The organism is Salinimicrobium terrae DSM 17865 (assembly GCF_000424665.1).
GTDB classification, from domain to species: Bacteria; Bacteroidota; Bacteroidia; order Flavobacteriales; family Flavobacteriaceae; genus Salinimicrobium; species Salinimicrobium terrae.
This window is the reverse complement of record NZ_AUKI01000003.1, coordinates 1-57,671: the sequence shown is the minus strand read 5'-3', so window position 1 is coordinate 57,671 and position 57,671 is coordinate 1. Positions and strand designations below refer to the sequence as shown.

The 57,671-nt window shown below is 40.6% G+C and carries 54 protein-coding genes and 1 tRNA gene (1 of these 55 running past the window's edge); 34 read left to right on the top strand and 21 right to left on the bottom strand.

The genetic code is table 11. The features are described 5' to 3' along the window. The 6 genes from H148_RS0101360 to H148_RS0101335 all read left to right on the top strand — a co-directional run. Nucleotides 1–194, top strand: partial view of a formimidoylglutamase gene (locus tag H148_RS0101360; protein ID WP_029033189.1) — the 3' portion only. It extends 961 nt beyond the left edge of the window; 194 of the gene's 1,155 nt are visible here — the last part of the coding sequence; its start codon lies off the left edge, out of view; it ends in the stop codon at nt 192–194. A gap of 111 nt (nt 195–305) precedes the next feature. Further along, nucleotides 306–1,661: a T9SS ring complex lipoprotein PorK/GldK gene (porK, locus tag H148_RS0101355; protein WP_029033188.1), complete on the top strand. Its 1,356-nt coding sequence runs from the start codon at nt 306–308 to the stop codon at nt 1,659–1,661. Nucleotides 1,662–1,716: 55 nt separating this feature from the next. Further along, a complete protein-coding gene (gene porL / locus H148_RS0101350; protein ID WP_029033187.1) occupies nt 1,717–2,361 on the top strand; it encodes a type IX secretion system motor protein PorL/GldL in 645 nt (214 codons plus the stop codon). Between the two features lie 48 nt (nt 2,362–2,409). Next, nucleotides 2,410–3,954: a type IX secretion system motor protein PorM/GldM gene (gene porM, locus H148_RS0101345; protein ID WP_029033186.1), complete on the top strand. Its 1,545-nt coding sequence runs from the start codon at nt 2,410–2,412 to the stop codon at nt 3,952–3,954. 11 nt (nt 3,955–3,965) lie between these two features. Then, nucleotides 3,966–4,859, top strand: coding sequence for a type IX secretion system ring subunit PorN/GldN (porN, locus tag H148_RS0101340; protein ID WP_029033185.1), 894 nt, complete (start codon nt 3,966–3,968; stop codon nt 4,857–4,859). Nucleotides 4,860–4,928: 69 nt separating this feature from the next. After that, on the top strand, nt 4,929–5,987 hold the full coding sequence (locus H148_RS0101335; protein ID WP_029033184.1) for an NAD(P)/FAD-dependent oxidoreductase: 1,059 nt from the start codon (nt 4,929–4,931) through the stop codon (nt 5,985–5,987). Here the strand turns inward: H148_RS0101335 and H148_RS0101330 are convergent. Further along, a complete protein-coding gene (locus H148_RS0101330) occupies nt 5,984–6,370 on the bottom strand; it encodes a DUF983 domain-containing protein (RefSeq protein ID WP_029033183.1) in 387 nt (128 codons plus the stop codon). The two genes, H148_RS0101335 and H148_RS0101330, sit on opposite strands and share 4 nt — an antisense overlap. Nucleotides 6,371–6,570: 200 nt before the next feature. Here H148_RS0101330 and H148_RS0101320 point away from each other — a divergent pair, with 200 nt between their 5' ends. The 11 genes from H148_RS0101320 (at nt 6,571) to H148_RS0101265 (ending at nt 19,812) form a co-directional block, all read left to right on the top strand. Then, nucleotides 6,571–8,478 carry an ABC-F family ATP-binding cassette domain-containing protein gene (locus H148_RS0101320; protein ID WP_029033182.1) on the top strand — a complete coding sequence of 636 codons (1,908 nt, stop codon included), beginning with the start codon at nt 6,571–6,573 and terminating at the stop codon, nt 8,476–8,478. Nucleotides 8,479–8,480: 2 nt separating this feature from the next. After that, nucleotides 8,481–8,663: a CPXCG motif-containing cysteine-rich protein gene (locus tag H148_RS0101315; RefSeq protein WP_029033181.1), complete on the top strand. Its 183-nt coding sequence runs from the start codon at nt 8,481–8,483 to the stop codon at nt 8,661–8,663. 76 nt (nt 8,664–8,739) lie between these two features. Next, complete coding sequence (locus H148_RS0101310) at nt 8,740–9,093, top strand: SpoIIAA family protein (protein ID WP_029033180.1); 354 nt, start codon at nt 8,740–8,742, stop codon at nt 9,091–9,093. Between the two features lie 55 nt (nt 9,094–9,148). Beyond that, nucleotides 9,149–9,221: transfer RNA gene (locus tag H148_RS0101305), tRNA-Met, on the top strand. A gap of 472 nt (nt 9,222–9,693) precedes the next feature. Then, on the top strand, nt 9,694–10,902 hold the full coding sequence (locus H148_RS0101300; protein WP_029033179.1) for a DUF4856 domain-containing protein: 1,209 nt from the start codon (nt 9,694–9,696) through the stop codon (nt 10,900–10,902). A 172-nt stretch (nt 10,903–11,074) separates the two neighbouring features. Then, the gene (locus H148_RS0101290) at nt 11,075–12,193 is read left to right on the top strand and encodes an imelysin family protein (RefSeq protein ID WP_029033178.1); all 1,119 of its coding nucleotides are present in this window, start codon (nt 11,075–11,077) and stop codon (nt 12,191–12,193) included. Between the two features lie 21 nt (nt 12,194–12,214). Continuing rightward, nucleotides 12,215–13,579 carry an HTTM domain-containing protein gene (locus H148_RS0101285; RefSeq protein WP_029033177.1) on the top strand — a complete coding sequence of 455 codons (1,365 nt, stop codon included), beginning with the start codon at nt 12,215–12,217 and terminating at the stop codon, nt 13,577–13,579. Further along, complete coding sequence (locus H148_RS0101280) at nt 13,557–16,022, top strand: TonB-dependent receptor domain-containing protein (RefSeq protein WP_029033176.1); 2,466 nt, start codon at nt 13,557–13,559, stop codon at nt 16,020–16,022. The genes H148_RS0101285 and H148_RS0101280 overlap by 23 nt, the downstream gene beginning before the upstream one ends. 108 nt (nt 16,023–16,130) lie before the next feature. Continuing rightward, nucleotides 16,131–17,174: a Fe(3+) ABC transporter substrate-binding protein gene (locus tag H148_RS0101275; protein ID WP_029033175.1), complete on the top strand. Its 1,044-nt coding sequence runs from the start codon at nt 16,131–16,133 to the stop codon at nt 17,172–17,174. After that, nucleotides 17,155–18,816, top strand: coding sequence for an ABC transporter permease (locus tag H148_RS0101270; RefSeq protein WP_037324465.1), 1,662 nt, complete (start codon nt 17,155–17,157; stop codon nt 18,814–18,816). Before H148_RS0101275 ends, H148_RS0101270 begins: the two co-directional genes overlap by 20 nt. 9 nt (nt 18,817–18,825) lie before the next feature. Beyond that, a complete protein-coding gene (locus tag H148_RS0101265; protein ID WP_029033173.1) occupies nt 18,826–19,812 on the top strand; it encodes an ABC transporter ATP-binding protein in 987 nt (328 codons plus the stop codon). A gap of 310 nt (nt 19,813–20,122) precedes the next feature. Here H148_RS0101265 and H148_RS0101255 read toward each other — a convergent pair whose 3' ends face one another. The 3 genes from H148_RS0101255 to H148_RS0101245 all read right to left on the bottom strand — a co-directional run bounded on the left by H148_RS0101255 (nt 20,123) and on the right by H148_RS0101245 (nt 22,971). Continuing rightward, on the bottom strand, nt 20,123–20,857 hold the full coding sequence (locus H148_RS0101255; RefSeq protein WP_029033171.1) for a DNA-formamidopyrimidine glycosylase family protein: 735 nt from the start codon (nt 20,855–20,857) through the stop codon (nt 20,123–20,125). 69 nt (nt 20,858–20,926) lie between these two features. Then, nucleotides 20,927–21,688 carry a DUF72 domain-containing protein gene (locus H148_RS0101250; protein WP_083961531.1) on the bottom strand — a complete coding sequence of 254 codons (762 nt, stop codon included), beginning with the start codon at nt 21,686–21,688 and terminating at the stop codon, nt 20,927–20,929. Nucleotides 21,689–21,888: 200 nt separating this feature from the next. Further along, nucleotides 21,889–22,971: a sensor histidine kinase gene (locus H148_RS0101245; protein WP_029033169.1), complete on the bottom strand. Its 1,083-nt coding sequence runs from the start codon at nt 22,969–22,971 to the stop codon at nt 21,889–21,891. A 452-nt stretch (nt 22,972–23,423) separates the two neighbouring features. Here H148_RS0101245 and H148_RS0101235 point away from each other — a divergent pair, with 452 nt between their 5' ends. The 4 genes from H148_RS0101235 to H148_RS17000 all read left to right on the top strand — a co-directional run bounded on the left by H148_RS0101235 (nt 23,424) and on the right by H148_RS17000 (nt 26,806). Then, nucleotides 23,424–23,789, top strand: coding sequence for a hypothetical protein (locus H148_RS0101235; RefSeq protein ID WP_029033168.1), 366 nt, complete (start codon nt 23,424–23,426; stop codon nt 23,787–23,789). A 104-nt stretch (nt 23,790–23,893) separates the two neighbouring features. Next, on the top strand, nt 23,894–24,397 hold the full coding sequence (locus tag H148_RS0101230; protein ID WP_156877180.1) for a hypothetical protein: 504 nt from the start codon (nt 23,894–23,896) through the stop codon (nt 24,395–24,397). Between the two features lie 96 nt (nt 24,398–24,493). After that, complete coding sequence (locus tag H148_RS0101225) at nt 24,494–25,450, top strand: calcium/sodium antiporter (protein ID WP_029033166.1); 957 nt, start codon at nt 24,494–24,496, stop codon at nt 25,448–25,450. A gap of 72 nt (nt 25,451–25,522) precedes the next feature. Then, the gene (locus H148_RS17000) at nt 25,523–26,806 is read left to right on the top strand and encodes a dicarboxylate/amino acid:cation symporter (RefSeq protein WP_051286112.1); all 1,284 of its coding nucleotides are present in this window, start codon (nt 25,523–25,525) and stop codon (nt 26,804–26,806) included. Here the strand turns inward: H148_RS17000 and H148_RS0101215 are convergent. Beyond that, on the bottom strand, nt 26,803–27,468 hold the full coding sequence (locus H148_RS0101215; RefSeq protein ID WP_029033165.1) for a hypothetical protein: 666 nt from the start codon (nt 27,466–27,468) through the stop codon (nt 26,803–26,805). The two genes, H148_RS17000 and H148_RS0101215, sit on opposite strands and share 4 nt — an antisense overlap. A 122-nt stretch (nt 27,469–27,590) precedes the next feature. Here H148_RS0101215 and H148_RS18930 point away from each other — a divergent pair, with 122 nt between their 5' ends. Continuing rightward, a complete protein-coding gene (locus tag H148_RS18930; RefSeq protein WP_281169084.1) occupies nt 27,591–27,716 on the top strand; it encodes a hypothetical protein in 126 nt (41 codons plus the stop codon). A gap of 9 nt (nt 27,717–27,725) precedes the next feature. Here the strand turns inward: H148_RS18930 and H148_RS0101205 are convergent, their stop codons facing one another. Then, nucleotides 27,726–28,247 (bottom strand): gamma carbonic anhydrase family protein, encoded by a 522-nt coding sequence (locus tag H148_RS0101205; RefSeq protein ID WP_029033164.1) that lies wholly within the window; start codon nt 28,245–28,247, stop codon nt 27,726–27,728. Between the two features lie 140 nt (nt 28,248–28,387). Between H148_RS0101205 and H148_RS0101200 the strand changes: the two genes are divergently transcribed. Next, nucleotides 28,388–29,014 carry a DUF4403 family protein gene (locus H148_RS0101200; RefSeq protein WP_029033163.1) on the top strand — a complete coding sequence of 209 codons (627 nt, stop codon included), beginning with the start codon at nt 28,388–28,390 and terminating at the stop codon, nt 29,012–29,014. Nucleotides 29,015–29,094: 80 nt separating this feature from the next. Here H148_RS0101200 and H148_RS0101195 read toward each other — a convergent pair whose 3' ends face one another. Further along, nucleotides 29,095–29,589 (bottom strand): hypothetical protein, encoded by a 495-nt coding sequence (locus H148_RS0101195; RefSeq protein WP_029033162.1) that lies wholly within the window; start codon nt 29,587–29,589, stop codon nt 29,095–29,097. Between the two features lie 201 nt (nt 29,590–29,790). Between H148_RS0101195 and era the strand changes: the two genes are divergently transcribed. Together era and der are read left to right on the top strand one after the other, a co-directional pair. After that, complete coding sequence (gene era / locus H148_RS0101190; protein WP_029033161.1) at nt 29,791–30,681, top strand: GTPase Era; 891 nt, start codon at nt 29,791–29,793, stop codon at nt 30,679–30,681. Between the two features lie 158 nt (nt 30,682–30,839). Continuing rightward, the gene (der, locus tag H148_RS0101185; RefSeq protein WP_029033160.1) at nt 30,840–32,144 is read left to right on the top strand and encodes a ribosome biogenesis GTPase Der; all 1,305 of its coding nucleotides are present in this window, start codon (nt 30,840–30,842) and stop codon (nt 32,142–32,144) included. A gap of 370 nt (nt 32,145–32,514) precedes the next feature. Here der and H148_RS0101180 read toward each other — a convergent pair whose 3' ends face one another. Genes H148_RS0101180 through H148_RS0101160 form a run of 5 tightly spaced genes read right to left on the bottom strand, consistent with a single transcriptional unit; the run spans nt 32,515 to nt 35,641 of the window. Beyond that, nucleotides 32,515–33,300, bottom strand: a complete 786-nt coding sequence (locus H148_RS0101180) for a TPM domain-containing protein (RefSeq protein ID WP_029033159.1) — start codon at nt 33,298–33,300, stop codon at nt 32,515–32,517. Then, nucleotides 33,300–33,731, bottom strand: coding sequence for a TPM domain-containing protein (locus H148_RS0101175; RefSeq protein ID WP_029033158.1), 432 nt, complete (start codon nt 33,729–33,731; stop codon nt 33,300–33,302). The genes H148_RS0101180 and H148_RS0101175 overlap by 1 nt, the downstream gene beginning before the upstream one ends. 2 nt (nt 33,732–33,733) lie before the next feature. Continuing rightward, nucleotides 33,734–34,330: a LemA family protein gene (locus tag H148_RS0101170; protein WP_029033157.1), complete on the bottom strand. Its 597-nt coding sequence runs from the start codon at nt 34,328–34,330 to the stop codon at nt 33,734–33,736. Nucleotide 34,331: 1 nt separating this feature from the next. Next, the gene (locus tag H148_RS0101165; protein ID WP_029033156.1) at nt 34,332–34,664 is read right to left on the bottom strand and encodes a MerR family transcriptional regulator; all 333 of its coding nucleotides are present in this window, start codon (nt 34,662–34,664) and stop codon (nt 34,332–34,334) included. Then, nucleotides 34,664–35,641, bottom strand: a complete 978-nt coding sequence (locus H148_RS0101160) for a M23 family metallopeptidase (protein ID WP_029033155.1) — start codon at nt 35,639–35,641, stop codon at nt 34,664–34,666. The genes H148_RS0101165 and H148_RS0101160 overlap by 1 nt, the downstream gene beginning before the upstream one ends. A gap of 128 nt (nt 35,642–35,769) precedes the next feature. On the opposite strand from H148_RS0101160, the gene alaS reads away from it, so the two are divergent. From alaS to H148_RS0101140, 3 genes are all read left to right on the top strand, one after another. Next, nucleotides 35,770–38,382: an alanine--tRNA ligase gene (alaS, locus tag H148_RS0101155; protein WP_029033154.1), complete on the top strand. Its 2,613-nt coding sequence runs from the start codon at nt 35,770–35,772 to the stop codon at nt 38,380–38,382. Nucleotides 38,383–38,538: 156 nt separating this feature from the next. Continuing rightward, complete coding sequence (locus H148_RS0101145) at nt 38,539–39,477, top strand: GSCFA domain-containing protein (protein ID WP_029033153.1); 939 nt, start codon at nt 38,539–38,541, stop codon at nt 39,475–39,477. Between the two features lie 57 nt (nt 39,478–39,534). Further along, on the top strand, nt 39,535–40,149 hold the full coding sequence (locus tag H148_RS0101140; RefSeq protein WP_029033152.1) for a DUF4230 domain-containing protein: 615 nt from the start codon (nt 39,535–39,537) through the stop codon (nt 40,147–40,149). On the opposite strand, the gene H148_RS0101135 is transcribed toward H148_RS0101140, so the two are convergent. The 4 genes from H148_RS0101135 to H148_RS18660 form a co-directional block, all read right to left on the bottom strand. Then, entirely contained in the window at nt 40,150–41,907 is a 1,758-nt protein-coding gene (locus H148_RS0101135; protein WP_029033151.1) for an aromatic amino acid hydroxylase, read from the bottom strand. Nucleotides 41,908–42,048: 141 nt separating this feature from the next. Further along, complete coding sequence (locus H148_RS0101130) at nt 42,049–42,585, bottom strand: DUF4136 domain-containing protein (RefSeq protein ID WP_029033150.1); 537 nt, start codon at nt 42,583–42,585, stop codon at nt 42,049–42,051. A gap of 18 nt (nt 42,586–42,603) precedes the next feature. Then, entirely contained in the window at nt 42,604–44,664 is a 2,061-nt protein-coding gene (locus tag H148_RS0101125; protein ID WP_029033149.1) for a urocanate hydratase, read from the bottom strand. 6 nt (nt 44,665–44,670) lie between these two features. Further along, a complete protein-coding gene (locus H148_RS18660; RefSeq protein WP_169578534.1) occupies nt 44,671–44,844 on the bottom strand; it encodes a C1orf53 family protein in 174 nt (57 codons plus the stop codon). 33 nt (nt 44,845–44,877) lie between these two features. Here H148_RS18660 and H148_RS0101115 point away from each other — a divergent pair, with 33 nt between their 5' ends. Beyond that, nucleotides 44,878–45,204, top strand: a complete 327-nt coding sequence (locus H148_RS0101115; protein ID WP_029033148.1) for a hypothetical protein — start codon at nt 44,878–44,880, stop codon at nt 45,202–45,204. Between the two features lie 26 nt (nt 45,205–45,230). Here the strand turns inward: H148_RS0101115 and H148_RS0101110 are convergent, their stop codons facing one another. Then, the gene (locus tag H148_RS0101110) at nt 45,231–46,598 is read right to left on the bottom strand and encodes an FAD-containing oxidoreductase (RefSeq protein WP_029033147.1); all 1,368 of its coding nucleotides are present in this window, start codon (nt 46,596–46,598) and stop codon (nt 45,231–45,233) included. 134 nt (nt 46,599–46,732) lie between these two features. On the opposite strand from H148_RS0101110, the gene H148_RS0101105 reads away from it, so the two are divergent. From H148_RS0101105 to hemL, 3 genes are read left to right on the top strand one after another with little or no spacing between them, the layout of a single operon-like run. Further along, a complete protein-coding gene (locus H148_RS0101105; RefSeq protein WP_029033146.1) occupies nt 46,733–47,689 on the top strand; it encodes a 1-aminocyclopropane-1-carboxylate deaminase/D-cysteine desulfhydrase in 957 nt (318 codons plus the stop codon). After that, nucleotides 47,673–48,446 carry a glucosaminidase domain-containing protein gene (locus tag H148_RS0101100; RefSeq protein WP_083961532.1) on the top strand — a complete coding sequence of 258 codons (774 nt, stop codon included), beginning with the start codon at nt 47,673–47,675 and terminating at the stop codon, nt 48,444–48,446. Before H148_RS0101105 ends, H148_RS0101100 begins: the two co-directional genes overlap by 17 nt. A gap of 9 nt (nt 48,447–48,455) precedes the next feature. Continuing rightward, nucleotides 48,456–49,742: a glutamate-1-semialdehyde 2,1-aminomutase gene (gene hemL / locus H148_RS0101095; protein ID WP_029033144.1), complete on the top strand. Its 1,287-nt coding sequence runs from the start codon at nt 48,456–48,458 to the stop codon at nt 49,740–49,742. Between the two features lie 185 nt (nt 49,743–49,927). Here the strand turns inward: hemL and H148_RS0101090 are convergent, their stop codons facing one another. After that, complete coding sequence (locus tag H148_RS0101090; protein WP_029033143.1) at nt 49,928–51,442, bottom strand: GH3 auxin-responsive promoter family protein; 1,515 nt, start codon at nt 51,440–51,442, stop codon at nt 49,928–49,930. A gap of 106 nt (nt 51,443–51,548) precedes the next feature. Here H148_RS0101090 and H148_RS0101085 point away from each other — a divergent pair, with 106 nt between their 5' ends. After that, on the top strand, nt 51,549–52,343 hold the full coding sequence (locus H148_RS0101085) for a DUF2797 domain-containing protein (RefSeq protein WP_029033142.1): 795 nt from the start codon (nt 51,549–51,551) through the stop codon (nt 52,341–52,343). Here the strand turns inward: H148_RS0101085 and H148_RS0101080 are convergent, their stop codons facing one another. After that, nucleotides 52,344–54,989 (bottom strand): AsmA family protein, encoded by a 2,646-nt coding sequence (locus tag H148_RS0101080; protein ID WP_029033141.1) that lies wholly within the window; start codon nt 54,987–54,989, stop codon nt 52,344–52,346. It lies immediately after the preceding gene. A 172-nt stretch (nt 54,990–55,161) separates the two neighbouring features. On the opposite strand from H148_RS0101080, the gene folK reads away from it, so the two are divergent. Then, nucleotides 55,162–56,283 carry a 2-amino-4-hydroxy-6-hydroxymethyldihydropteridine diphosphokinase gene (gene folK, locus H148_RS0101075; protein ID WP_029033140.1) on the top strand — a complete coding sequence of 374 codons (1,122 nt, stop codon included), beginning with the start codon at nt 55,162–55,164 and terminating at the stop codon, nt 56,281–56,283. Between the two features lie 95 nt (nt 56,284–56,378). Here the strand turns inward: folK and H148_RS0101070 are convergent, their stop codons facing one another. Together H148_RS0101070 and H148_RS16995 are read right to left on the bottom strand one after the other, a co-directional pair. Further along, complete coding sequence (locus H148_RS0101070) at nt 56,379–57,194, bottom strand: DDE-type integrase/transposase/recombinase (protein ID WP_029033139.1); 816 nt, start codon at nt 57,192–57,194, stop codon at nt 56,379–56,381. Then, nucleotides 57,191–57,616: a transposase gene (locus H148_RS16995; RefSeq protein WP_051286109.1), complete on the bottom strand. Its 426-nt coding sequence runs from the start codon at nt 57,614–57,616 to the stop codon at nt 57,191–57,193. The genes H148_RS0101070 and H148_RS16995 overlap by 4 nt, the downstream gene beginning before the upstream one ends. Between the last annotated feature and the right edge of the window lie 55 nt (nt 57,617–57,671).

The window sequence follows — 57,671 nt, the reverse complement described above, 5'->3', positions numbered from 1 at the left end:
ATGATGAAATTTTAGTTTTTTATAAGAGTCCGCTAAGCGGTCGCTGGTGGATAGAAATTCCTTTTATTTCACCAGCCAATAATAAACTTAAAAGACATACGTTATTACCTTGCACCCAAGGAGATTATCTGGATGCCTGTAATCAAATTATTCCCGAAAGGTGGTATAAAACCAAAAGGAAAAACGAAATTTAATGATATAAACATTGGTAGCTTCTGCATTTTGCCTAAATAAATTGTTTATTAGAAAATAAATAAATAGGTTTACGGCCTTGGAGCTATTATGTCCTAACTTTGAGAGATATTATGAGGAAACTTTTTTTGCTTATTGCTGTAATTTCTGTTTTGGCCTCGTGTGGCCGCGGTGATCAGGGGCAATTAGTAGGTGCGCAGGGAAAACAATGGCATCCCGAAAAGCCTTTGGGGATGACATTAATTCCCGGAGGGGCATTCATTATGGGTAAAAGTGATGATGATATTGCCGGTTTAAAAAATGCACCGCCCAAGACAGTTACTGTACGTTCCTTTTATATGGACGAAACCGAAATTACTAATGCTGAGTATCGTCAATTTGTGAACTGGGTGAAAGACTCGGTAACCAGGATGAAACTTGCCATCTTTGCCGAAGAAATCGGTGAAACTCCAGGAACAGGTGGTATTGGGGAATTTGCCTTTGCCGATACTGAGGAAGCCGATATGACTCCTTATGAAAAGTATATGTATGACAATTATTACAGTATGGGAGGTTATGAAGGCAGAAAAATTAACAAAGATGTGGACATTATATGGGATACCCGGGATTACCCGGACGAGTATTATGCAGAGGTAATGGATACCCTGTATATTCCTATTGAAGAAGCATACAATGGGCAACGCTCTTTTGATGTTAATCATCTTAAATTTCGTTATACCTGGATGGACGTGAGCGAGGCAGCAAGAGCTGAACCGGGACGACGTGCCGATTTTATTGAAACTGAAGAAATAAGAATTTACCCGGATACCACTGTCTGGATCAAAGATTTTAATTATTCCTATAATGAACCTATGCATAATGACTACTTCTGGCATGATGCATATGGAGATTATCCTGTGGTGGGTGTTTCCTGGAAGCAGGCTCGCGCCTTTGCCCAGTGGCGTACACTTTACCACAATGCTTACCGTAAAGAAAGAGGCAGACATAATGTGAATTCCTACCGCCTGCCTACCGAGGCTGAATGGGAATATGCGGCTCGTGGAGGTCTCGAGTCTGCTACTTATCCATGGGGAGGGCCTTATACCAAGAATGATCGCGGTTGTTTCATGGCTAACTTTAAACCGCTTCGTGGTGATTATGCAGCCGATCAAGCACTATATACAGTAGAAGCAAAATCTTATGAACCTAATGATTATGGCCTTTACAATATGGCCGGTAACGTTGGGGAATGGGTTTTTTCTTCCTATGATCCTGCGTCCTATGAATATTTTTCATCTATGAACCCTTCTGTAAATGATGAAGAGAATATGAGAAAAGTAGTTCGTGGAGGTTCATGGAAAGATGTGGCATATTTCCTGCAGGTAAGTTCCCGGGATTATGAATACGCAGATTCTGCACGCAGTTATATTGGCTTCAGGACCGTACAGGACTATTTAGGTACAGATCTTACCCTCAACCAAACAAGATAAACAATCCCTATTTACATACAACAACCTATTTAAAAGAACTAAATTTTTAATTATTATGGCACAATCAAAGTCAAGTAAAAAGTTAATGAACATGGTGTATGGTTTAGGTGCGTCCGTGGTTATTCTTGGAGCACTTTTTAAAATTATGCACTGGCCTTTTGGTAACGAAATGCTTATCATAGGTCTTATTGTGGAAGCACTTGTATTTGCTGCTTCTGCATTTGAACCTGTTGATGATGACGTTGACTGGTCCTTAGTTTACCCTGAGCTGGCCGGAGGCACTCCAGCAGCAAGAAATAATCAAAATTTGATTAGTGAGCAGGAAACGGAGGGAATGCTTTCCAAAAAACTTGACGAAATTCTTCGTGAGGCTAAAATTGATGCAAACCTCATGAGCAGCCTTGGAGACAGTATCCGAAATTTTGAAGGTGCCGCAAAAAACATTACTCCCACTGTAGATGCTATGGCTTCTCAAAAGAAATACAGCGAAGAGATGAGTCTTGCAGCAAATCAATTGGAATCTTTGAACAGTATATATAAAGTTCAGGTTGAATCTGCCGGCCGTCAAGCAGAAGTAAATGAAGCAGTAGCCGAAAATGCGAACAGATTGAATGAACAAATGGAATCTTTAGCCTCCAATCTCTCTTCTCTGAACAATGTGTATGGAGGAATGCTTTCTGCTATGCATGTAAAAGCTTAACATAGCTTTACAGCATAATTATAATTAAAAGAAAAAACTAAAGATAGAATGGCGTCTGGAAAACAATCACCAAGACAGAAGATGATTAACCTAATGTACCTGGTTTTCATCGCAATGATGGCTCTTAATATGTCCAAAGAAGTACTTACGGCTTTTGGAAATATTAATGAGAGCCTTGCCGAATCAAACGCTTCTGTTACCGAAAGAAATATTGCTGCTTTGGCAGGATTGGCAACAAAAGCGGAAGAACAACCGGCAAAATATGCTCCCCTAGAAGAAAAAGCAGAACGATTACATGCTCTTACTACAGATTTTACTGCCTATATAGAAAGTCTCAAAGCGAAAGCTCTTGAGGAGAAAGAGGCCGATGAGCTACAGGATTATGAAACAATGGATAAATCCGCAGAGTTGGATGAGTATCTTTTTTCAAGTGGAGAACCAAGTGAAGCCGGAAAAGAATTTCTCGCTCAAATCGAGCAGTATAGAGAAGGAGTTGTAAATGTAATAGGTGAAGAATATCCCGATATTGCAGCCGAAGTTAGGAGAGAATTTAGTACAGAACCCGTTGTAGATGGGGAAGGAGTAGAACGCCCCTGGCTTTCCTATAACTTTGAAGGATTTCCTTTAATTGCTTCAATTACTAAGTTAACTCAAATGCAGGGAGATGCAAAATCTGCAGAAAATGATGCGCTTTCTTCAATGCTCTCAGGTCAACTTATAAGTGATGTGTCTTTGACGAACTATGAAGCTATTGTGATTCCCGATAAAACTGCCTTTTTTAGCGGTGAGGAATTTACAGGAAAAGTTGTTTTAGGAAGGGTCGATCCATCCTTGCGTTTTGAGAATGTGATCATCAATGGAAATGAAGTTGAATCAACTCAGGCCGGTCAGGTAGCACTAAACTTCCCTGCGGGTAACGTGGGAGAGCAGCAAATTACCGGTGAACTTCAATTCCAGGAAGGCGATTCTATTGTAAGAATACCAGTAAGCAGTTCTTATGCCGTTATTCCAAAACCTAATTCTGCAGTAATTTCTGCTGATAAAATGAACGTGGTTTATCGTGGAGTTGCAAATCCTATGACGATTTCAATTCCGGGTGTAGGAAATGTTTCCGCTAATGCTCCTGGACTTAGAGCTGCAGGGGGTGCCGGTAATTATATAATGGATGTTACTACGCTTCAGGCGCGTGAGGTGACGATAAATGTTAGTGGCGAATTACCCGGAGGAGAAAATGTCAGTGATAGTAAAACTTTTAGAGTACGGGATATTCCCAGACCGGTTGGAACCGTAAGAGGAGAGGACGGTACCGTGAGAATGCAACGCCAAAATCTTGAAATTTCAACTATTGGGGCAAGTCTTCCCGACTTCGAGTTTGATGTTGATCTGAGAGTGACCGGATTTAAATTCCGTGTACCGGGTCAGCCTACCATTCAGGTAAGAGGACAGAAACTGGACCAGAGTGCTATAGGAGCTCTTAGAAGAGCCGGAAGAGGAGAAACTATCCAGATCTTTGATGTGGAAGCACAACTTGCCGGAAATTCAGGATATAAGCTTAAGCAGGTATCTCCGGTACTGGTTGAATTAACGAATTAAAAATAAAAAATATGAACTGGAACCAATTAGTGTTAGGATTATGTGGATTGCTTGTTTCGGTATCGTCTTTTGGCCAGAATAATCTGTTAAATGCCAGAACTCCCGACGAGATAGGAACTCCAACCAGGGCAGAGGTTGTCTATGGAAAGAATGATCCTTTAGAATACGGTTATGTGGATCAACGGGATATACTTTGGGCAAAAAGCACCTGGGAGGTAATAGATCTTGATGAAAGGGTTAATTTTCCTTTGTATTATCCTATAGATACTAACCAGATTGGAAGTTCAAGACGTTCCCTTTATGATGTTCTCGTTTCAGGTATCAAAAGTGGAAAGATAAAAAACATCTATGCTGATTCTTACTTTAACGATAAGCGTACACTTCAGGATATTAGCGCTGCTTTGTCTAAGGTAGATACTACAGATCTTGGTATTGAGCAGTACAATGCAGGGGAGGAGATTGACCCACAGTATATAAGCCGCAGGGATATTTCCTCTGCAGATATTGCCGAATATCGAATTCGTGGACAATGGTATTTTGACAAACGCCAGGCCGAATTAAAGTATAGATTGCTCGGGATTGCCCCTGTTGCGCCTGATGTTAATTTTATCGACGAAGGCGGAGCTTCGGCTCTGGTGGAATTATTCTGGGTATGGTTTCCCGGGGCACGTGAGGTACTGAATGAATCTTATGCCTTTAATAGGGAAAACTCATCCAATCCTGTGTCATTTGATCACTTGCTTAACGCGAGAAGATTTAATGCTGTTATCTATGCTGAAGATAATGTTCAGGGTAACCGCCAGGTGAATGAGTACATCAGTAATAATGCTTTCATGCAGTTGCTGGAATCTCAACGCATTAAGGAGCAGATAAGAGATTTTGAACAGGATATGTGGAATTATTAAAAGCCTTCAATACATTTTTAAAACGCCTTTCCTTCCGGAGAGGCGTTTTTTTATATCTAATTTTGTGATATGAAAGATTTTATTATTGTTGGGTCTGGTCTTAGTGGAAGCTGTCTTGCCTACAGGCTTGAAAGACTCGGAAGATCATTTGTTGTCTTTAATGACCATAGCCAGGAGGCTTCAAAAGTGGCCGGAGGTTTAATGAATCCGGTAGTGCTTAAGCGGTTTACGCTGGCTGCTAAAGCTGATGAACAGCTGGAAACCGCCATCGAATTTTATTCCGGTATGGAAGAACATCTTGGAAAGAAATTTTTAAATCCGTTGGAAATTTATCGCAGGTTTTCTTCTGTTGAGGAACAAAACAACTGGTTTTTAGCTGCAGATAACAAGCGACTGGCACCTTTTCTAGAAACAGAATTAGTTCCTCAGGTGAATGAACATATCCAGGGTCAACATGCGTTTGGAAAGGTTCTAAAAACTTACAGAATTAATCTTCGATATCTGTTGGATTCATATTCAAATCATCTTCAGGAAAAAGGGATGCTTAAAAATGACACTTTTGACTATGGAGGTTTAAGTATCAATGAATCTGGAGTGGACTATAAGGGCATAAAGGCTAAAAATATAATCTTCTGCGAAGGTTTCGGTTTATTAAAAAATCCTTATTTTAATTACCTTCCGTTAAGAGGCAACAAGGGAGAATATATTTATATAAAAGCCCCTGGATTAAACCTGGAAGTAAGTGTTAAATCTTCTGTTTTTATCATTCCGGTAGAGGAAGATACTTATGCTGTTGGGGCAACCTATAGCAACACAGATAAAACTCCCAACCCCACCGCCGCAGCACGTGAGGAACTTCTTGAGAAGCTTAGGAATCTTATTTCTATTGATTTCGAAGTAATTGATCAGGCGGCCGCAATACGCCCTACAACCATTGACCGTCGGCCTTTAATAGGTAGACATCCTCGTTATTCTTCTTTATTTACATGCAATGGTTTTGGAAGCCGTGGAATTCTAATAGCTCCCTCAATATCTGAGGAGCTCCTTAATTTCATTAATGAAGGTAAACCATTAGATCCCGATACTAATATTTCCAGATTCACTAAAAAATGGCATAAAGAGTCTTAATTTTTTGTCTTTTTTGGATCAAAGGTAAAAAAGAAATTCACCCAGATATTTCTGCTCCAGCGCACAATTATCGGTAAGAAGATCACCAGAGTGATTACTATGGCAAAAAATGAAATGAGTAAAGACAGTTCAAGCAGCCAGTAAGAAATTACGAAAGCAGCTGTAGCAAAGGCTATTCCGACGGCATAACTTACGTACATTGCTCCAAAGAAAAAGGAAGGTTCCATCTTATACCTGGTGCCGCAATTGGAGCACCTGGTATGCATGTCAAATATGCGGGAAATATGATAAGGATTAGGATCTTTATACATACTTTCTTCCTGGCATACAGGGCAGGTACCAGTAAGGACACTATACAATTTACTTCCTTTGAGAAAATTCATAAGATTATTAAATCTCTTGTAAAATTAAGCATCTTAACTAAAATACAGGGCGGTAATTTGAATTTTCAGTATGCACTGTTATCTTCATTTCCTATTCTTCATTTTTTCTTTTACTCAGGATTTTTGGCGGCAGATTTTCAAATTGACAGGTTTTTTTCCCGGCAGAAAATTGATCATCTTTGCAAAAATTTTGCTACAGCATGTTGAATATCCATAATTTGTCGATTTCCTTTGGGGGAGAATATTTATTTGAAGAGATCACCTTCAGGCTAGGTGCCGGTGACAGGGTCGGGCTAATTGGAAAGAATGGGGCCGGAAAATCCACTATGCTTAAGATCCTGGCAGGTGAAATGGAACCGGACTCCGGGCAGATCGCTTCAGATAAGGATTTAAAGATCGGTTTTTTGAAGCAGGATATCGATTTTGTTGAGGGAAGAACGGTGCTACAGGAATCCTATCAGGCTTTTGAGGAAATTAAACGTCTGGAGAAACAACTGGAAGATATTAATCACCAACTGGCGGAGCGCACAGATTATGAAAGTGAGAAGTACCACCAGCTAATGGTTGATCTTAATGATGTGCAGCATCAATATGAAATCCACGGCGGTTATAATTATCAGGGAGAAACAGAACGTATCCTGCAGGGTCTCGGATTTAAAAGAGAGGATTTCAATAAACTTACCGATACCTTTTCCGGAGGTTGGAGAATGAGGATCGAACTGGCCAAACTTCTGCTTCAGCAAAATGATATTCTTCTGCTGGATGAGCCTACCAATCATCTTGATATCGAATCTATTATCTGGCTTGAGGGGTTTTTAAATAATTATCCCGGGGCTGTCGTGATCGTGTCTCACGATAAAATGTTCCTGGACAATGTTACGAACAGAACCATTGAAATTTCCCTGGGAAGGATCTATGACTTTAATAAGCCTTATTCGAAATACCTTGTGCTTCGAAGTGAGTTACGGGAACAACAACTGGCTTCACAGAAAAATCAGGAAAAACAAATTCAGCAGACAGAGAAACTTATTGAGAAATTCCGGGCTAAAGCCTCTAAAGCAAGTATGGCTCAGTCCCTTATCAAAAAGTTAGACAAAATTGACCGTATTGAAGTAGACGAAGATGATAATTCTGTCATGACTTTAAAATTCCCGGTGTCGGTCGTTCCAGGAAAAGTGGTTATTGAAGCACATCACATTTCTAAAAGCTATGGAGACAAAGACGTTCTTAAGAATATTAATTTGCTAATTGAAAGGGATTCCAAGACGGCATTTGTTGGACAAAACGGGCAGGGAAAATCAACATTGGCTAAGATTATTGTAGGAGAACTTGATCATCAAGGAAAGTTAAAGCTGGGACACAATGTACAAATAGCATATTTTGCACAGAATCAAGCGGAATATCTTGATGGTTCAAAAACTGTTCTGGATACTATGATAGATGCGGCAAATGAAAAGAACAGGTCCAGGGTGAGAGATATACTGGGATCTTTTCTCTTTCGCGGAGATGAAGTCGAAAAACATGTCAGGGTGTTGTCTGGAGGGGAACGAAACCGGCTGGCCTTGGCTAAAATGCTTCTGCAACCTTTCAATGTGCTGGTGATGGATGAGCCAACCAACCATCTTGATATTAAATCAAAGAATGTTCTTAAAGACGCATTAAAAAGTTTTGAAGGCACACTTATTCTGGTGTCGCACGACAGGGATTTTCTACAGGGGCTAACAAATAAAGTATATGAGTTTAAAGACCATAAGATAAAAGAATATCTTGGAGATATTGATTACTATCTTGATCAACGCAAACTGGTGGATATGCGTGAGGTAGAGAAGAGAGATGTTGAGAAACAGGTGCCAAAAGAAAGTAATAAAGACTCTTATGAGAACCAGAAAAAATTGAAGTCCCTTAATAATAAGCTGAGTAACATTGAGAGTAAGATCTCCCGACTAGAAAAAGAGATCAAGGAGAAAGATCTTGAACTTGCTTCAAATTATGAGAAAAGTGTGGCACAGAAAGATTTTTTGAATAATTATCAGGCAAAGAAAAAGGAATTGTCGCAGTTAATGAAAGATTGGGAAGAAGTGCAGCTTTCTCTTGAAGAAAAAGGTTAGTTATGACTGAGCATTATTTTCAATGCCCTTATTGCTGGGAGAGTATTTCCATGCTCCTGGATCCGTCCAGAAAAGAGCAGAATTATATTGAGGACTGTGAGAATTGCTGTAATCCTATTGAGCTATCTATTTCCTTTGAAAAGGCGGAATTAATAAGCTTTAACGCTAAAAATATTGAACAATAGGTTATAAAAGTTTAGAAACAGCTACTAATTTTAAGATTCTTTTTATAAATTCGGAAGGAACTTCAATAATCAAGCCGTGGAAAAATCCTTTGAATTTGCTGAAAATGTAGTTGGATTTATGGTCAATACGGAGATTGATCAGGATAAAATTGAGGAAATTCTCCATGCGGTAAGAGAAAGGATTAAAAATGTAGCTCCTATTTGTCTGTATCTTGAAGATCAGTCAGATGAAGGAATATCTTTTGCAGCTTTTATAAAAACTCTTGGTTTCCATTTCTCACATGGCAAGGATCTTGAGAAAATTGCAATAGTTACAGATGATAAAATTTTTGAAAAATCGATGCAAATGAAAGATTTTATCGTTCCTGCCAAAGTTAAATCTTTTGGTAGAAAGGAGCGTATGGAAGCTATGAACTGGGTGATGGAATAATTTCAAAAAAACCTTTGGAGATATAAAAATTGACCGTATATTTGCAGTCCAATATCGCGGGATAGAGCAGTAGGTAGCTCGTCGGGCTCATAACCCGAAGGTCACTGGTTCGAGTCCAGTTCCCGCTACTAGTAAAGACAAGGCTTCACAGAAATGTGAAGCCTTTTTTTATTCTGCTCTAGTACAGAATAAGTACAGAAAATAGATCATTCCTAAATGTTGTGGATTAGGCAAAAATTGAATCAATCTCAAAAGTTGTGGAGGAATTGTGATATTGAATGTTTGTAATTTCTTAATCAAAGACATAGAATAATTCTAAGGAAATTGTCTGCAGATTTTACGTTTAAATAAAGAAGAAATTTGTTGGTATCGATATTCCACTACTAATCCATCCTATCCCCTAAAGTCGTGGTTTCAAAAGTTTTATTGCAAAGAGACCAAATTTTCACTGAATATTATCAGGAAACTCAATGGTTCCGGCGTCACCCATAGTTTAACTTTATTTAAATTAAGTCTAAATAAGCTTTGTGAAAAACTCGTAGTTCATTTATATTTGCCACCGAAACTAATTATTTATAACAAGTCTAAATTAATTTAAAAATGAAAAAAGCAATTTTTGCTGCGGTCATTGGAGGAATGATATTTACTTCCTGTTCAAGCGATGATGATCCGGTTATTGAAAATGAAATTATTGATGTACCGGAAACTTATTCCTTTGAAAGAGCTGGTAATTCTACGGTTATGTTCGATGGACAAACTACAAGATTGGTCATGGCCAAAGAGCTGGCATCTTCTTTTAAAGATTTTGACAATGCTACCGAGGAAAGCCTTTCCAACATGTATTCTAATATGAATGATCCTTTCTCATCTGAAGAACTCAATTCTTCCTCAAAAAGCATTAAGAGTAAAGTAGCTGCTTCCCAGCTTTATTTCGCCACAAACGCCGTAGAAAGCAACGCTATTAAGAATGATTTTGAAGAATATATAAGTGCTCAGGTAAACGAAGTTTTTCCAAATGAAAATGAGCTAGCAGCGAGAGGTGTTGCGGGTCAGATTGAAGATGGCTCCAGTGTGCGATATGTGAATCCAAAGGGATTGGAATGGGATCAGGCTTTTGCCAAAGGTCTTATCGGAGCATTGGTTGCAGACCAGATGCTGAATAATTATCTGGCTTCAGCTGTTCTTGATGCGGGAGATAATATTGTGAATAACAATGAAGGTGTAACTGAAGAAGGAAAGTCGTATACAACTATGGAGCACAAGTGGGATGAGGCTTATGGTTATCTTTATGGGCATCCGTCTGTTGCTTCGGCCACTCCTAATTCTTCTTTAGGTGATAACAGCGATCCTTTACTTTTTAAATATCTTGGACGTGTAGACGCCGATCCTGATTTTGAAGGGATTGCTGAAGAAACCTTTGAGGCTTTCAAGTTGGGACGTGCTGCTATAGTTGCAGGAAATTATGATGTGAGAGACCAGCAGGTTGCGATCATCCGGGAAAATGTTTCAGAAATTATCGGAATACGTGCAGTCTATTATCTCCAGGCTGGAAAAAGAGCACTCGAAGCGGGTAAAATGGGATCTGCATTCCACGATTTATCTGAAGGATATGGATTTATCTATAGTTTAAGGTTTACTCATAATCCTGCCACTAATGCTCCATACCTTTCTAAGTCTGAAGTTGACTCTATGTTGGAAACTCTAATGGCCGGTGATGGCTTCTGGGACGTAACTCCTGAAACTCTGGATGAGCTTTCTGAAGCAATTGCAGCAGAATTTGAATTCACAGTTGCACAGGCAGCTGAATAACCTAGTAATTTGAAGTAGCCACGCATAGCTGTTAAAGCTTATTTCTGAAATAACCTGCCCGGAGGACCGGGCAGGTTTCAGAGTTATTTAAACCAGGTTTTTTGAAAAGAAAATCTAAAGGATCCCGTGGCTTATAGCAGGCTTTAAAAAAGACTTTTAAAAACATATAAATATGAAATATTTTAAAGTTTCCATTCTTCTCCTATTTACATTTACCCTGAGCTCCTGTAATTCGGATGACGAAGGGAAGAAAACAGATAAAGACAATTTTGACCGTGCTGCCCTTCTTGAGAATTGGGCAGATAATATCATCATTCCCTCCTATGAAAATTTTGCTTCCTATACTTCAGATCTGGAAGCTAAAACAGAAGCTTTTGTGCAGGATCCTTCCGAAGCTGCGCTGATTGACTTGAGGGAATCTTATGAAGAAGCTTACCTTCAGTACCAAACAGTTGCTCTTTTTGGAGTTGGTAAAGCAGAGGCCATTAATTTCAGGATGTTCCTTAATACCTATCCCGTAGACGAAGCTGCTGTGCAGGAGAAAATAGAAAGTGGAAGCTATAATCTTGAATTGCCGTCTTCCTACGATGAGCAGGGTTTTCCCGCTTTGGATCTTCTGTTAAACGGTTTGGCGGCAGAGGATGCAGGCATTCTGGATTTTTATACAACGCATTCCAATGCTTCAGCTTATCTTAACTACCTGCAGGACGTTTCTTCAAGAATAAACGATCTTACACAAGAAGTATTGAGCGATTGGCAGAATTCCTTCCGGGATCAATTTGTTTCCAATACAGCTTCGTCCAATACTGGTGCTGTTGACAGGCTCACTAATGATTATGTAATGTACTACGAAAAGTATTTGAGGACCGGTAAAATCGGAATTCCTGCAGGAGCTTTCACAGGAAATCCCATGCCTGAAACTGTAGAGGCGAAATATTCTAACGGCTTATCAAAAGACCTCTATTTAAAAGCCTTGGAAACAGTACAGAATTTCTTTAACGGAAAACATTTCGACAGCAATGAAACAGGTCCCAGTTACAAGCAATACCTGGATCACCTTAATACAGTCAAGAATTCCACAGACCTTAGCAGCCTCATCAACTCTCAGTTCAATGCTATTGCGCAACAGGCCACAAATCTTAATGATGATTTTGTAGAGCAGGTAAAGACGGAAAACACGGTTATGTTGCAGGCTTTTAATGAACTTCAGAAGAACGTTGTATTGTTAAAAGTGGATATGCTGCAGGCACTTGCCATAAGTGTGGACTACGTGGACACAGATGGAGATTAAAGGGAGTTCTAAAAGAGGGCAATGAAAAAGGCATTTTCAGCATACCTGAATAAAAATTCGGAAGCCGCTCCTTTGGCGGTTTTCCGGATCTTTTTTGGGATCATGATGTTTTTGAGCGTCATTAGATTCTGGTGGCATGGCTGGATAGAGAAGCTTTATATCACGCCGCAATTTTTCTTCTCCTACTATGGATTTGAGTGGGTAAAACCATTGGGAGAATTCACCTATCTTATTTTTATTATTTGTGGGCTTTCTGCTCTGTTTGTCGCTGCAGGTTTCAAATACCGGCTGGCAATTATCACTTTTTTCTTAAGCTTTACCTATATAGAATTGATGGATAAGACCACTTATCTTAACCATTATTTTTTTATAAGTATTCTTAGCTTTCTCATGATCTTTCTTCCGGCAAATGCTTATTATTCGGTGGATGCCTGGCAAAAGCCAAAAAGGGCTTTTCAGAAGATCCCTTCCTGGTGCATTGACAGTATTAAATTATTGATCGCCACAGTCTATTTCTATGCGGGAATTGCAAAGATTAATTCAGATTGGCTATTGGAAGCCATGCCTTTAAAGATATGGTTGCCTTCAAGATATGATTTGCCATTGCTGGGCGACCTGTTGCAACAGGAATGGGTGCATTACTTTTTTAGCTGGTCGGGGATGTTATACGATATTGTTATTCCTTTTTTATTGCTCTACAAACCCACCAGAGTCTTTGCCTTTGTCCTCGTGGTTGTTTTTCACCTGGTGACGAGGATATTATTTCCCATTGGGATGTTCCCTTACATCATGATCGTTAGCGCCCTGATCTTTTTTGATGCCGGTCTCCACCACAGGATCCTTAACTTTCTCTCGGGGTTGTTTAAAATTGCTAAAGGCAGATTTGACAATGGGCGTGAAAAATATTACAGACCCGTAAGAAGAAAGCTGGTAATTTCGGTTTTAAGCTTGTTCTTTTTGATCCAGGTTCTTTTGCCGTGGCGATATTTGCTCTATCCGGGGGAATTGTTCTGGACGGAGGAAGGTTTCCGCTTTTCATGGCGGGTTATGTTAATGGAAAAAGCCGGATACGCGCAGTTTAAGATTGTGAATCAGGAATCCGGAAAGTGGTTTTATGTCAAAAATTCTGATTTTCTCACGCCTTTTCAGGAAAAACAAATGGCAACTCAGCCTGATTTCATTTTAGAATATGCTCATTTCCTCGGGAAACATTATAAAAAGAAAGGGCACAGCAATATTCAGGTTTTTGTGGAAAATCATGTGGCACTGAATGGCCGGAAAAGCACTCTTTACATAGATCCCGAAGTAAACCTACTGGAGCATTGCGATTCCTTTAAAACAAAAACATTCTTACTCCCTTTTCATGACACTATCAAAGGTCTTTAATCTGCTGTTTATATTGTTTTTTATTCCGGTGCAGGCTCAATATGTGTTAGACGGACAAATAATTTCGGCTCAGGATGGCTCCCCGGTTCCGGAAGCTGAGGTTTATAACAACACGACCGGAGAATTGAAGGTAGCTAATCAGGAAGGAAAATTCCGATTTGAAGATCTCAAAACGGGAAGTTACGAGCTCACGATCTTTAGTTTCCAATATGAAATTGAAGTGCAAAAGGTAGATATTCCCTTGGACGAATCAGTAAAAATTGAACTTAGTGTATTGTCCAATAATCTCTCTGAAGTCGTACTTACCGAGCGCCGAAAAAAGCTTTTTTCGCTGCGCAATCTTAGGCAGGTCGAAGGCACCGCTATTTACTCTGGTAAGAAAAGTGAGGTGGTATTACTTGAGGAGCTAACGGCAAACTTAGCGACGAACAATGCCCGCCAGATCTATAGTCAGGTCGTTGGTCTCAATATTTATGACAACGGCGATGCCGGCCTGCAACTGAATATTGGTGGGCGTGGATTAGACCCTAACAGGACCCAAAATTTTAATACCAGACAAAATGATTATGATATTTCTGCAGATGTTCTAGGCTATCCTGAAAGTTACTACACCCCGCCGGCAGAAGCTTTAAGTGAGATACAAGTGGTGCGTGGTGCTGCCTCCCTGCAGTACGGAACCCAGTTCGGCGGATTGATCAACTTTAAATTCAAACAGCCTTCCTATAAAAAATTTGAACTCATTTCCCGGCAATCTACAGGATCTTATAATCTCTTTACCAGTTTCAACAGCTTAAGCGGAACCCTGGGAAACTTCAGTTACTACACCTATTATAATTATAAAACAGGAGAAGGCTTCCGGCCTAATTCAGAATATGATTCCCACAATGCTTTCGTTCATCTAGGGTATAGACTTGGTGAAGGAACGAAGCTATCCTTTGAGTATACTTTACTTGATTATCTTGCACAACAACCTGGCGGACTTACAGATGCGCAATTTTATCGGGATCCCTCTTACAGTAACAGGTCCAGGAACTGGTTTGATGTGAACTGGAACTTGTTGGCTTTAAAGTTGGAACACAAAATTCTAACGGATACAGATCTCAGTCTGAACATCTTTGGACTGGATGCTTCCCGCAAAGCAGTAGGCTATCGGGAGAACCGGGTTTCTCAACCCGATGATCCTGAAGCGCCACGGGAATTACTTTCAGATGAATTCAACTACTGGGGAGCTGAAGCAAGAATCCTTACCAGATATGACCTTTTTGAGGAGTCTGTTTTTTTAATAGGTACTAAATATTACAAGGCCAAAAACCTACAGCAACAGGGACCCGGCACCACAGGATCCGGTCCGGATTTTTCTTTTGCCACAGCCGAGTTTCCTAATTATTCCAGACAGTCCAACTTTGAATTTCCAAATGAGAATATTGCTGTTTTCGGAGAAAACATCTTCAATTTCACAAATAAACTTTCCCTTACTCCGGGCTTCAGGTTTGAATATATAAATACAGAAAGCAGGGGAACCTACAGGGATATTTTTCTTGATTTGGCCGGGAATGTCCTCAAGAACGAAGCACTTACAGACAACCGCGGCTTTGAACGCAGTTTTGTACTCCTGGGAGTAGGAGCAGGATATGAAATGTCTGATAGTGTCGAGATTTATGCTAATTTTTCACAGAATTATCGTTCTGTAACCTTCAGTGATATAAGGGTTGTTAATCCCGTTTTTCAGGTTGACCCGAACATAACTGATGAAACCGGGTTCACTTCAGATGTGGGGATCCGTGGAAGGTGGAGAAATATTTTATCCTATGATGCCAGCATTTTCGGTTTGAAATATAATGACCGGATAGGGGAGGTGCTACGAGCAGAAACCCGTGAGAATTTTCAGGGGGAACAGGAAGAAACCGGAAGGGTGATAAGATTTCGCGGCAATATAGGAGACGCATTCATTTATGGACTGGAAACCTTTGCCGACTGGAATTTACAAACAAGTTTTTTTCCGGAAGCTGAGGACTACATGGCCAGGGTATTTGTAAACAGTGCCTTTACCAGTTCAGAATATATACAGTCCGAACAGACCAACGTAGAGGGGAATAAAGTAGAATTCATACCTGCTGTTAATTTAAAAACAGGTCTGAATTTCGGTTATCGAAATATGCTGGGTGCCTTGCAATACACTTATCTTTCAAAACAATTTTCAGACGCAACCAATGCCCCGCAGAATATAAATGATTCCCAACGCGGAATTGAAGGGGTTATTCCCGCTTATGGTATCCTGGATCTTTCCCTGTCCTATTCGTATCACAGGTATAAGATCGAAAGCGGAATCAATAATCTACTGGATAACATCTATTTTACCCGACGGGCGACAGGATACCCGGGGCCCGGGATCATTCCTGCTCAACCTCTTACCTGGTATGTAACATTGCAGGTAAGACTATAGATTAATTTTTTACAGAAATCGGGCTCGACCGGCTTGATTCTTCTGAAGGTTTTATTTAAACCAGGTCTAAATAATTATATTTGTCACACTTAAAAATTAAAAGAAGTAATGAAGAGATTCTTATTAGCATTAGCGACCATGGCGGTTTTAACGGGCTGCAAAAACGAAAAACAGGAGACGACTGCTGCTTCGGAAAAATCTGGAGAAGTGAACGTTTACACTCACAGGCATTATGCTGCCGATCAAGAGTTATTCAAGCAGTTTGAGGAAAAAACCGGTATTAAAGTAAATGTCATAAATGCCAATGCAGATGAATTGATCCAGAAGATGAAAATTGAAGGGGAACATTCTCCGGCCGACGTACTAATCACAGTAGATGCAGGCAGGCTTACCCGTGCAAAGGATCAGGAGTTGCTACAGACAATTGATTCCGAGATCTTGGACAACACTATTGCATCTCATCTTAAAGATCCAGATAACCAGTGGTTCGGTCTTACAAAAAGAGCCCGGATCGTAGCTTATGCACCCGAAAGAGTGGACAGTACGCAGCTTTCAACCTATGAAGATCTGGCTACAGAGAAGTGGGAGGACAGGATCCTTATCCGTTCTTCCGAAAATATCTATAACCAATCCTTGCTGGCTTCCATTATTGCCCACAGTGGAGAAGCAGCAGCAAAGGAATGGGCAGAAGGCATGGTGGAAAGTATGGCGCGGGCGCCAAAAGGAAATGATCGGGATCAGGTCAAAGCTGTAGTGGCCGGAGAAGGCGATATAGCTATCGTCAACACTTATTATATTGGTAATCTATTAAATTCTGAAAATCCCGAAGAAGTAAAGGCCGGAGAATCGGTTAAGATATTCTTCCCAAATCAGGAAGGGCGGGGAACTCACATCAACGTAAGTGGTGCCGGGGTTGCCCGTAATGCTCCCAATAAAGAGAACGCAATAAAATTTATTGAGTTCCTGGTTTCCAAAGAAGCTCAGGAGGTATTCGCAAATTCCAATTATGAATATCCTGTAAACGAAGAAGTGGAACCGGCCCAATTACTACAGAGTTGGGGTGAGTTTAAAGAAGATCGTCTAAACCTTTCCGAACTCGGAGAACATAACAAAGAAGCCGTGTTGATATTTGATGAAGCAGGCTGGAAGTAAGAACATATTTTCCTATCAGTACCGGTTAAAGCGATTGAAACGGGATAGCAATAAGTGGGCGCTGCTTACTGTTGCCATCCTGGTCTTCATCGCTTTACCTGTTGTAACTATTGGTATAGAATTATTTTCGGGACCGGGGGAAACCTGGGGGCATATTGTAGATAATTTGCTGCCAGACTACCTGTGGAATTCCCTGTTCCTCATCCTTGCCTGTGGAATTCTTGTACTTCTTTTCGGCGTTTCTACCGCCTGGTTGGTTGCCAGATTTGAATTTCCTTTAAGGAAGCAATTGGAATGGCTGCTTATCCTGCCCCTCGCCATTCCAGGATACATAGTGGCTTATGCCTATGCCGGGATCTTTGATTACGGCGGATCATTTCAACTCCTGCTCGAAGCCGCAGGGCTGGAATTTGTGCGGATTGATATAATGAATAAATTCGGACTTGCTTTTGTGCTGGGGATCTCTCTCTTTCCCTATGTCTATGTAAGTTCCAGAGCTTTTTTTATAAATCAGGCCAACAGTCTGCTTGAAGCTTCTGAAATGCTTGGAGTAGGGCAGTTCAAGACCTTTTTTAGATTAATGCTTCCTATGGCGCGCCCGGCAATTGTCGCTGGATTAATCCTGGTTTTAATGGAAGTGCTCAACGATTATGGAGCTGCAAAATATTACGGCGTAAATACATTTACTGTAGGGATCTTCAGGTCTTGGTTTGCACTGGAAGAACCTGAGACAGCGGTTTATCTTTCGGCTCTCCTCATAGTTATCGTCTTCACCCTTATTCTGCTTGAGAAATTTCAAAGACGGAAGGTACAATTCAACAGTAACAGAAGCAATAACAGGTCAATTGACAGGAAAAAACCGGGTAGGCGGCAACAAGTGTTGATTTTTATAGCTGTATTGATTCCGGTGCTGTTAGGATTTATATTTCCATTAAGTCAATTGATCTTTTGGGCGGTTCTAACCTTTGATAAAGTATTTGATGCGTCTTTTCTTGCCCTTTCATTGCAAAGTTTCTGGATAGCGTGTCTAACCGCCTTTGTGACGGTGGTAATGGCAATCACTCTCATTTATTTTTCTAAATGGAGCCGGTTAGGTTTTATAAAAAATATTGCTAAACTGGGAGTGCTGGGCTATGCCATTCCGGGAGCCGTAATTGCCATTGGGATCATGATTCCAATGATCTCGATCGATAAATGGCTTATCTCCTTTTTTGACAGATTTTTTAATATGGATGTAGGTCTGCTAATAACAGGTACGGTTGTGGCCCTCATCTATGCATATGTGGTGCGGTTTCTTGCCGTGGCCTATAATCCTATTGAATCTACATCCTTAAAAGTAAGCAATACTATTCCAGATTCTTCCCGAATTTTGGGAGTAGGAAATATCAGCACCTTTTTTAAAATTGAGTTTCCATTGATAAGAACCGGGATTGCCAGTGCTTTCATTCTGGTTTTTATTGATGCATTAAAAGAATTACCTTTGACTCTTATCCTAAAACCTTTTCATGTCAACACCCTGGCAGTGAAAGCTTACGAATATGCAAGCGACGAAATGGTTATGGAAGCCGCTATTCCTTCTTTGTTCATTATTGTTACCGTCATGTTACCGGTAATATTTCTTAACCGAATGCTTATAAAATAGAAACAGATCATGTTGGAGATCCATTCGCTTTCAAAAAGTTACGATAAGGGAAAATCGTTTGCTCTTAAAAATGTTTCTTTCAATCTCAATGAAGGAGATGTTTGCGCACTGGTGGGTGAAAGCGGAAGTGGAAAAACAACTCTCGTGCGCCTTATAGCCGGATTAGAAACTCCCGATGCCGGAAATATTGTCCTTAATGGAGAAATGTTTTCTTCCCTGCATAATTTCGTGCCGCCGGAGAAAAGAAAGGTGGGATTGGTTTTTCAGGAATACGCTCTCTTTCCGCATATGACCCTCTTTAAAAATGTGTTGTACGGGATCTCCAGGCAAAAGAATAAAAAGATTAGGGCTCAGGAGGTTCTTGATCTGGTAGGACTGGGAGAAATGAAAGAGAGATATCCTCACCAATTATCAGGAGGTCAGCAGCAAAGAGTGGCTCTTGCTAGAGCCCTTGCCCCCAATCCTTCTCTTTTGATCCTGGATGAGCCATTCAGTAATCTTGATGCCATGTTACGGGCTCAATTACGGAATGAGATCTTTGAGATTGTAAAAAAAACGGGGGTGACTGCTATTTTTGTTACTCATGATACTCAGGATGCTTTAGCGGTAGCCGATGAGATTCTCATCTTACAGAAAGGGGAATTAATCCAGAAAGATGAGGCAGCCAACTTATATATCAAACCCAACTCCATTTATGTTGCTTCTCTATTCGGAAACACTATACACCTGAGCCAGGAGTTACAATCGGCATTCAAATGTCCTTTGAATCCCAAATGTTCACATGCTATAAGGCACGAGAATTTTGCTATAAATGAAGAATGTGAACACGTAACTCATGCAAGGGTTATCAAAAGGACCTTTCTGGGAAATAAAACTCAGTTGCTGTTGAAACTTGATAGTGGTCAAAATCTAGCGGTATTTACTAAAGACGGTAACGTGGCTGATAGAATAAAAATAGGATTTAATTCCACAGATGTACTTGAATTCAACAATTAGAAACGATTGTAAATTAATAAATCATAAACCTTTGTTCCCGCTTTGAGCATGGGAAGGAAAATCTGCGTTGTAAGGGAAGCTTCTGGAGATTTTAAAAGGATTTTTTGACAGAAGAATTTCTACAGAAAGAGAATAACAAGGGGAGAGCAAGGGGAGAGTAAGGGGAAAAGTTCTTTTATCATATTTTTGCTTTACATGTTCTGCGGCTACAGGCAAAAAAGGACTGAGAGCCTCCTGATCCCTTGAATTTAATTTACAAGCCCATTTTGTCCGACTCTTATTTTATTGCTCCGTTTAAAGATTAAACGCTTTAGGTATATAATACCTGACAATTAGCACAGATAAAACTTCTGCGTTTTTTAACTCCTGTCTGTTTTTTTATTATTGGAAGATTGCATCTTAAACATTCCTTTTTGGTGTGTGCCAGCCAATGTTTCTTTAACTCATGAGCTTTTTTCCAGTCCAAAAACTGAAAACTGTAAATACGGGTTTCATCAATGAGTTTATTGAGTTTTACCTTTGGGATTTTCCCTGTCATGGATTCAGGATGTAAACGAACCCGATAAAGAATTTCATTCTTGATGATGTTACCGACTCCTGCAAAAATATCCTGGTCTAAAAGGGCATCGCAGATTAGTAATTCGGGTATTTCTTTTAATTTGGCTTTAGCCTTCTCTCTATCCCAATGCGCATTCATTACATCTGAGCTCCAGTCGTAATGTTCATTAATGTCTCCTTCAAGATATTTTACTGAGCAGGCATATAAATTAATTTCCCCATTTTTAAATTTGAGGTGAAGCCTTATGTTTCTGTCGGGCTTCTTTTCATCTATTGTATAACTGCCAAACATTAAGAAATGAACCTTCAGTGTAAATCCGTCGAAGCAGATGAGAAAGTGCTTTCCCCAACTTTTAAACTCAATGATCTTCTTATTAAGGAAACGATTCTGGTCAATTTTACTATTCCCGTCAACCGCAATAACTTTTTTTCCGACAAATTTTGCCGTCGCTTCTTTGACTAATATGATAGAGGGTCCTTCGGGCATATATTTTCATTGGATTAAAAGAAATTCTGGTGCTTTGTGTTGTTATAGTATATCATATCCTATCAGAATTTAATCCTGAACAAAACGAGTAAGTGTTTTCAGATTATTAAACGCATCACCCATGGTATTATTAAAATATACATAGACTGTTTTCCCTTCCTCTATCCACTCATTTACAAGAGTAGCGTGTTCTATTAAAAAATCTTCTGAATAGCTCTCCCGATAATTTCCTGTTGGCCCATGAAATCTAAAATACAGAAAATCGGAATTATGGTCTAGGAAAGGTGTTGCAGATTTAGGGATATCATGTATGACTATTGTCGCTTTGTGAAAATCCAATAGTTCATAAGTTTCCTCGTGATACCAGGAATTATTTCGAAACTCTACAGCAAATTTCCAGTCGTGTGAAGGATTTGATTCAGTAATACAGCTTAACAATTTTTCTAATTGCTTCGCGTGTTCTATCCCAATGCTCGGGGGAAACTGAATGAGCAAACATCCTTTCTTTTCATTGACAGAGTTGATGGAATTAAAGAAAGCAACAATATCCTCTTTATTGAAATTTAACCCTTTGTTGTGTGTAATTTCTTTCCATAATTTAAATGTAAACCTAAAGTTTTCCGGTACCGATGTTGCCCATCTTGCGACTGTTGCCGGTTTCGGAACTTTATAAAACGTACTATTAAATTCTATGCTATTAAAGAAAGATGCGTAAAATGTCAACCTACTGGCATTTTCATAAGGAGGAGGAAATAGATATTTGGGGATTGGCAACTGCAAGCCGCTAAGACCAGAATAAAAAGGATGCTGGATATCATGAGTAGTATTCACCTAATGTTCAGTTTTGCTATCCCAGATCCTGGTGTCTTTCCCTTGCCGGTCTATCTCTTTGAAGTAGCTGTATAAGTTATTATATAATTTCCTTGCCTTCCAGATCTAAGATCAGGTGGAGGCAATTCATATCCTGATACTTCTGAAGCTTTCTATCCTGGAAACATGAGATTTTAATATTAATATCTGACTTTGGTAATCTACTCATTCTCATGCTTAAAAAATACCTGGAAACTGGTTCCTTTTCCAACAGTACTATTGACTTCAATCCAGGCTTTATTGGCTTCGAGCATCTTTTTGATGATATACAATCCCATACCTGTTCCCTCTATCTCTTTATTTATTCTTGAAGACTTCTCAAAGATTTTTTCCTGATCCTCTTGGTCAATTCCAATACCATTGTCCTCGACACTGAAGACCACAGAGCCTTTTACTTGGAAAGTATTTATATCAATAACAGAAGTACGGTCATGATCCCGATACTTAATAGCATTATGCAATAGATTATAAATTATGCTCCTTAGATTATTCTTTGGAAATATAATTTTTGGAGCTTTAAAATTCTTATTAATAGTAATATTATTGTTTTTAATTTCATCTCTAAGAGCATCCAGAACATTTTGACTGATGATTTCAAGATCGATGAGATCTTCGCTCTGTTGTAGATTTGCTTCTCCGTTCAGGGCATACTCATTTAACAGAGAATTAATTCCATCAGAGGTGGTTTCTAACCTGTCTAACATAAGATTGAACTGCTCCTTATCCTTTCGCTTGTACGTTTCCCTAAGTCCGGTGGTAAGCAACTTAAGAGTTGATATAGGTTGTTTTACATCATGAGATAATGCGTATAGTAATACCTGATGTTGTGCATTGACTTTTTCCAGCTCTTTTATGGCATTTAACCTTTTATTAATATCAACGAATGTGACTATTACCCCATTTGTACTATCATCTTCATGATCCACGTACGGCACGATATTCATTTGAAACCAGTTGCCTTCTGTAGTTTGGATTTCCTTTTCAAATACATGATTAGTGGTTATTACCTCCTGTATATTTTCAGCAATTGTAGGATATCTGATGTTATCTTTTACATCTTCAATATTTCTGCCGATATCATCATAGGACAATGAAAATTGTTTCATTGCCGGCGGAGTAAAAACTCTTAAAATCATGTCTGCATCTACAAACAATTGAGGAATAATAGTATTAGAAAAATAATTGGCGAGGTCAAAATTTAAGTTCCGTAGTTGAAGGATATCTTTTTTTGATTGTTTAGACATAAATGGGCATTTGGATTAACCTTAGTTCAATTTGTCTTAGTTGATTGATTCAATTCTCCGCACTTCTTCAGTTGTACTACCGAAAAACTGGTTTCCAATCCAAAGATATGTATTTCCATAATTTTCGAAATACAGTTCATCACCCCCCGAAAGGCTAATTTTGACAAATTAGATTAAATTATTAACGTTTTACCTTGAAATAAATAGTTACACTGATTTTATTATTTGACCTTCTTTCATCATTTTCTATTATGGGATTTAATAATCTTGTTCGGGATAAGGAGCAGGAAATTTTAACTTATTCAGCTCCTGGACAAATTTGAAGTTACTGTCCAGACTCAAATTTTAGATTCTCCTATGGCTTTTTTACGTTTGGAAATTGCGGAAAAATTATTTTTTTGGTTGTTGATTAACGCATGTTTTTTTAACATAACTATGTAGTACATTTGATCATGAAAATGCTGAAAAATATTTTTATATCACCCCGGGTGGTTCTCCTGTTCCTGATGCTTTTCGGCAACAGTAACTCAATATTTTCAGCTAATCAAGGTTTTCTAACTTCCGAAGATCGCGATGGTCTGCAGGAATTAATAAGTACTCCGTTAGCAGGAGAGGAGGTTGAAAATCTTTTCGATTTTATTCTCCCGAGTCAGAAGAGCCTGGTTTTTGTAAAAGGATCTTTTTATTTCCCTGAACTTTTTGAGGCACACAGTGCAAATCATACTACTACTTCTCTTCATTATCTTAAACGTTCCCACAATATTGTTCCAGGTTTGGGGGTGAAGGAGATAATTTTTCCCTTTCATGTCTTTCTTTAGATTGAATTAGCTCATAAAATGGCAAAGGTGAAATTCACCTTTCCTGGTACCTTCAACTGTTGATAGGTACAATAATGCAGTATTTAAAATTTAAATTTAAAGAAATGAAACTTGATATATTATTCGTCGACTTTGTCCTCGTGGCAGCAGTATTTTTATCTTATTTTCTTTTTATTCTGATTGGTCGAAAAGAATCCGGCAGATTAAAAAATAAATTTTCAGAAGAAACCAAGAAGCATCAGCTTCGTTTTGAGGAAAAAGATAGTTGGAACAATAACATTATTGGCCTTGACAAAGAAAAAAACAAGATTTTACTGGTTCAAAAAAAGAGAACAGAACTGGTTTCAGAAATTATTGATCTTAAGCAGGTATGCACGTGCGAAATTCTTCAGGAAGTCCAGACCTTGAAAATAGAACAACGTACAGAGACCATCCTGCAACGATTAGATCTCCAGTTGAAGTTGCATAACGGTACAATGCAGATTGTAAACCTTTACAACTGTGAAGAAACTTATATGCAGGATTATGAATTGAAACATGCAGAAAAGTGGAATCGTACCATCAATGCGTTAATTAGTTTGCGTCCAAATTTAAATTCTGCTGCGTAAAGGTTTGAGAAGAAAAGAGATAGCTTTCGGGTGATCTCTTCTCCTTAATAATGTGCTTAAAAAAAATAATTTAACTATATTTTCCTAAAATTATTCATGATACTACAATTTTTACTGCTTGTAATTGGGCTTATACTACTAATAAAAGGGGCAGGATGGCTTGTGGAAAACTCCTCTGCCTTCGCCCGTAAGAAAAAGATATCCGATCTCGCCATTGGTCTTACCATAGTAGCTTTTGGAACCTCGGCACCAGAGCTGGTGGTGAACGCGGTTGCGGCCTATCAAGGACACGAGGATATTGTCTTTGCCAATGTGATTGGAAGTAATAACTTCAACCTTCTGTTTATCCTGGGAGTGGCAGGGTTGATTTCTCCTCTGTTAGTTCAACAAACAACTGTATGGAAAGAAATTCCGATCTCCTTACTTGCTGCTGTAGTACTTTATTTTCTGGTTAATGACTTTTTTGTTGATCAGGAAGGTTCTTTAGGCAGGTGGGATGCTTTAGTTCTAATTCTATTCTTTCTGGCGTTTCTTTTTTATGTCTATAAGCAATTAAAAGACGTGCCCGCGACCTCTGTTGGGGTAGAGAAGGAAAAGTCTAATACTAAAATCTTCGGATTTATTATTCTTGGACTTGCAGGTTTAATCCTGGGAGGAAGGCTGGTTGTAGAAAGTGCCATGCAAATTGCCGGAACTCTTGGAGTGAGTGAGAAGATCATTGGTATTACCATTGTGGCCGCCGGTACTTCCTTGCCCGAGTTAGCCACTTCTGTTATTGCGGCTTTTAAGAAGAACAATGACATCGCAGTGGGTAACATCATTGGCTCGAACATCTTTAATATTTTCTTTATCCTGGGGCTAAGTGCGCTGCTGAGGCCAATTGGCTATGATGCTGTTTTTAATACTGACCTCTATCTCCTGTTTGGAGGTACCGCTCTGTTGTTTTTATTCATGTTCCTTGGTGGAAAGAGAACGCTCGAAAGATGGGAAGCGGGTGTATTACTTCTAATTTACCTAGTCTATACAACTTATCTGGTTCTTAAAGAGATATGAAATTTGAATTAAGCCTGTCCTGTTTAAGGGTATAAATTATCTCTGAAGGTTATGAGGAAAAAAAATATCCCTATGCACTGGCAAATCCTCATAGGGATGAGCTTCGGTGTATTAGTAGGTCTGGCTTTGGCGCAGTTTACATGGGGTCCTTCTTTTGTCCGGGATTGGATTAAACCTTTCGGCAACATTTTTATTAATGCACTGAAGCTAATTGCAGTTCCTCTTATCCTTGCCTCCCTTATCAAAGGTGTTTCTGATCTTAAGGATCTTTCTAACCTTTCAAAAATGGGATTCCGGACGGTCTTTACTTTTATTCTCACCACTATAACAGCAGTTTGTATAGGTTTAATTCTGGTCAACCTCATTGAACCGGGTGCTTCTATTTCAGAAGAAACAAGAATGGATCTCCTTTCAAGCTATGAAACTGAGGCTTCAACAAATATTTCTAAAGCTGTAGTACAGCAGGAGACTGGTCCTTTACAGGGTATTGTGGATATTGTACCCGAAAATTTCATGGGAGCCGCTGCAGATAACAGAAATATGCTCCAGGTGATATTCTTTGCTCTTATGGTGGGAGTGGGGTTAATACTTATTCCAGGAGATACGGCAAAACCGGTAAAGGATTTCTTCGATAGTTTTAACGAGGTTATCCTTAAGATGATTGATGTTATCATGATGGCCGCACCTGTAGGGGTGTTTGCCCTTTTAGCGACTCTGGTTATTGATGCCCCCAGCCTGGACCTTTTTGCGGCCCTGGGCATGTATGCCATTACTGTTATTCTGGGATTGCTCCTAATGATCGGTGTTTATGCGCTAATGGTATATTTCTTTACTAAGAGATCACCTCTCTCCTTTTTCAGGGGGATAGCTCCTGCTCAATTACTGGCCTTTTCAACAAGTTCCAGTGCCGCGACCCTTCCGGTAACTATGGAAAGGGTGACGGAACATCTTGGGGTGCCAAAGGAAGTGGCGAGTTTTGTTCTTCCGGTTGGAGCGACTATAAATATGGATGGAACAAGCCTCTACCAGGCCGTTGCAGCAGTTTTTATAGCCCAGGCTTTTGGACTTGAACTTTCTCTTGGCACCCAATTAGGAATTATACTTACTGCGACGCTGGCCTCAATAGGATCTGCCGCAGTACCGGGTGCCGGAATGGTAATGCTGGTGATCGTACTGGCCCAGGCGGGAATACCGGAAGCCGGTTTAGCCCTTATCTTCGGGGTTGACAGACCACTTGATATGTGTAGGACTGTTGTAAATGTCTCGGGGGATGCAGCTGTTTCCAGTTTAGTGGCCAAAGCTGTGATCATCAATACACCTCCGGTTTCCGTAGGTTTAAAGGAAGTCCGGGTTTAGTTGTTTGGAGGAAAAATGGAATTCATTTCTATATTGGAATAATTGATTTTTTGATCATCCCATGGCACCACCTTTTCTTCTGAATCCAAATGAAAACCGGGATCAACGTGTTTGTCTATCACCACTGAACTTTCGTTGGTAATAATCCAAAATAATTTGATTTGGCCCTCCCCGGATTTTTTGATCCAAATATATTGCTGCCACGTATCATTTTTTGATTCATATTCCAGATTCAAGGCAACTTCATCTCCTTGCAAAGGAATGTCAAAAGCCGAAGGATTGTGAGGTTTTAAATCACCTAAATCGGTTAATCTTCCTTCTTGTGAGGGTTGGAAAGATCCCATGGCAGAGTAATTGAAGAAAACATTTCTTCTTAACCTTAAGTTTTTAATTGGATCTTTTCCATTGAGCGAGATAAGGACCATAGCCACAGAATCCTCCATTTTTGGAATTATGCTCGCCTGTGGATAACTGTAAATTCCTCGAGAAATTAATTCTTCCGAAAGTTGCTGATTCTTATTCTCCAGAACCCTGATTTCCTCAAGTTTTTCATCAAGCAGTTCTTCCGATTTTAAATTTTCTTTTTTAATGCCAAGGAAGAAAGAAGCTGCTGCCACTATCAGCAAGATAACTGCCCATACAAAATCTGAATTGACCTTCATTAATAACTGTGAGGATTTTGGTACAATATAAGATTAATCACGAAACATTTTGTAAAGGAAATTATTTCCATAGTCTGTTGCTTCTGGCACTTTATTTGCGTTTCAAGACGTAAAATGGATCTATGTCAAAACATGATATCATAAAACTTATAAATAATTCCAATGTGCGTTTTATTGGTTTGTTTATCCTTGCAGCTGTGGCAGGAATTATTCTTATTCTTTCCCTGCACAGGTTGTGGTCTCTCTAGCAGTAGGTTTTAACCTTGCTTTTCCTCAAACCAGCTACTGTACATTATGTAATTTGCTGCTGTCTTTTTCAAATTAGCAATCTGTTCTTTAGACAATTTCTTTATCTTTTTTGCAGGAACTTCTGCATAAATATGTCCGGCTTCACAAACTGTCTTTTCTAATACTACTGCCCCAGCTGCTATTATACAGCCTTCCTGTACTACGGCATCATCCATAACAATTGCTCCCATTCCTATTAGCACGTTGTCTTCTACCCGGCAACCGTGAACAATAGCCCGGTGCCCAATAGAAACATCATTGCCAATGGTAGTGGCTGCCTTCTTGTAGGTGCAGTGAATTACAGCTCCATCCTGGATGTTCGTCCTGGAACCTATGCGAATCGAATTTACATCTCCTCTTACTACGGCAGTAAACCATATTGAGCAGTCCCTACCCATTTCAACGTCTCCAACAACAGTAGCATTATCGGCTATAAAACAGTTTTCCCCAAACTGCGGATTTTTTTCTTCTACTGGAAGAATGAGTGGCATAAAAGATGGTTTTAAGATTTGTAAAAATACAAAACCCATTACTCATCATCTTCTTTCCGTTAAAAATTTCTAAGCTTTAAAAGGAAGTTGACTGGGAATTTGAAATTCATTATCTTTTATTTTTATGCAACTGAACAACTATGGAAGGAACAAGTTCTGAAAATAAGTATAACGTAATTCTAGGATTGCCGGTAAAAATTGATTATAAGGTACTTGAGACTTATCTTCAAAAGAAATTACTGGGTAAGGTTCTTAGTAAAGGCAAGGCGAATGGAGAAACTTCAGACCATGCACGAATTCAAATGATCAACCTTGTGCGCAGTCCTTTGGAAGATTTTGATCTGGCCGTTCATGTACAGTTAAATCTTCTAACAACATTTTTTAAAAATAAGGTGATAAAAGCCGTGGTGCATCTTTCCCTCTCTTTTAAGGAAATAGACCAGGAGGTACAGATTCGCCGGTACAAACTTGAAGGGGTAAAAAACGGATGGTTTGTTGATAAGGTGGTGGAGACCCTTATCAATAACTTTATGTATTCCAAATTAAAGGAAAAAATGAAATTTGATATACGCCCTATAGTACTTGAAAAGCTTGAAACACTAAATCAGCGATTCGCTGCCGGTCTCGAGGTAGCAGATGGGATGAACATTACAGGGAAGATCAATGAATTCCGGGTTCAGGAGATTATTCCGGGACAGCGAACCTTACTTATCTCGGTGAAAATTCTTGGAAATAACGTGCTGAATATTAAAAGTATAGATATTTAAAAAAATATTCCCATAGTACCTTTTTTGAATACTATGGGAATAGATGTATTTTGAAAATTCTGAATTTGTGGCGAGTCGACCTATATGTCTTCCCTGTTGCTGTCAATGATATTTTTACGAATTTCGTCGTGTTTGTTCATCATTTCTTCGTGCTCATTTCTCATGTTGCTGTGCTCTTCCATCATGGTACTATGCACCTCTTTCATCTTTGAAATCTGCGCTTTCATCTCCGAACTGCTCAAATTTCCAAAGTTATTCTTAAGATCCTGATGTCCATCCATTAATTCCTCATGGCCCGCCAGAATTCCTTCATGTTTTTTGATAATCACTTCATTTTGTGCCATTTGATCGAAAAAAGTAGAATCTGAAACCTGTAAAGTATCCAACTGTTCCAAAAGCTCCTGGTGATTTTGCTGAATTGTTTGATGCGTAGACTCAAATTCTGAATGTACGGCCTGGAGGCTATCGTTTTGCACCATTAGCTCATCAAACTCCTGGGAAAGACTTTCTTTTTCGTCATCACCACATGAAGCCAAAAGACCAATGGTGAAAAACAAGATCATAATTTTTTTCATTATTTTCTAATTTTGGTAATTAATAGTTTCAAATTTACAAAAGTGAACCTCTACTAGTTATAATAATCTGTTAAAAGGAGTTGCGTGGGGAAATGGTTCTACTGTAGGGAACATCTTTATTCGCTCTGGAAAAACGACTTGTCCTCTCCATGTGGTTACCTCGTATTATAAATAAGTATCTTTGTAAAGAAAAAAGGAATTATGTCGCATAAAGCTGGATTTGTTAATATTATTGGAAACCCTAACGTGGGGAAATCCACTCTTATGAATGCCTTTGTTGGGGAAAAATTGAGCATTATTACCTCTAAAGCTCAAACCACGAGGCATCGCATCCTTGGAATTGTAAATGGAGAAGATTTCCAGATGATCCTCAGTGATACTCCGGGGATTATTAAACCTGCTTATCAACTTCAGGAGTCTATGATGGATTTTGTAAAATCTGCTTTTGAAGATGCCGATGTTTTGATCTATATGGTAGAAATCGGAGAAAAGGAACTTAAGGATGAATCTTTCTTCCACAAGATCATAAATTCAGAAATTCCTGTTTTACTGCTTCTTAACAAGATCGATAAATCCAATCAGGAACAGCTGGAAGAGCAGGTGCAGTTGTGGCAGGAAAAGGTTCCTAATGCCGAGATCTTTCCCGTTTCTGCGTTACAAGGATTTAATGTGCCCCAGGTGTTCAACAGGATCGTGGAACTTCTGCCCGATTCTCCTCCCTTTTATCCAAAAGACACCCTTACAGATAAGCCGGAGCGCTTTTTTGTCAATGAGATCGTCCGGGAGAAAATCCTTCTGCATTACAAAAAAGAAATTCCATACAGTGTTGAAATAGACACTGAAGAATTTTTTGAAGAAGAAGAGATCATCCGTATGCGGAGCATTATTATGGTAGAAAGGGAAACCCAAAAAGGAATTATAATTGGTCACAAAGGTGCTGCTTTAAAGAGAGTGGGAGTAGAGGCGCGGAAAGATCTGGAAAAGTTCTTTGGAAAGCAGGTGCATCTGGAGCTATATGTAAAGGTTAATAAGAACTGGCGCAGTGATTCAAAACAGTTGCGCCGATTTGGGTACTCGGGAGATAAGAAATAAAGTTTCATTTCTTTTCTTCGGCTTTTTAATTCGGTACCTCTACATTTTTTTTCAGAAGATTTTTGAACTCTGTTATTCCTGAAATTTAGACAACTATAAGTACAGAGCAATCGTTTAAAATCACCTAATTTTGCACCCTTATTTAAGAAGTTATTATTATGAGCAGTATTGTAGCCATTGTAGGTAGACCTAACGTAGGAAAATCCACATTTTTTAACCGGTTGATTCAGCGCCGTGAAGCCATTGTTGATTCGGTTAGTGGAGTGACTCGCGACCGTCACTATGGGAAAACCGACTGGAATGGCCGTTATTTTTCTGTAATTGATACAGGGGGATACGTATTGGGAAGTGATGATGTTTTTGAAGCTGAAATTGATAAGCAGGTGGAACTCGCCATTGGTGAGGCCGATGCTATTATATTCATGGTAGATGTAGAGACAGGTGTAACTCCTATGGATGAAGATGTTGCTCAACTGCTTCGCAAGGTTAATAAGCCGGTTTTTCTGGCGGTAAATAAAGTGGATAATTCCAAACGACTGGAAAATGCAGTAGAATTTTATTCCCTGGGACTAGGTGAGTACTATCCCATTGCCAGTACAAGCGGAAGTGGCACAGGTGAATTACTGGATGCGCTGGTAGAAGCTCTGCCGGAGGATACACGTGCCGAAGAAGCCGATTTACCCCGGTTTGCGGTAGTTGGACGTCCCAATGCAGGAAAATCCTCTTTTATTAATTCCCTTATTGGGGAGGATCGCTATATAGTGACCGATATTGCCGGTACAACCCGGGATTCTATTGACACCAAATACAACCGCTTTGGCTTCGAATTTAATCTTGTGGATACAGCGGGAATCCGTAGAAAATCCAAGGTAAAGGAAGACCTTGAATTTTATTCTGTTATGCGGTCGGTGCGTGCAATCGAACACTGCGATGTCTGTTTAATAGTTATGGATGCTACCCGCGGTTTTGATGGACAGGTTCAGAATATTTTCTGGCTTGCCCAGCGTAACAGGAAAGGAATCGTCATTCTTGTCAATAAATGGGACCTTTTTGAAAAGGAGACTAATACCATGAAGGAATATGAGGCGAAGATTCGTCAGGAAATGGAACCTTTTACAGATGTGCCTGTGGTGTTTATGTCTGTTTTGACGAAGCAGCGAATCTTTAAAGCGATTGAAACTGCTGTAGAAGTTTACAATAACCGAAGCAAAAAGATCAAGACCAGTGAACTCAATGAGGTGATGCTGCCTATCATTGAATCTTATCCTCCGCCTGCTTACAAGGGCAAATATGTAAAAATTAAATTTTGCATGCAGCTACCTACTCCCCAGCCGCAGTTTGCTTTTTTCTGTAATCTTCCGCAGTACGTAAAAGATCCGTACAAGCGGTACCTGGAAAATAAATTACGGGAAAAATTTGATTTTACCGGAGTTCCGGTTTCTGTATATTTCAGAAAGAAGTAAAAATTAAAAACAAAGGGATCCAAAAATAGCATTTTTGGAACCCTTTGTTTTTTAGTATTCAGTTTGAAGTATCAGTTGGCAGTAAATAGCACAAAGGAATATTGGAGGCTTTTTTATTGTCGCGGATTTGCAATATATGACGAGAGTGGTATTTGATTTTGTTGGGTTCTGATTTATTTCCCGGTGTTAAAAATGCCTGGCTACGGAGAGTTTGCCCCTCGGTCCAGTACAATTTTTTTAGCCCCGCATTTAACTCTGCGCTTTAATTCTAGATCTGGATTATATAAAATGAATTTGGCGCATTTACCTTTACTGTGTACTGATCACGGAATACTGCTAACTTCCTTCCCACTGCCACTGACTACTAATTTTACCATCCTCCTCCGGCACCGCCGCCGCCGAAGCCACCGCCTCCAAAGCCGCCGCCGAAACCTCCGCCTCCGCCAAAGCCTCCTCCGCCACCGCCTCCGCCAAAGCCTCCACGACCAAGACTGCTAAGAACAAGGATGTCGAGGAGTCCGCCGCCACGGCGAAATCCGCCACGGCCACCACCCCTTTTGTTTCGGGAGCTAAGAATAATAAGGAAAACGATAAAAATGAGTGCGAGAACAACGAAGCGGGGAGATGCCCCGTCGCCCGAAGGTTGCCTGGTTCTCTGATAGGTACCATCCAGCACCTCAAAAATAGCAGTAGTACCCTGGTTTAATCCCTGGTAGTAACTTCCGGCTCTGAACTCCGGTAAAATAATACCTTCTATGATCTGCTTTGAAAGGGCATCTGTAAGAGTGCTTTCAATTCCATACCCGGTGGTAATCCATATCTTACGTTCTTCTTCAGCCAGGAGTATGAGAATTCCATTGTCTTCTTCTGCCTGACCAATGCCCCATTCGTGCGCCCATTCAGCGGCATAAGTGCCAATATATTCCCCTTGCAGGGATTCGATGGTGGCAACAACTATTTGCGTTGAGGTAGTATCGGCGTAATTAACAAGTTTTCTTTCCAGAGCCATTTCTTCATCCGCAGAGAGTACTCCGGCTTCATCATAAACGCTGGTCTCCATCGAAGGCCTTGGCGGAATATCCCTTTGTGCAATTGCATTAATGCCAACACCCAGTAAAAGGAAAAGAAGAAGGGAGTTCCGAAGTAAATATTTCATTATTTGGATATTTTATCCGAAAGTTCATTTTTGTCTCCGCTCCATGGGAAGTGCTCCTGCAATTCGTGTCCTGCCCTTAAGATCCCGTCGATTAAGCCTTGTTTAAAATCACCTTTTTTGAACTGTGCAACTATGGCTTCTTTAGTAGTCTCCCAGAAATCCTTGGGAACAGCTTCATTAATACCTTTATCACCGTAGATGACGAATTGCCTGTCATCTACAGCTACATAAATAAGTACGCCATTGTCCTCTTTTGTGTTGTCCATTTTGAGCAAGTGAAAAACTTCCATGGCACGAGCCCAAATATCGCCTTTGCAGCTGTGTTCAATATGCACGCGAATTTCTCCCGAAGTTTTTTGTTCTGCCTTTTGAATGGCTGCTACTACTTCGGCTTCACCTGCTTTAGAAAGGAAATCTTCAATTTTTGCCATAGTTAAAATTCAAAATCTACTTCGGGTGCACTTTCAGCTCCGGGATCAGATTCGAAAAGAGGCATCCTGTCAAAATCGTACATGCCTACAATGACGTTATTCGGGAATTTGCGAATGAAGGTGTTGTAATCTCTAACCTCCTGGTTGTACCTGTTCCTTTCCACGTTTATTCGATTCTCTGTGCCTTCCAATTGTGACTGTAACTGCTGAAAGTTAGTTGTAGCCCGTAATTCAGGATACCTCTCCACAGTTACCAGTAGTCGTGAAAGCGCAGAAGAAACCTGCCCCTGGGCTTGTTGAAATTGCTGAAGCTGTTCTTCAGTTATATTACTTGCATCAACATTGACCGATGTTGCCTGTGCACGGGCCTCAATGACATCTGTAAGAGTTCCTCTTTCAAAATCTGCAGCTCCTTTTACAGTATTTACAAGATTTGGAATCAGATCGCTACGGCGCTGATAAGCACTTTCTACCTGCGACCATGCAGTTTGGGCAGTTTCCTGTCTTTCTACGGCAGTGTTATATTTGCCAACAGTTAATAAATAAATTCCTAAAACGATGGCCCCAATGATCAATACGGGGACGAGCCATTTTTTCATGTTATAATTCTTTTTTTAGATTGATTAGTGTGGATTTAATATGCTCCAGTTTTCTGATGATCTCAAAGTTAGACAATGTTTTCCGGCTTTTCTCTTCCTTCAGATGGATTTTTGCACCTTCCAGAGTAAATCCTCTCTCTTTTACCAAGTGAAAGATCAATTCGAGATTTTTAATGTCTTCCCTGGTAAATTTTCGATTTCCCTTAGCGTTTTTCTTAGGCTTTATTACATCAAATTCCTTTTCCCAAAACCTTATTAAAGAAGTGTTGACCTTAAAAGCTTCGGCTACTTCTCCAATTCCGTAGTAAAGTTTATCGGGCAGGTTTACGTGCATTAATCCAAAGATTGGTTTTCCAGTTGTGCCTGTTCCAGGATCTCGTCATATTCTTCAGGAGAAAGTTGCCCGTAATAGAAGTTGATAGGGTTGATCTTTTCACCATCCTTAAAAATTTCATAGTGCAGGTGAGGGGCTTGTGAGCGGCCCGTGCTGCCTACGAAACCAATAAGGTCACCTCGTTGCACTTTTTGTCCTTTTCTCACATTATATTTATACAAGTGACCATAAAGGCTTACGTAACCATAGCCGTGATCAATTCTAATGTGATTGCCGTAACCACTGGAACGATTATCTGCCCGTTCTACCACGCCGTCACCTGTTGCATAAACCGGGGTGCCGCGAGGGGCAGTGAAATCCATTCCGTAGTGAAATTTTCTCACCTTGGTAAAAGGGTCTGTTCGCCATCCATAACCTGAAGCCATTCTTCTAAGGTTTTCATTTTTTATAGGCACTATAGCAGGGATAGAGGCAAGTAAATTTTCTTTGTCATTAGCCAGCTCCACGATTTCATCAAGGGAGCGGGATTGAACCACCAGTCTTTTGGTAAGCATGTCAAGCTTTTTATGACTGTCTATTATAAGTTTTGAATTGTCAAACCCTTCAAGGTCCTTATAGCGGTTAATACCTCCAAATCCCGCAAGACGCTGTTCTTCGGGAATTGGATTGGCTTCGAAGTAAAGACGATAGATGTTGTTATCCCGGTCTTCAACATTTGCCAGCACATTTTCAATTTGCTTCATCTTTCGATTAAGAAGACTGTACTGTAATTTCATGTTATCGAGCTCCCTGGAAAGTGCTTTTTCCTTAGGGGTTTCGAGCTGCGGAATGTTGAAGTAAATGACCAGGAGGATAAAGCCTGCAAGGAAGGCTCCCAGTACACTGAGAGCAGCAATTCCAAGGCGGCGCCCCTTCTTGCGCTCTATCTTTTTATAGGAAAGCGTCTCGCTGTCGTAATAATATTTAACCTTAGACATATAAGTTAAATTATGCTATTTTTGCGTTATCTTAAAATGTTGCAAAAACAGTGCAACTTTCAGCTTGAGAAACGAACAAATATAAAAATTGTTTTTCCGACAGCATAATATAAAAATTTTAACTTTTCATGAGATCCCAGGAGATACGTTCTAAATTCCTCGAATTTTTCCAAAGTAAGTCCCACAGCGTAGTTCCTTCGGCACCCATGGTGGTAAAGGATGATCCTACACTAATGTTCACGAATGCAGGGATGAACCAGTTCAAGGAATATTTTTTAGGCAACGGTACTCCCAAAGATCGTCGAATTGCCGATACCCAGAAGTGCCTTCGTGTGAGCGGAAAACATAATGACCTCGAAGAGGTTGGTAAGGATACCTACCACCATACCATGTTTGAGATGCTGGGGAACTGGAGTTTTGGCGATTATTTCAAAAAAGAAGCGATTAGCTGGGCCTGGGAATTACTTACTGAAGTTTATAAATTGCCAAAGGAGGACCTTTACATTTCCGTTTTCGAAGGGAACGAGGAAGAGGATCTTCCCCTGGACAAAGAGGCTTTGGAGCTTTGGAAGCAGATCATCTCTGAAGACCGCATCATCTACGGAAATAAAAAAGACAACTTTTGGGAAATGGGCGATCAGGGTCCCTGCGGACCATCTTCTGAAATCCACGTCGATCTAAGGTCTGCTGAAGATAAAGCGAAAACCCCCGGAAGAGACTTGGTCAACAATGATCACCCGCTGGTAGTGGAGATCTGGAATCTGGTTTTTATCCAGTTCAACCGGAAAGCTGATGGCTCTCTCGAAAAGCTGCCCGAAAAGCACGTGGATACAGGAATGGGCTTTGAGCGTCTTTGTATGGCGTTGCAAGGCGTGAAATCAAATTACGATACAGATGTTTTTACTCCTCTGATTAAAAAGATCAGCGAAACCACCAGTTCAGAATACGGAAAAGATGAGGAAACCGATATTGCAGTTCGCGTAATTGCAGATCACGTGAGGGCGGTATCCTTTGCCATTGCTGATGGTCAGCTCCCCGGCAGCGGCGGAGCCGGTTATGTGATTCGCCGAATTCTAAGAAGAGCTATTCGTTATGGATTTACTTTTCTAAATCAAAAGGAACCATTCGTTTACAAATTGGTAGAAACCCTTGCCGCTCAAATGGGAGAAGCATTTCCTGAACTGCGTTCCCAGCAGAATTTAATTACAAACGTAATAAGAGAGGAAGAAAATTCCTTTCTACGCACCCTCGATCAGGGATTGGTGATGCTGGATCAGGTTATGAAGGAGAGTAAAGACAAAAATGTATCAGGTAAAAAGGCATTTGAATTATACGACACTTATGGATTTCCTATTGACCTTACCGCGCTAATTTTAAGCGAAAAAGGGTATAGTCTTGATCAAAAAGGTTTTGAGGAAGAACTTCAGAAGCAAAAAGATCGTTCCAGAAATGCATCCAAAGTAACTTCCGGGGACTGGCAGGTAGTGAAGGATGCAGAGACCGAAGGTTTTGTTGGCTACGACAATCTCGAAGCCGATGTAGAGATCCTACGCTACCGCAAAGTGGAATCAAAAAAAGAAGGAGAGCTTTATCAATTGGTTTTCAGTCAAACGCCTTTTTATCCTGAAGGCGGAGGCCAGGTAGGGGACAAAGGAACTCTGGAGTCCAAAAATGGGAGTGTAAATTACATTTTAGACACCCGTAAGGAAAACAATCTTATCATCCACCTTATTAAAGAATTGCCCGAAGATATCACTGGTACTTTTACGGCCAAGGTGAATGTGGCGCAGCGGGCAAGAATTGCAGCCAACCATAGTGCCACGCATATACTGCACCAGGCTTTGAGAGATATCCTCGGTACTCACGTGGAGCAGAAAGGTTCTATGGTACAAAGTGATTATTTGCGATTTGATTTCTCCCACTTCAGCAAAGTTTCTTCTGAAGAATTAAAGCAGGTAGAGGATTTTGTTAATTCCAGAATTGCCGAGAAACTTCCATTGGTTGATAATCGCGAAATGACCTATCAGGAAGCAATAAATGACGGTGCCATTGCCCTTTTTGGAGAGAAATACGGGGATAAGGTTCGTGCAGTTCGTTTCGGGAAATCCATGGAACTCTGCGGTGGAACCCATGTTGGAAACACTTCAGATATCTGGCATTTTAAAATAATTTCTGAAGGTGCTGTGGCATCTGGAATAAGAAGGATCGAAGCGATTACGAATGAAGCTGCAAGAGAATATTTTGCTAATCAAACTGAAGCTTTTGCAGAATTAAAAGCAGTTCTTAAAAATGCTCAGGATCCGGTGAAAGTCGTGGTAAATCTGCAGGAAGAAAATGCAGAACTCAAAAAACAAATTGAATCCCTGCTTCGCGACAAGGCTAAAAACCTGAAAGGAGATTTAAAAAGCCAGATCAAAGAGATCAACGGAGTTAACTTTTTGGCTCAACAAGTAGATCTGGATATGGGCGGAATCAAAGATCTTTCCTTCCAGTTAGGAGATGAAATGGACAATCTTTTTCTTCTTTTTGGGACACAACAGGACGAAAAAGCCATGCTTTCCTGCTATATTTCCAAAAATCTGGTAGAGGAAAAAGGATTGAATGCGGGAAAAGTTGTTAAAGAATTAGGGCGATACATCCAGGGCGGCGGCGGCGGACAACCCTTCTACGCCACAGCCGGAGGTAAAAATCCCGCCGGACTTAATGAAGCGCTGCAAAAGGCTGAAGAGTTTGTAAAGTAAATGTATGATCAACCCTTTCAGGGTTTCAAACCATGAAAGGTCTAACTATACATAACCGGCAAGGTTTTTTTTAACCTTGAAGGTTTGAGTTGATATTTTTCCAAAAATAAGACCTACAAGGTTCTCAAAACCTTGCAGGTCAACCAAAATTAGAAGATGGAATTCCGTACCCAAATTCCTATTAAATCCCAGGAACCGAAAATTGGTTACTCTTCAAAAGTGCTGCTTTTGGGATCCTGTTTTGTTGAGAATATCGGGAAGAAGCTGGAATATTTTAAATTTGAGCAACTGCTCAATCCATTTGGAATTCTCTTCCATCCTGCTGCAATTCATAACTTCCTAAAAAGGGTAAAAACGCAACATGTTTTTACTGAAGAAGATATTTTTTACCACAATGAAGCCTGGCATTGCTACGAAGCACATTCAGATCTTAATTCTGTTGAAAAAGAGGATATTCTGAGGAATTTGAATGCTGCTGTGGAGGAAACACATCAATTCTTATTGTCGGCGACTCATGTGGTGATAACCCCGGGAACTTCATGGGGCTATAGACTTAAAGAAACCAATGAGTTTGTGGCAAATTGCCATAAGGTGCCGCAATCTAATTTCAGCAAGGAAATAACAGAGGTTAAAAGTGCTCTTTTTGGTTGTTCAGAAATTGTGAGAGAGATTAATCCTTTAGCACAGATTATTTTTACGGTCTCTCCTGTGAGGCACCTTAAGGATGGATTTGTGGACAATCAGCTAAGTAAGGCGAAATTGATCACTGCGATTCAGGAAATAGTGGCTTCTGAAAGTCACTGTTCTTATTTTCCGTCTTATGAGATCATGATGGATGAACTTCGGGATTACAGATTTTATGCGGAAGATATGGTGCATCCTAATCGAACGGCTGTGGATTATATTTGGGAGAAATTTCAGGAAGCGTGGATTCCTTCAGAAGCTTCAGCCATAATGAAGAAGGTGGATACCATCCAAAAAGGGCTTTTGCACCGGCCTTTTAATGAAACTTCCGAAGCACACAAAAAATTCCGCAGAGATCTTCAGGAAAAGATCGGGAAACTTCAGGAAGAAGTGCCTGAAATCAGGTTCTGAGGGAAATCTTCACATTTTCTTGGAAAAAAGCGCTCTCCTAATTCGTATTTTTAGAACATGAAGAAGTATATCGTGGGTGCCCTTGCGGTGCTGATCATTTTCCTGGCCTGGCGCTATTTTGAAAACCGCAATGCGGAAAGAGACCGCCTGGAGGAGAGTACGGCAATGATTCAGCAGCAGATTAAAAATGTTGGAAAGCTTGTGGTGACCGAGGGTACTTTTTCGCAGGTTTTTACCTATAAGGATACCAAAAACAGGTTTTTAGATGTACTCCCTGCACGTAAGCGGGCACTTATTATCGTAAATACAAAAGCTACGGTGGCCTATGATCTCAGTAAACTTGTAACCGAGGTTGATGTGGAAAATAAGACGGTGCATATCAAACATATTCCCGAAGAGGAGATTAATATCTATCCCGACATCAAATATTATGACATCACCCAGGATTATCTCAACCAGTTTAGTGCAGAGGATTACAACAAGATAAAAAAGCGCATCAATAAATCTACGCGGGAAAAGGTGGAAAATTCCGGTCTTAAATCAAACGCTAAAAACCGGCTGATAAGCGAGCTGCAAAAGATATATATTCTTACGAATACCCTCGGCTGGACCCTTACTTATAACAATCAGGAATTTAGTGCTGACGGCGAAATGCAGGAGCTTAAACTGTAATTATCCGGTCACCAGTTCGGGCTTTACAAGTCCAATTCCGTTATCGATTAGATGTGCAACATCGGGTCTTCTTTGCTTTACATCTTCAAGATGTTCCAGCACTTCGGAAGCCAGTTTTTCATCCTTATTGCTTGTCAACTCAAAAATTTCAACTGAAAGAAGCCAGTCTTTTGGATGATATTTCTTTACAAGATCAAAAGCTGCAACCAATGAGAATTTAGTGTTCTTTCCCTGCCTGATATTCCGAACCGATTCATACAGTGATTCAAGCTCTTCCCGCTCAGGGGTTTTTTTACTTTTAATTGTAGTGGAGGAGGGAGTATGAGTGATCAAATTGAAGGATTTAGCATCTGCAGGACCTGCAAAGGCCGAGATTACCTCTTTACCTATGGCCATGTCGTAATTTCCCCATTCAGGTTTAAATAGGACTTCATCTTTCCAGGTGACGGTGCAATTCTTCAAACTAATTAAAATGATCTTTCCCTGTAGATTCCTGGTGCCGGTAATAATTTCTCCTTTTACATTTATACCGCCTTCAAATTCGAAATTGACCTGCTCCCCTTCGTAAATATCGTATGCCCTAAGATCGAGCGGACTCATATCTTCAATGGCAAGGTTAATTCCTTTCAGCCTACCTACAGGAGATCCAAAACCATCGGGATGATTTTCTTTCCCGTGACCTACCAGTTCTTTTTCCCTGGAAGCTAAAGCAGTCTCTCCTGTGGTTTGGAAATACACGGGTTTTCCGTCATTTTTGATAACCCGCGTGAATTTTCCTGAGATCTGGATCCCGGTACTGAGTTCTATAGTTCCTAAATTTTTTGAATTGATAAGCTTTTGCAGCCCTTCAAGTCCGCCCACGCGTAGAGCCATTTTATTGGCAAACTGCTCCAGTACCAGACTAAGGTGAGCAAAGTCGGGAGTTACGTACAACTGGGGCTGAGGTTTTGTAATATCGAATTCCTGTTGCGCAGCACTAATATCGTATGGAATTTTCTTCACCTTGCCTGTCATACACCAGGTGCTTTCGCCAATTGAGGAAAGAAGTCCGGCGCCGTAGATCTTGGGATTTTCGGGTGTTCCTATAAGCCCGTATTCCACGGTCCACCAGTGCAGGTTCCTTATTTGGGCCATTTCACTTTGCTCGCGCTGGTCATTCTGCAGTTCATCCACCCTCTTTTCGGCGGTTTTGATTTCTTCTTCGGGAGTGTCTTCGGCTTCTTTAATTATTGAAAGATGACGAATAGCTTCATAGATCTCGTAATCTTTTGCGCTGGAGATTGCCTTACAACCTATTTCTCCAAAGCGACGCAGATATTCTGCATATTCGGGATTTGCGATAATAGGTGCATGGCCTGCACCTTCGTGGATGATGTCGGGTGCCGGTGTATATTCAATGTGGTCCAGCTGTCTTATATCACTGGCAATGACCAGTACATTAAATGCCTGAAACTCCATAAAAGCTGCCGGCGGAATAAACCCATCAACCGCTACTGCGGCCCAGCCAATTTCCTTCAGGATCCTGTTCATCCCGTACATGTTGGGAATATGATCGATAGAGATTCCTGTCTGCTTTAGACCATCAAGATAAGAAGAGTGGGCAACCCGGCTCAGATAGTCAACGTTCTTCCGCATTACATATCTCCACACCGCCTGGTTAATAGGGGTGTAGTCTTCATAATTTTGAGGTTTTATGAATTGCTTCAGGTGTGCCGGAAGCCTGTCAATTATCTCGTTTGATTCAAATTCTTGTTCCATAGATTTATAAAATGAACAGGACTTAAAGATACAAAAATATTAAGTTTGCAAAGCCTTGATTTTCTTTAGAATAGCCTTTCAGGAAATAAAAAAGCCGCTAAATTATTCATGTTTAGCGGCTTCAATTCAGGGGGCTGAAATTTAATTAAGAGATGGCGGATATTTTTCCAGGATCTCTTCAACAATCTCATTGATCCTTTCCTGTTTTTGTTCCACTTTAGTGGAAAGGGCTGCAGTTCCCATTCCCTGCCAAACCAATTCTTTCTTTTCGGCATCTACCAGATCAATGTATAAAGTTCCTTCTGTAGTAGAATTCACGGTATTATAACCTGTACCCCAATACCAGGGGTGCCATCCCCATCCATAACCATACCCGTATGGATTGTTGTAAATATTGATATTTTTTTCAGTCTTGGTGAAAATGCTTACCAGTAAATCGGGATTATCGGACTTCATAAAGCCTTTTTCCTGCATTTCCTCGTCTATAGCCCTTAATATTCTTTTCTTGTCAAGATCGGAGATCTCGGCTTTGTCAATTCCGGGCTTAAAAAAGGCATAGGTCTCGTACTGCGAGAAGTTAACATCCCTGTCGTAATCTGTCGCTACTTTTACGGTATTACAAGAAGTCATTACCAGCACGAACAGAACGAGTACCGAAGTAAGTTTAATCGCTCTCATATTATAAGTGTTTTTAGGTTAAGTGTCCAGTAGACGGTCATCGACCATGTTAGGAATGGTAACCTTTAAACGGGGTTCTGTTTCCATCGCCCGTTTAATTGCAAATATGGCACCTTCATTGCGCGCCCAGGATCTTCTTGCGATCCCATTATTTACATCCCAAAATAACATAGAGTTTAGTCGCCTCTCCGACTCCTTATTACCCTCAAGAACCATACCGAATCCGCCGTTGACTACCTCGCCCCAGCCAACTCCGCCGCCGTTGTGAATACTTACCCAGGTTGCGCCTCTAAAGCTGTCGCCAATGACATTTTGAATCGCCATATCGGCTGTATAGCGGGAGCCGTCGTAAATATTGGAGGTTTCACGGTAAGGAGAATCGGTTCCCGAAACATCGTGATGATCCCTTCCCAAAATTACCGTTCCAATTTCCCCTTTTTCGATAGCTTTATTAAAAGCCTTTGCGATTTCTATACGCCCCACGGCATCGGCATAAAGAATTCTAGCCTGAGAACCCACTACAAGTTTATTGGCCCCGGCACCTTCGATCCACTTGATATTATCCTGCATTTGCTGCTGAATTTCCTCCGGCGCATCTTGTTTTAACTTCTGAAGCACCTCCCTGGCAATTTGATCTGTTTTTTCCAAATCCTCTTCTTTTCCCGAAGCACATACCCAGCGGAAAGGTCCGAACCCGTAATCAAAACACATAGGTCCCATGATATCCTGCACGTAACTGGGATAGGCAAAATCTTTGTCTTCTCCGGCTGAAGTTCCATTTACAAAATTGCCTTCTTCATCTTTATAGATCTTTGCGCTGGCTCTTGAAGCTTCCAGCAAAAAGGCATTTCCGTAGTCAAAGAAGTAGGTCCCTTTTTTGGTGTGGCGGTTGATGGCCTCGGTTTGTCTGCGCAGACTTTCCCGAACCTTTTCTTTAAATTTCTCCGGATCGGAACTCATCAATTCATTTGCTTCCTCAAAACTTATACCTACGGGATAATAGCCACCCGCCCATGGATTGTGCAGAGAAGTCTGGTCGCTACCCAGATCAATATGAATATTTTCTTCATCAAATTTCTCCCATACTTCCACCACATTTCCCAGGTAAGCGAATGAAATAATTTTTCCTTCAGCCTTAGCTTCGGTCACTTTTTGCACCAGCACATCGAGGTCTTGGACAACTTCATCAACCCAACCCTGAGAGTGGCGGGTTTCCACAGCTTTGGGATTCACTTCGGCGCAAACTGTAATACAGCCTGCAATATTCCCGGCTTTGGGTTGTGCACCGCTCATTCCCCCCAACCCAGAGGTAACAAATAAAGAACCCTCGCCCAAAGTACCTTTTTTGATACCTGTGCCCTCTGGAGAAGTAGAGGTTTTCGCTATTTTTCGAAGGGCATTAAGCACGATGATGGTGGTGCCGTGAACAATTCCCTGCGGACCTATATACATATAGCTTCCAGCAGTCATTTGTCCATATTGCGTTACTCCCAGGGCATTAAATTTTTCCCAGTCATCCTGTTTTGAATAGTTCGGGATCATCATTCCATTAGTAACTACTACGCGTGGAGCATCGGGATGGGAAGGAAAAAGACCCAGGGGATGACCGGAATTCATGACCAGAGTTTGTTCTTCGGTCATTTCAGCCAGGTATTTCATCACCAGCCGGTACTGCGCCCAATTCTGAAAAACCGCTCCATTGCCCCCGTAGGTAATCAGTTCGTGCGGATGCTGTGCCACCTTCGGATCCAGGTTGTTCTGGATCATGAGCATAATGCCTTTTGCCTGCTCGCATTTTCCGGGATATTCAGAAATAGGTCGGGCGTACATGTCGTAATCGGGACGAAGACGGTACATATAGATCCTGCCGTAGGTTTCCAGCTCGTGACGAAATTCCGGAAGCAGCTCCTCGTGATGACTCTTATCAAAATATCTCAGGGCATTCCGAAGAGTCAGTTTCTTTTCTTCAGCCGAAAGGATGTCTTTGCGTTTTGGTGCGTGATTTACAGTAGGATCATACTCTTTTGCAGCCGGTAAAGTATTGGGAATACCTTCTAAAATGGCATTTTTGAAGTCCATATAGAATTATTTTTTCTGTTGGTTGGTTTTCTTATTGAAGCCGTAAGGGCAGTGGCGGCAGCCGCTTTCACAGCAGTAGCCCCTTTTGAGGTGGTATTGTTCGGTAAAGCAGCGGTAGCCTTCGGGAGTAATATAAAAGTCCCCTTCCTCAAGCGGAATTTTTTTCTTTAAAAAACTCATATTACAAAAATAGCATTTTCTTATCTTGCCCTTATGTTCGTGGTGGTAAATAAATTTATTCTTGCCAAACACTTTGACGGTGTGGTGTTGTGGCCGTTTATAGTTGTGAAGCGGAAAGAGCTGAAGAACAATTCCGTTTTTATGAACCACGAGCGCATTCACCTCAAACAGCAGGTAGAGCTGCTTATCATTTTCTTCTTTATCTGGTACTTTTTTGAATATTTTATTCGCCTTATCAAGTACAGGGATTCCTATAAAGCCTACAACAAGATCTGTTTTGAGCGGGAGGCCTATGCCAATGAAAAAGATCTTAATTACATCTCGAACAGACCTTTCTGGAATTACAGGAAATATTTGTAATACAGGTTTTGACCTGTACACTTGACCTACAGGTCCTTTAAATTCTCCAACATGGTGGGAATAAGTTCGCTCACGGTAGGATGAATGTGGATAGCATCCCGCATCACTTTATAAGAAGCGCCGGCATACATCTGGTCAAGGACAGTGTGGATAAATTCATCTGCTCCTGTTCCCAGGAATATTGCTCCCAGTATTTTGTCTGTCTCCGCCTCAATAAAGATCTTAAGCTTTCCTGATGTCTCTCCTTTTTCCTTTGCCCTGGCCACATTTTTCATTTGCATCTCTGCAACTTTAGCTTTTATACCTTTTTCTTTTATCTGTTTTTCATTCAGTCCCACCCTTGCCAGCGGCGGATCAATATAAGCGGCATAGCAGAGAAACCTGTCAGAAAGCTTCCTTTTTTTCTCCTCAGAAAGATGAGAATTCACAATTTGGTAGTCATTATAAGCCGTATGGGTGAAGCCACCTTCTCCATTGCAGTCTCCAAGCGCCCAGATATGAGAAACCGTTGTTTGAAGCTGATCATTAACTTTTATAAAACCTTTTTCATCCATTTTCACTCCTGTATTTTCCAGTCCTAAATCATCTGTATTAGGAACCCTTCCCGCAGCCAGCAGAAGATGGGGAGTTTTTATCTCCTTGGCGCCTTCTTCACAATCATAAGTCAAAACGATCTCCCCTTCCCGTTGGGTGCCTTTTATGCAATTTGAATTCAGTAGGACCTTAATGCCACTGTCTTTGATGATTCCGGTTATGGCTTCCGCAATGTCATCGTCCTCTTTTTTCATTAACTGTGTACCGCGCTCCAGGATAGTGACTTTACTTCCAAAGCGACTAAACATCTGCCCGAACTCGAGACCAACATAGCCGCCGCCTGCAATGACCAGATTCTCAGGGATTTCTTCCAGTTCCAGCATAGTGCGGTTTGTAAGGTAATTAACGTCCTTAAAATTTTCCGGAATACGCGGCCTTCCGCCAACATTAATGAAAATCTTTTCGGCCGAAAGTTTTTCTCCGTTGACTTGTATTGTGTGGTTGTCCACAAAAACTGCTTTTCCGCCAATAAGGCTGATGTTTTTCTCGTTTTCAAACATTTTTTCCAGTCCCTCATGAGAATCTGAAATCAATTTGTCTTTCCGGGCTTTGATCTTTTTTAGATCTACATTTACTTCTCCTTCAATGCTCACGCCCATTTCCCGGCTGTTTTTTGCAATAAATGCTCTCCTGGCCGAAGCCACGTAAGCCTTAGTAGGTGTACAACCGGTATTCACACAAGTACCACCAAGTTCGCTTTTTTCAATAATGGCAACTTTTTTTCCGTTTTTAGCCATACTGGAAGCAAGGGGAGGTCCCGCCTGGCCTGTGCCTATAATAATTGCATCAAATTTTCTCATTTCTTATTTTTTCTGATCTTCATTCACGACTCGTTTGTAGAAATTAAAGATACTTTTTGAGAAACTGAGCTTTCTTTCTTATAATTAGTTCTTAATATTTGCACCTGTTTTACTGAAGGCATTCAGAAATTAATATGAGCGACATCAAGAATTTATACACCGCACCTCCCCAAATCCCAAGTCAGTTTATTACTGAAATTGAAGGTGTTTCCATTTTTATGAAGCGGGAAGATCTGTTGCATCCTGAAGTTTCAGGAAATAAATTCAGAAAGCTGAAGTACAACATCGCTGAAGCTACCTCTCAAAAAAGGCAAATCCTGCTCACTTTTGGAGGGGCTTTTTCGAACCATATTGCTGCTACCGCGGCCGCCGGAAAACTATCGGGCTTCAAAACCATTGGATTAATTAGAGGTGAGGAATTGGGAGAGGATCTGGAGAAGACCCTTCAGGAGAATTCTACGTTGAGGTTTGCTTCTCACTGCGGAATGAAACTACATTTTATAAACCGAAGTGATTACAGAAACAAAACTTCAGAAGCATTTCTTGAAGACTTGCGGAAGAAGTTCGGCGATTTTTACCTGGTGCCCGAAGGAGGTACAAACGAGCTGGCTGTAAAAGGATGTGAGGAAATTTTAACTCCTGAAGATGCAGAATATGATACAATTTGCTGTGCGATTGGAACCGGAGGAACCATTAGCGGACTCATAAATTCATCAGAAGAACATCAGCAGATTCTGGGGTTTCCGGCTTTGAAAGGTGACTTTTTAAAACCGGAGATCCAACGGTTCAGCAAAAAAAATAACTGGAAGATTATACCAGATTATCATTTTGGTGGTTATGCTAAAGTGGATGAAAAGCTTATCGAATTTATGAACAACTTCCGAAGTAAGTATGGGATACAGTTAGATCCTGTTTATACCGCAAAACTTATGTACGGGATCTTTGATCTGGCAGAGACAGGATATTTCTTGAAAAATACTCGTATTTTAGCCATTCATACCGGGGGGCTTCAGGGAATTTCGGGTATGAACAAGGTGTTAAAAATGAGAAATCTACCTCCAATTTTGACCTATGATGAAAGTTGCAATTAGAATTTTTGTACTTTTTCTCCTAATCTTCACGGTTTCCTGTGGGACAGGTAAAAAGGCTTCTAATAAAGAAAACAGAAAAAGCACGGCAGGAAAGCATTCACCCACGCCCGGTACTTACACCGACAAGGTTGCAAGGTATATAGAACTTTATGCACCTATGGCACAGGAGGAGATGGAACTTTATAAGATTCCTGCCAGTATCACTCTTGCTCAGGGAATCCTGGAATCGGGTGCAGGCGAGGGGGAATTGACCCGTAGAGCCAATAACCATTTTGGGATAAAATGTCATGGCTGGACCGGTGGTAAAGTATATCATGATGATGATCGCTCCCAGGAGTGTTTTAGAAAATATAAAGATCCTAAATATTCTTTCCGGGATCATTCGCTTTTCCTGGCCGAAAGGAAGCGTTATGCTGCACTTTTTGATCTTGAACTCGCAGATTATAAAGGTTGGGCCCGTGGCCTTAGAGCCGCAGGTTATGCTACCGACAGGAGGTATCCGGAGAAACTTATAAGCATTATCGAGAGATATCAACTTTATTTGTATGACGGTGATACACCCGCGAGAGAGGTGGTAGTCTATACCGAGTCGGTAACTTCCGGAAATTCTGTAGCCAGAGCTTATACTGTGCAGCAAGGGGATACCCTATATTCTATTGCTAAAAGACATAACCTTACAGTTGAGCAACTACAAAAAATAAATAAACTAAAAGGCACTAACATTGGCATTGGCCAGACACTACTAGTGACCCCTTAAAACAATAATATGATCTATAAAAGAAGCAGCGAGTTATTCACTGCAGCTAAAGAAGTAATTCCCGGGGGAGTGAATTCGCCGGTGCGGGCATTTTCGGCCGTTGGCGGGGAACCAATATTTATGAAAGAAGCTAAAGGCGCCTATCTATATGATGAAGATGGGAATAAATACATTGATTATATTAACTCCTGGGGTCCCCTTATTCTTGGCCATGCCTTTGAACCGGTAGTCAACGCAGTAGTGGAAAAAGCCAAAAAAGGAACTTCTTTCGGTACGCCCACTCAGATAGAAACCACCATCGCAGAACTTGCCGTTTCTATGGTGCCCAATATTGAGAAGATTCGAATGGTGAATTCGGGAACCGAGGCTACAATGAGTGCTGTACGTCTCGCCCGAGGATTCAAAAACAGGGATAAGATCATCAAATTTGCCGGCTGCTATCATGGGCATAGTGATTCATTTTTGATCCAGGCGGGAAGTGGAGCCGTGACATTTGGTACACCCAATAGCCCCGGAGTTACAAAAGGAACTGCAAAAGATACTTTGTTGGCGACTTTTAATGACCTTGAAAATGTGAAGCAACTGCTTGAATCCAATAAAGGTGAAGTTGCCTGTATAATTCTTGAGCCGGTTGCGGGAAACATGGGATGTATCCCTCCAAAAAAGGGATTTTTGGAAGGTCTTCGGCAGCTGTGCGATGAACATGAAGTACTGCTTATTTTTGATGAGGTGATGACCGGCTTCCGACTTGCAAAAGGAGGTGCTCAGGAAGTATACGGCGTAAATGCCGACATAGTTTGCTTTGGAAAAGTAATTGGAGGGGGGCTACCCGTAGGTGCATTTGCCGCACGCAATGAAATTATGGATTACCTGGCTCCTGTGGGTCCGGTTTATCAGGCAGGGACGCTAAGCGGGAATCCATTGGCGATGGCTGCAGGATTGGCAATGCTAAAGGAACTTAATGCAGATCATGGCATCTATTCCCGTCTTGAAGAAAAGACAGCTTACCTGCACCAGGGATTAAGCAAGGTATTAAAGCAGAATAATGTGGTGCACACGATTAACCGCCAGGGTTCTATGATCTCTGTACATTTTGCTGAAGATGAGGTGAAAGATTTTGCTTCGGCAGCTAAAGGAAATAACGACAGCTTTAAAAAGTTTTTCCATGGTCTGTTAGAAGAAGGAATATACATTGCTCCAAGTGCTTTCGAGACTTGGTTTATTACAGATGCACTTACTTATGATGATCTTGATGCTACCATTGCGGCGGTAGCCAAAGTCTCGAAGGAATTGTAATCCTGAAGGAAAAGAAATTAATTTAACCTGCAAGTCTTTATTCCGGCCTTGCAGGTTTTTAAAATGAACCCTTTCAGAGCTCCAAACTCTGAAAGGGTTCTGCTTTTTTGTTTCCTTATATTACACGGTGAAAACGACTAAATCTCTTATCTCAAGTCTAAAATCTCATTTCTATGATCTGAGATCTATCCATTCATTTCCAGGAGCTCCTCAACATAAGAACGTTGATTAGAAAGCCGCGGGATTTTGTGCTGCCCCCCGAGTTTGTCCTTTTTCTTGAGCCAGTCATAAAACAGCTTTTTCCTTGCTAAATGAACTTTAGGAAGATTCAGGGTCATGTTGTTGAAACGTTTTGCTTCATAATCGCTATTGATATTCTGCAAATGTTTATCCAGGCATTGCACAAAGAAATCAAAATCCCGGGGAGGAGTTTTGAATTCAATGATCCATTCATGAGCCCCTTTTTGCCTGCCGTGCATAAACACCGGTGCTGCAGTATAATCCACAATTTCACAATCTGTTTGTTGAGAGGCTTTTCTAAGGGCCTCATCGGCGTTTTCAATGATAAGTTCTTCACCAAATACATTAATATGATGTTTGGTTCTGCCCGTGATCTTGATTCGATAAGGAGCAAGCGAAGTAAATCGTACGGTATCACCAATCTTATAGCGCCATAGCCCCGCATTTGTGGTAATGAGTACGGCGTAATTCTTTCCTAATTCTACTTCAGAAAGGGGGATTACCTTTTCTTCAGGAGTTGCGTAGCTCTCCATCGGAATAAACTCATAGAATACACCGTAGTCGAGCATCAGTAACAATTCTTTTGAGTCGTTTGAGTCCTGAATGGCAAAGAAACCTTCCGAAGCATTATAGATCTCAAAGTATCTAAAGCTGTTCGAGGGCAGGATCTTTTGATATTGATCTACATAGGGTGCAAAATTTACTCCGCCGTGGAAGTAAACTTCAAGATTGGGCCATATCTCAAACAGATTATTCCGCCCTGAAGCTTCAAGAGCATTGTTAAGAAGTACCAGCATCCATGAGGGAACTCCCGCAAGGCTGGTAACATTTTCTTTAATAGTCTCATTCACTATCGCGGGCATTTTCACCTCCCAGTTGCTCATCAGGGAAATTTCGTTGCTCGGTGTGCTGCTGTATGCAGCCCAAAAAGGCATATTATCTATTAGAATCGCCGATAGATCCCCAAACTGTGTGCCGTTGCGGCTGTATAGTTCCTTGCTGCCCCCGAGTCTCAGACTTTTTCCGCTGAATAACTGCGAACCAGGATTGTTATTGAGGTACATGCATAGCATATCTTTTCCTGCAGCATAATGGCAATTTTCAAGTGAGTCATCGCTTACAGGGATAAATTTACTCTTGGCATTGGTTGTACCACTTGATTTTGCAAACCACTTGATAGGCGTAGGCCAGAAAATATTGGTTTCACCCCGGCGGCTGCGCTCTATTTGCGGTTCAAAATCTTCATATTGTTGTATAGGAATACGTTTTGCGAAGTCTTCATAAGTCTTTATGGAAGCAAAATCATACTGTCTTCCAACTTCAGTATCTTTTGCTTTTTGCACAAGTTTTTTAAGAAGCTCGAATTGCACCTCACAGGGGTATTTCATGAATAATTCCATTTGATGGATTCGCTTCTTGAGGAACCAGGAAGCTACAGAATGTACTAACGGAATTGGCATTTTTTCTTATTATCTTTAGCCCCTTCAAAACGGGATGCAACCGGTTAAAATTAAAACTATTCTTACAGCTGGCAAAAAATTAGCCTGCGATATAATTTTCTTTTCTATGACTTACGAGGGTGTGCTTACTAAAATGAAAACCGAACTTAACGAAACAGTTCAGTATTATCTCATTTTTGAGCAGGATTTTTTAAACCTGAACCAGGTTCTCGATAAGCGGCTGGAGATAAACTTTCTTAACTACGAATGTACCGGCTGCCTCAAAAAAAAGAAGATTTTCGCCAATGGGGTTTGTTACAATTGCTTTATGGAACGTCCCGAAATGGGTGAATGGGTGATTCGGCCAGAGCTAAGTAAAGCCCATCTCGACCAGGAACACCGGGATCTGGAGTTTGAAAAGAAAGTTCAGCTGCAGCCACACGTGGTATATCTTGCCAATTCGAGTAACGTGAAAGTGGGAGTGACACGGAAAAGTGAGATTCCTACCCGCTGGATCGATCAGGGAGCGCACGAGGCCATTGAGGTGGTAGAGGTTCCTAACCGCTATCTCGCCGGAATAACAGAAGTTGCTTTAAAGGAACATCTTTCAGATAAAACCAATTGGCGCAGCATGCTTACCAACGACCTCAAGGATCTTGATCTCGCAGCAATACGGGATGATATGCGACAATATTTACCCACAGAAGTTCAAGACTACTATCTTGCAAATTCAAAAGAGCTGGAAATTAAATTTCCGGTTTTGAGTTATCCCGCAAAGTGTAAAACCCTCAACCTCGCAAAAGTGCCATTTTACGAGGGGGTTCTTAAAGGCATAAAAGGGCAATACCTTATCTTTGAAGATGGGATGGTCTTCAACGTTCGAAAACACGAAGGCTTTAATGTGACTTTGTCCCTAAAGTAATTATTGATTGCTTGTAGTGTCTTTTTTCTTTCTGGCACCACCTAAAATTCCGCCCAGAATATCTCTCGCAGTTTCTTTAACTGCTTCATTTGGAGTTTTTCTAACTGAATCGTTTTGAGTAGGGCTCCCTGCAGCTGTGGTGTCTTTACTTTGTCCGCCGCTAATGATGTCACTCAGCACATCCCGACCTTTTTCCTTCAGCGTTTCCTTTTGAGTTGCTATAATTTGCTGGGTAAGATTATTTACCGCCTGCTGCATGTTGAGGTTGATGTTAGGATTAGTAAAGCTTCCGGTAATATTCACAGGTAAACCTACAGTCATATTCTCCTGTTCCTGAGCACTAAGACGTGAGAGGGTATTGCCAATTTGACTTCCTAAATATCTAGCCGGAATTTCCAAAGCCACATCGTAGTTCATATCCATATCAAATCCATGGGATCCCGACGCCCGTCCTTTAATTCCTTTAATATCGAAATCAAAGGGCTGCACTTCTACCTGGCCATTATTGAAAGTTAATCTTGTCTCGAGGTCTTTTAGATTTAGATCGTTGAGATCAATAAAGGTGAGACTTTGGTCGAGTTGTGAAAGCAGCGGAGTTTGTTCGGGATTTACTCTTGCCCCAAGTATTTCCGCAAGAGCACTACCGGCAAGAGTCTGTAACTGCGGCGTAAGATCATCATTTAAATTTCCTCTCAAATCAATATTCGTGGTTAGTTCCCCCTGCAAAGCCTGGGCAATAGGTGCAAGATTTCTTAACAGCTCCATGTCTTTAAAAGCATTCACAATGTCTATAGACTGTAATTCAAGCTGCATCGAAAAGTTGGGAATGGCATCCCTGGTAGAGACAACCCCGTTCAACAGGATGTCTCCGTTAAAGATACTGGACGAAACATTGGCGAGGGTGGCCGCTTCATCGACTATTCTCAGACTTCCGCTGGTGTTCTCAAGTACGAGGTTATCATACAATACACGATCTGCAGTGAAGTCAATATTAGCATCCAAAAATGACGGAATCCTAATCGCTTCATCTCCCGCGATCTCGGCAGTGGTGGCCGGTTGATTTTCTTCTCCTTCTACAATAGTTTCCTTCACCATAAAATCATTGACAGAAAAAGTATTGGAAGTAGCAGTGAAATTCCCTTTCAGCTTCTGGTCTGTAAATAAATAACCCATCAGGTTTTGAATGGTACCAGATACAGCAAGATCTGTTTGTCCCGTAGTTAAAAGTGTGTTTTCCAGGTTAACTGTACCAGGATTAAATCTTAAGCGGGCAGTTGCCAGTTTTACCTCATTCGGAATTTCGGGGGAGGTATAACTAAAATCTGTTATAGTCGCCGTACCGCTGCTCTTTACATTTTGATACTGCTCCTTTTCTACAGAATCCATATCAAAGGTCGTTGTAAGATCGGCAGTAACAATTCCGTTGAGGTCCTGCTCCAGTTCCAGCGGATAAGCCCTGGTGATGTTCGAAAGATTAATTGTTCCCTGAAGGGCCATGTTTACCAGCATGTTGCCGGTAAGATTTCTAATGCTTCCGTTGGCACTAAATGCATCCTGATCTATGCGGAAATTTAGACGATCTATATTGACGTAAGTATCTTCGGCCAGGCCGGTATCATTTTTCAGTACAGCTGCAATAGTGATATCTTCAACCGCTTTTGGTAAATCGGGATATTTAAAGGCAGCATTATTGGAAGCAATATTGATCTCCATCTTAGGGATATAAGTTTCGTCCACAATTCCGCGGATGAATCCATCTACTACGAAATCCCCGCTGGTTTCCACGTCTTCAATATTTTTGGAATACTCGTCGGGCATTACCGCCAGGAAGTTTTTAAAAGAGGAAGTTGGAGTTTTAAAACTCAGATCGACTTCATTGTTTTCTTCATTGATCTGCACATAACCATCAAAAGTGAGCGGAAGCTGATTTATTAGCGCCTCATTCTCAAGAAAAGTATATCTCATTTTTTCAAGGTCCATTTTAAAATCTGCTTCCAATAGCACCTTGTTTCGGTCAAGGTAATTCACGCTGTCCATTTCGTAGCTCACGAGAGCATTGGAATAAGTGCTGAGAGTAGAAGTTGCGGCCGAAAAATCGCCGGTTCCCCGGTGATCAAGATCTTCAACAAACAATCTTATTTTGGAGCCTTTATCGACATAATTCACCCGCGAATTATTGATTTCATAATGTTCCACGTCAAAGCTAAAGCCGCCACCCTGTGAGGTTGTGGTAGTAATTGTATCCTGAATGGCAATATCATAGTTGTTGTTTCCCAGGGTATCAACCATAATATTGAGAAAAGTATTGTCAATCCTTAGGGCATCAATTTTTTTAGGTTCATTGCCGCTTTTAAAAAGTTCCTTAATTGACATTTGGAGCATGACTTCTTCGCTTAAAGCCAGAGTGTCGCCCGCAAAAGGAGCTTCGTTGATGACCTTAAGGTTTTCAATGACAAGTGTAGCATCGGGAAAATTTCTGAAAATACTCAGGTCAATATCTTCAAAGGTTACCTCGGCATTAACGTTTTTATTGATTGTGTCCTGCACCAGGTCCTTTAGCTGTTTTTCAAACAGGAAAGGAGTTAAGAATAACAAAAGAAGGATCACTCCCAGAACAATTCCGAATATTTTTAAAAATTTTTTCATTGTATACTTTTTTAAGTTTCGTTTTCCCAATTGTCTGCTCGAAAGAGCAGGCTTCGGGAGGTGTTAATTTTGTTGAAACTCTTTAAAACAAAGTTAAGGGTATGTGCTTTTGTTTTATTTAATTTGCTGTGAAATACTTTATCTCATCTTACTAAAATTTTCTTAAGATCTCTTGAATCCTTTAAAAATTGTATTTATAGCTCTGGGAAGCAATGAAGGTGCCAGACTTGAGTTTTTGCAGCGGGCTGTGGAAGAAATTCAGAAAAAGACGGGAGATGTAAAGTCAGTTTCGGGGGTTTACGAGACTCCGGCCATGGGATTTGAAGGCAGATCTTTTCTTAATGCCTGCATTGCTGTAGACACTCGTTTCCGGCCTCACAAGATCCTGAAACAGTTGCTGGAGATCGAGAAGAAACTTGGCCGTGAAAGAAAAACCGGGCAGGGATATCAAAACAGGCCAATCGATCTCGATATTGTCCTCTATGAACAGGAAGTCATCACTTCTGAAGAGCTTACTGTACCTCATCCCGAAATGCATAATCGCAACTTTGTTTTAGCGCCATTGGCCGATATTGCTTCGGAAGTAAAACACCCTGTCAAAAATGTCAAAATAAATGCGCTTTTTGACACCTTAGATAAATCAGGTTTAACGCTTACTTCTGAAAAACTTCAGCTTCCGAAGAAATTTTCTTTTTCAGGCTTTAATTACATTGCGGTGGAAGGAAATATTGGTGCCGGAAAGACCAGTTTTGCCACCATGGTGTCCGAAGATTTTAATGCAAAGCTCATCCTGGAGCGGTTTAAGGATAATCCTTTCCTTCCGAAGTTTTACGAAGATAAATCCCGATATGCTTTTCCGCTGGAAATGTCATTTTTAGCCGACAGGTATCAGCAACTTTCGGATGATCTTGCGCAATACGATCTTTTTAAAGATTTCGTGGTTTCAGATTATGATGTTTTCAAGTCCCTCATTTTTGCCAAGATAACGCTTCATGAAGATGAGTATTCCCTTTACCAGAAACTATTCAACCTTATGTACAAGGAGCTGGTAAAACCCGATCTTTACGTCTATTTCTACCAAAATACCGAAAGATTACTTGAAAATATTAAAAAGCGCGGCCGGGATTACGAGCAGAATATAGAAGCCGATTATCTTGCTAATATTAACCGCAGTTATCTCTCCTTCATCAAATCTCAGCCGGGACTTAATGTGAAGATTATCGACATTTCTGAACTGGATTTTGTGAAAGATCGGCAGCATTATTTGCAGCTGATTCAGGAAATTACGGGCTAAGCCGGTTCAAAGTTCAAAGTTTAAAGTTTAAGGTTAAAGGAGTGTGGAGTCCTAAATAGAGTTGATCATTTTTAGAAGTTGGTTTATGATCCTATTTAATTTAAAGTTACTAATTCTTTGTTTAATCTCGTTTCGTATTCTACCGGTGTAAAATGATGAATGGAACTATGAGGTTTTTCATGGTTGTACATGTACACAGCTTTATCTAATTTCTTATTCAAACTATCATAGTTGATGGGATTGTATCCCTTTAGATACTTATTCTTAATGATTCCATTGATCCTCTCGGCATGAGGATTTTCATACACAGTTTCACACATACTATTTCTTAAACTTCCTGTTGTTAAGCTTAAGAACTCTTTGCTGTAGTACTGGCCACCACCATCGGAGTGAATAATTGGTTTTACTGGCTCATCGCCTTTGATACGTGTTAAAGCCATCTTCAGTGCCGGTATAGTAGTATCTTCTGTTCTTAGAGTTCTACTTGCACTATAACCAATTATTCTTCTGGAGTATTGGTCCATGATAAAGGTGAGATAGTAAAACTTACTGTTCGTCTCATAGTAGGTTATATCACTCACCCAAACCTGGTTTACACCTGTCAACTCCCGACCCGTAACTAAATTAGGGAATCGTATAACTCCAGTGCTATCAGTTGTCCTTCTAAAGCATTTTTGTGGAGTTACCTTAAATCCGTAACTGCGGTAAAACTCAAAGAACTTATCTCTCCCCAAAGTCTGAGGCTTTATCTTTCTGTAGAGAACCTTGCAGCCCATATCCGGATGATCTTCTCTTACCTGCTGCAGAACTACTTTTAATTGCTCTTTCTCCTCAGCTCTTTTTAATTCTCTATTGAGCCGCTGATGAATGTTCTGCTTTGTGGTGCCCATCCAACGATAGATCTGGTTCATTTTCCATCGGTGGCTTTCCCTGTGGAGCCAGAACCAGGTAAGGGTTTGGAACCTAGTTTTTTTTTGATGTCGATATCATACATCTCCTCTGCAATATCGATCATCTTATCCTTGAACTCAATCTCAAATTGCTTTTGACCAAGCATTTGTTCCAGTTCGCGGATCCTGGCTTTTAGATCTTTTAATTTATGGGTATCGCTCATAAGTTCTACAACTTGTTTTACACCACGTTTGCGATTGCGAGAATATTTATATAACCATTTATAAACTGCCGTTGTAGACACTTCATATTCCCTGCAAATCTCGGCAACAGTGGAAATATTCTTTTCAATCTCTTGAACTTTTTTACGCTTAAAGCTTTTACTAAAATAACGATTTACTCGATTAGAAGCTTCTTTGGAAAAATCTTGTAGATTTGCCATAATACTGAGTTGTTTAAAACTCCGTAAAACGGTCAACTTATTTCAGTACCCGACA

Excerpts from the sequence above, each read along its gene's own strand:
- porK (WP_029033188.1), top strand. The coding sequence starts at position 306 with ATGAGGAAACTTTTTTTGCTTATTGCTGTAATTTCTGTTTTGGCCTCG.
- porL (WP_029033187.1), top strand. The coding sequence starts at position 1,717 with ATGGCACAATCAAAGTCAAGTAAAAAGTTAATGAACATGGTGTATGGT.
- porM (WP_029033186.1), top strand. The coding sequence starts at position 2,410 with ATGGCGTCTGGAAAACAATCACCAAGACAGAAGATGATTAACCTAATG.
- porN (WP_029033185.1), top strand. The coding sequence starts at position 3,966 with ATGAACTGGAACCAATTAGTGTTAGGATTATGTGGATTGCTTGTTTCG.
- H148_RS0101335 (WP_029033184.1), top strand. The coding sequence starts at position 4,929 with ATGAAAGATTTTATTATTGTTGGGTCTGGTCTTAGTGGAAGCTGTCTT.
- H148_RS0101330 (WP_029033183.1), bottom strand. The coding sequence starts at position 6,370 with ATGAATTTTCTCAAAGGAAGTAAATTGTATAGTGTCCTTACTGGTACC.
- H148_RS0101320 (WP_029033182.1), top strand. The coding sequence starts at position 6,571 with ATGTTGAATATCCATAATTTGTCGATTTCCTTTGGGGGAGAATATTTA.
- H148_RS0101315 (WP_029033181.1), top strand. The coding sequence starts at position 8,481 with ATGACTGAGCATTATTTTCAATGCCCTTATTGCTGGGAGAGTATTTCC.
- H148_RS0101300 (WP_029033179.1), top strand. The coding sequence starts at position 9,694 with ATGAAAAAAGCAATTTTTGCTGCGGTCATTGGAGGAATGATATTTACT.
- H148_RS0101290 (WP_029033178.1), top strand. The coding sequence starts at position 11,075 with ATGAAATATTTTAAAGTTTCCATTCTTCTCCTATTTACATTTACCCTG.
- H148_RS0101285 (WP_029033177.1), top strand. The coding sequence starts at position 12,215 with ATGAAAAAGGCATTTTCAGCATACCTGAATAAAAATTCGGAAGCCGCT.
- H148_RS0101280 (WP_029033176.1), top strand. The coding sequence starts at position 13,557 with ATGACACTATCAAAGGTCTTTAATCTGCTGTTTATATTGTTTTTTATT.
- H148_RS0101275 (WP_029033175.1), top strand. The coding sequence starts at position 16,131 with ATGAAGAGATTCTTATTAGCATTAGCGACCATGGCGGTTTTAACGGGC.
- H148_RS0101270 (WP_037324465.1), top strand. The coding sequence starts at position 17,155 with ATGAAGCAGGCTGGAAGTAAGAACATATTTTCCTATCAGTACCGGTTA.
- H148_RS0101265 (WP_029033173.1), top strand. The coding sequence starts at position 18,826 with ATGTTGGAGATCCATTCGCTTTCAAAAAGTTACGATAAGGGAAAATCG.
- H148_RS0101255 (WP_029033171.1), bottom strand. The coding sequence starts at position 20,857 with ATGCCCGAAGGACCCTCTATCATATTAGTCAAAGAAGCGACGGCAAAA.
- H148_RS0101245 (WP_029033169.1), bottom strand. The coding sequence starts at position 22,971 with ATGTCTAAACAATCAAAAAAAGATATCCTTCAACTACGGAACTTAAAT.
- H148_RS0101235 (WP_029033168.1), top strand. The coding sequence starts at position 23,424 with ATGAAAATGCTGAAAAATATTTTTATATCACCCCGGGTGGTTCTCCTG.
- H148_RS0101230 (WP_156877180.1), top strand. The coding sequence starts at position 23,894 with ATGAAACTTGATATATTATTCGTCGACTTTGTCCTCGTGGCAGCAGTA.
- H148_RS0101225 (WP_029033166.1), top strand. The coding sequence starts at position 24,494 with ATGATACTACAATTTTTACTGCTTGTAATTGGGCTTATACTACTAATA.
- H148_RS17000 (WP_051286112.1), top strand. The coding sequence starts at position 25,523 with ATGCACTGGCAAATCCTCATAGGGATGAGCTTCGGTGTATTAGTAGGT.
- H148_RS0101215 (WP_029033165.1), bottom strand. The coding sequence starts at position 27,468 with ATGAAGGTCAATTCAGATTTTGTATGGGCAGTTATCTTGCTGATAGTG.
- H148_RS18930 (WP_281169084.1), top strand. The coding sequence starts at position 27,591 with ATGTCAAAACATGATATCATAAAACTTATAAATAATTCCAATGTGCGT.
- H148_RS0101205 (WP_029033164.1), bottom strand. The coding sequence starts at position 28,247 with ATGCCACTCATTCTTCCAGTAGAAGAAAAAAATCCGCAGTTTGGGGAA.
- H148_RS0101200 (WP_029033163.1), top strand. The coding sequence starts at position 28,388 with ATGGAAGGAACAAGTTCTGAAAATAAGTATAACGTAATTCTAGGATTG.
- H148_RS0101195 (WP_029033162.1), bottom strand. The coding sequence starts at position 29,589 with ATGAAAAAAATTATGATCTTGTTTTTCACCATTGGTCTTTTGGCTTCA.
- era (WP_029033161.1), top strand. The coding sequence starts at position 29,791 with ATGTCGCATAAAGCTGGATTTGTTAATATTATTGGAAACCCTAACGTG.
- der (WP_029033160.1), top strand. The coding sequence starts at position 30,840 with ATGAGCAGTATTGTAGCCATTGTAGGTAGACCTAACGTAGGAAAATCC.
- H148_RS0101180 (WP_029033159.1), bottom strand. The coding sequence starts at position 33,300 with ATGAAATATTTACTTCGGAACTCCCTTCTTCTTTTCCTTTTACTGGGT.
- H148_RS0101175 (WP_029033158.1), bottom strand. The coding sequence starts at position 33,731 with ATGGCAAAAATTGAAGATTTCCTTTCTAAAGCAGGTGAAGCCGAAGTA.
- H148_RS0101170 (WP_029033157.1), bottom strand. The coding sequence starts at position 34,330 with ATGAAAAAATGGCTCGTCCCCGTATTGATCATTGGGGCCATCGTTTTA.
- H148_RS0101165 (WP_029033156.1), bottom strand. The coding sequence starts at position 34,664 with ATGCACGTAAACCTGCCCGATAAACTTTACTACGGAATTGGAGAAGTA.
- H148_RS0101160 (WP_029033155.1), bottom strand. The coding sequence starts at position 35,641 with ATGTCTAAGGTTAAATATTATTACGACAGCGAGACGCTTTCCTATAAA.
- alaS (WP_029033154.1), top strand. The coding sequence starts at position 35,770 with ATGAGATCCCAGGAGATACGTTCTAAATTCCTCGAATTTTTCCAAAGT.
- H148_RS0101145 (WP_029033153.1), top strand. The coding sequence starts at position 38,539 with ATGGAATTCCGTACCCAAATTCCTATTAAATCCCAGGAACCGAAAATT.
- H148_RS0101140 (WP_029033152.1), top strand. The coding sequence starts at position 39,535 with ATGAAGAAGTATATCGTGGGTGCCCTTGCGGTGCTGATCATTTTCCTG.
- H148_RS0101135 (WP_029033151.1), bottom strand. The coding sequence starts at position 41,907 with ATGGAACAAGAATTTGAATCAAACGAGATAATTGACAGGCTTCCGGCA.
- H148_RS0101130 (WP_029033150.1), bottom strand. The coding sequence starts at position 42,585 with ATGAGAGCGATTAAACTTACTTCGGTACTCGTTCTGTTCGTGCTGGTA.
- H148_RS0101125 (WP_029033149.1), bottom strand. The coding sequence starts at position 44,664 with ATGGACTTCAAAAATGCCATTTTAGAAGGTATTCCCAATACTTTACCG.
- H148_RS18660 (WP_169578534.1), bottom strand. The coding sequence starts at position 44,844 with ATGAGTTTTTTAAAGAAAAAAATTCCGCTTGAGGAAGGGGACTTTTAT.
- H148_RS0101115 (WP_029033148.1), top strand. The coding sequence starts at position 44,878 with ATGTTCGTGGTGGTAAATAAATTTATTCTTGCCAAACACTTTGACGGT.
- H148_RS0101110 (WP_029033147.1), bottom strand. The coding sequence starts at position 46,598 with ATGAGAAAATTTGATGCAATTATTATAGGCACAGGCCAGGCGGGACCT.
- H148_RS0101105 (WP_029033146.1), top strand. The coding sequence starts at position 46,733 with ATGAGCGACATCAAGAATTTATACACCGCACCTCCCCAAATCCCAAGT.
- H148_RS0101100 (WP_083961532.1), top strand. The coding sequence starts at position 47,673 with ATGAAAGTTGCAATTAGAATTTTTGTACTTTTTCTCCTAATCTTCACG.
- hemL (WP_029033144.1), top strand. The coding sequence starts at position 48,456 with ATGATCTATAAAAGAAGCAGCGAGTTATTCACTGCAGCTAAAGAAGTA.
- H148_RS0101090 (WP_029033143.1), bottom strand. The coding sequence starts at position 51,442 with ATGCCAATTCCGTTAGTACATTCTGTAGCTTCCTGGTTCCTCAAGAAG.
- H148_RS0101085 (WP_029033142.1), top strand. The coding sequence starts at position 51,549 with ATGACTTACGAGGGTGTGCTTACTAAAATGAAAACCGAACTTAACGAA.
- H148_RS0101080 (WP_029033141.1), bottom strand. The coding sequence starts at position 54,989 with ATGAAAAAATTTTTAAAAATATTCGGAATTGTTCTGGGAGTGATCCTT.
- H148_RS0101070 (WP_029033139.1), bottom strand. The coding sequence starts at position 57,194 with ATGAACCAGATCTATCGTTGGATGGGCACCACAAAGCAGAACATTCAT.
- H148_RS16995 (WP_051286109.1), bottom strand. The coding sequence starts at position 57,616 with ATGGCAAATCTACAAGATTTTTCCAAAGAAGCTTCTAATCGAGTAAAT.